Origin of the sequence: Flavobacterium sp. GT3P67, assembly GCF_004349155.1 — a bacterium.
Lineage (GTDB): Bacteria > Bacteroidota > Bacteroidia > Flavobacteriales > Flavobacteriaceae > Flavobacterium > Flavobacterium ranwuense.
The window spans coordinates 57,672-115,342 of the sequence record NZ_SMLF01000006.1 but is presented as its reverse complement, the minus strand read 5'-3'; the positions used below and the strand labels follow the sequence as shown (position 1 = coordinate 115,342).

The 57,671-nt window shown below is 34.8% G+C and carries 44 protein-coding genes and 3 tRNA genes (2 of these 47 cut by a window edge); 16 read left to right on the top strand and 31 right to left on the bottom strand.

Annotation, left to right across the window (positions count from 1 at the left end):
• Window positions 1–448, top strand: the 3' portion of a protein-coding gene (locus E0H99_RS11075; RefSeq protein WP_131995273.1) for a PLP-dependent cysteine synthase family protein. The gene continues 593 nt to the left of window position 1, outside the view; only the last 448 of its 1,041 coding nucleotides appear in the window; the start codon falls outside the window, past its left edge; it ends in the stop codon at window positions 446–448.
• A gap of 168 nt (window positions 449–616) precedes the next feature.
• Here E0H99_RS11075 and E0H99_RS11070 read toward each other — a convergent pair whose 3' ends face one another.
• From E0H99_RS11070 to gcvT, 4 genes are all read right to left on the bottom strand, one after another.
• The gene (locus tag E0H99_RS11070) at window positions 617–1,330 is read right to left on the bottom strand and encodes a YebC/PmpR family DNA-binding transcriptional regulator (protein ID WP_131995270.1); all 714 of its coding nucleotides are present in this window, start codon (window positions 1,328–1,330) and stop codon (window positions 617–619) included.
• A 62-nt stretch (window positions 1,331–1,392) separates the two neighbouring features.
• On the bottom strand, window positions 1,393–2,427 hold the full coding sequence (locus E0H99_RS11065; RefSeq protein ID WP_131995267.1) for a hypothetical protein: 1,035 nt from the start codon (window positions 2,425–2,427) through the stop codon (window positions 1,393–1,395).
• Window positions 2,428–2,438: 11 nt separating this feature from the next.
• On the bottom strand, window positions 2,439–4,481 hold the full coding sequence (locus tag E0H99_RS11060) for a S41 family peptidase (protein ID WP_131995264.1): 2,043 nt from the start codon (window positions 4,479–4,481) through the stop codon (window positions 2,439–2,441).
• 6 nt (window positions 4,482–4,487) lie between these two features.
• The gene (gcvT, locus tag E0H99_RS11055; protein WP_131995261.1) at window positions 4,488–5,570 is read right to left on the bottom strand and encodes a glycine cleavage system aminomethyltransferase GcvT; all 1,083 of its coding nucleotides are present in this window, start codon (window positions 5,568–5,570) and stop codon (window positions 4,488–4,490) included.
• A 301-nt stretch (window positions 5,571–5,871) separates the two neighbouring features.
• Here gcvT and E0H99_RS11050 point away from each other — a divergent pair, with 301 nt between their 5' ends.
• The 3 genes from E0H99_RS11050 to E0H99_RS11040 all read left to right on the top strand — a co-directional run bounded on the left by E0H99_RS11050 (window position 5,872) and on the right by E0H99_RS11040 (window position 7,959).
• A complete protein-coding gene (locus tag E0H99_RS11050) occupies window positions 5,872–6,726 on the top strand; it encodes an NAD(P)H-hydrate dehydratase (protein ID WP_131995258.1) in 855 nt (284 codons plus the stop codon).
• A gap of 77 nt (window positions 6,727–6,803) precedes the next feature.
• Window positions 6,804–7,598, top strand: coding sequence for a HipA family kinase (locus E0H99_RS11045; protein WP_131995256.1), 795 nt, complete (start codon window positions 6,804–6,806; stop codon window positions 7,596–7,598).
• Window positions 7,576–7,959, top strand: a complete 384-nt coding sequence (locus E0H99_RS11040) for a DUF3037 domain-containing protein (RefSeq protein WP_131995253.1) — start codon at window positions 7,576–7,578, stop codon at window positions 7,957–7,959. The genes E0H99_RS11045 and E0H99_RS11040 overlap by 23 nt, the downstream gene beginning before the upstream one ends.
• 76 nt (window positions 7,960–8,035) lie before the next feature.
• Here the strand turns inward: E0H99_RS11040 and E0H99_RS11035 are convergent, their stop codons facing one another.
• The 4 genes from E0H99_RS11035 to E0H99_RS11020 form a co-directional block, all read right to left on the bottom strand.
• Window positions 8,036–9,226, bottom strand: a complete 1,191-nt coding sequence (locus E0H99_RS11035) for an NAD(P)/FAD-dependent oxidoreductase (protein ID WP_131995250.1) — start codon at window positions 9,224–9,226, stop codon at window positions 8,036–8,038.
• A 133-nt stretch (window positions 9,227–9,359) separates the two neighbouring features.
• The gene (locus E0H99_RS11030) at window positions 9,360–10,889 is read right to left on the bottom strand and encodes a S10 family peptidase (RefSeq protein WP_131995247.1); all 1,530 of its coding nucleotides are present in this window, start codon (window positions 10,887–10,889) and stop codon (window positions 9,360–9,362) included.
• 306 nt (window positions 10,890–11,195) lie between these two features.
• Window positions 11,196–11,699 (bottom strand): SRPBCC domain-containing protein, encoded by a 504-nt coding sequence (locus tag E0H99_RS11025; protein ID WP_131995244.1) that lies wholly within the window; start codon window positions 11,697–11,699, stop codon window positions 11,196–11,198.
• Window positions 11,700–11,846: 147 nt separating this feature from the next.
• Window positions 11,847–12,356 (bottom strand): GNAT family N-acetyltransferase, encoded by a 510-nt coding sequence (locus tag E0H99_RS11020; RefSeq protein ID WP_131995241.1) that lies wholly within the window; start codon window positions 12,354–12,356, stop codon window positions 11,847–11,849.
• 213 nt (window positions 12,357–12,569) lie between these two features.
• On the opposite strand from E0H99_RS11020, the gene E0H99_RS11015 reads away from it, so the two are divergent.
• On the top strand, window positions 12,570–13,109 hold the full coding sequence (locus E0H99_RS11015) for a YSC84-related protein (RefSeq protein WP_131995238.1): 540 nt from the start codon (window positions 12,570–12,572) through the stop codon (window positions 13,107–13,109).
• A gap of 332 nt (window positions 13,110–13,441) precedes the next feature.
• Here E0H99_RS11015 and E0H99_RS11010 read toward each other — a convergent pair whose 3' ends face one another.
• Complete coding sequence (locus E0H99_RS11010) at window positions 13,442–13,915, bottom strand: hypothetical protein (protein WP_131995235.1); 474 nt, start codon at window positions 13,913–13,915, stop codon at window positions 13,442–13,444.
• A 543-nt stretch (window positions 13,916–14,458) separates the two neighbouring features.
• Here E0H99_RS11010 and E0H99_RS11005 point away from each other — a divergent pair.
• A complete protein-coding gene (locus E0H99_RS11005; protein ID WP_165930289.1) occupies window positions 14,459–15,367 on the top strand; it encodes an SH3 domain-containing protein in 909 nt (302 codons plus the stop codon).
• 91 nt (window positions 15,368–15,458) lie between these two features.
• On the opposite strand, the gene E0H99_RS11000 is transcribed toward E0H99_RS11005, so the two are convergent.
• From E0H99_RS11000 to thrA, 4 genes are all read right to left on the bottom strand, one after another.
• Window positions 15,459–16,889 (bottom strand): hypothetical protein, encoded by a 1,431-nt coding sequence (locus E0H99_RS11000; RefSeq protein WP_131995232.1) that lies wholly within the window; start codon window positions 16,887–16,889, stop codon window positions 15,459–15,461.
• A 464-nt stretch (window positions 16,890–17,353) separates the two neighbouring features.
• Window positions 17,354–18,643 carry a threonine synthase gene (thrC, locus tag E0H99_RS10995; protein ID WP_131995229.1) on the bottom strand — a complete coding sequence of 430 codons (1,290 nt, stop codon included), beginning with the start codon at window positions 18,641–18,643 and terminating at the stop codon, window positions 17,354–17,356.
• A gap of 44 nt (window positions 18,644–18,687) precedes the next feature.
• Window positions 18,688–19,611, bottom strand: coding sequence for a homoserine kinase (locus E0H99_RS10990; RefSeq protein ID WP_131995226.1), 924 nt, complete (start codon window positions 19,609–19,611; stop codon window positions 18,688–18,690).
• A gap of 96 nt (window positions 19,612–19,707) precedes the next feature.
• Window positions 19,708–22,155 carry a bifunctional aspartate kinase/homoserine dehydrogenase I gene (gene thrA, locus E0H99_RS10985; RefSeq protein WP_131995223.1) on the bottom strand — a complete coding sequence of 816 codons (2,448 nt, stop codon included), beginning with the start codon at window positions 22,153–22,155 and terminating at the stop codon, window positions 19,708–19,710.
• Window positions 22,156–22,794: 639 nt separating this feature from the next.
• Between thrA and hutH the strand changes: the two genes are divergently transcribed.
• Genes hutH through E0H99_RS10970 form a run of 3 tightly spaced genes read left to right on the top strand, consistent with a single transcriptional unit; the run spans window position 22,795 to window position 26,326 of the window.
• Window positions 22,795–24,309: a histidine ammonia-lyase gene (gene hutH, locus E0H99_RS10980; protein WP_131995220.1), complete on the top strand. Its 1,515-nt coding sequence runs from the start codon at window positions 22,795–22,797 to the stop codon at window positions 24,307–24,309.
• 49 nt (window positions 24,310–24,358) lie between these two features.
• Complete coding sequence (locus E0H99_RS10975; RefSeq protein WP_131995217.1) at window positions 24,359–25,003, top strand: DUF47 domain-containing protein; 645 nt, start codon at window positions 24,359–24,361, stop codon at window positions 25,001–25,003.
• A gap of 30 nt (window positions 25,004–25,033) precedes the next feature.
• Complete coding sequence (locus tag E0H99_RS10970; protein ID WP_131995214.1) at window positions 25,034–26,326, top strand: inorganic phosphate transporter; 1,293 nt, start codon at window positions 25,034–25,036, stop codon at window positions 26,324–26,326.
• A gap of 74 nt (window positions 26,327–26,400) precedes the next feature.
• On the opposite strand, the gene E0H99_RS10965 is transcribed toward E0H99_RS10970, so the two are convergent.
• The 8 genes from E0H99_RS10965 to E0H99_RS10930 all read right to left on the bottom strand — a co-directional run bounded on the left by E0H99_RS10965 (window position 26,401) and on the right by E0H99_RS10930 (window position 34,456).
• Window positions 26,401–26,682 (bottom strand): GNAT family N-acetyltransferase, encoded by a 282-nt coding sequence (locus tag E0H99_RS10965; protein ID WP_131995211.1) that lies wholly within the window; start codon window positions 26,680–26,682, stop codon window positions 26,401–26,403.
• A 6-nt stretch (window positions 26,683–26,688) separates the two neighbouring features.
• Window positions 26,689–27,081 (bottom strand): OsmC family protein, encoded by a 393-nt coding sequence (locus tag E0H99_RS10960; protein WP_131995208.1) that lies wholly within the window; start codon window positions 27,079–27,081, stop codon window positions 26,689–26,691.
• Entirely contained in the window at window positions 27,078–27,968 is an 891-nt protein-coding gene (locus E0H99_RS10955) for a pirin family protein (protein WP_131995205.1), read from the bottom strand. Before E0H99_RS10955 ends, E0H99_RS10960 begins: the two co-directional genes overlap by 4 nt.
• A 32-nt stretch (window positions 27,969–28,000) precedes the next feature.
• Complete coding sequence (locus tag E0H99_RS10950; protein ID WP_131995202.1) at window positions 28,001–28,879, bottom strand: pirin family protein; 879 nt, start codon at window positions 28,877–28,879, stop codon at window positions 28,001–28,003.
• A gap of 272 nt (window positions 28,880–29,151) precedes the next feature.
• On the bottom strand, window positions 29,152–29,748 hold the full coding sequence (locus tag E0H99_RS10945) for a Crp/Fnr family transcriptional regulator (protein ID WP_394346066.1): 597 nt from the start codon (window positions 29,746–29,748) through the stop codon (window positions 29,152–29,154).
• 76 nt (window positions 29,749–29,824) lie between these two features.
• Window positions 29,825–30,340 carry a DUF421 domain-containing protein gene (locus tag E0H99_RS10940; protein ID WP_131995196.1) on the bottom strand — a complete coding sequence of 172 codons (516 nt, stop codon included), beginning with the start codon at window positions 30,338–30,340 and terminating at the stop codon, window positions 29,825–29,827.
• A gap of 57 nt (window positions 30,341–30,397) precedes the next feature.
• Window positions 30,398–31,771, bottom strand: a complete 1,374-nt coding sequence (gene rimK / locus E0H99_RS10935) for a 30S ribosomal protein S6--L-glutamate ligase (RefSeq protein WP_131995193.1) — start codon at window positions 31,769–31,771, stop codon at window positions 30,398–30,400.
• A gap of 138 nt (window positions 31,772–31,909) precedes the next feature.
• Window positions 31,910–34,456 carry an ATP-dependent Clp protease ATP-binding subunit gene (locus E0H99_RS10930; RefSeq protein WP_131995190.1) on the bottom strand — a complete coding sequence of 849 codons (2,547 nt, stop codon included), beginning with the start codon at window positions 34,454–34,456 and terminating at the stop codon, window positions 31,910–31,912.
• Between the two features lie 262 nt (window positions 34,457–34,718).
• Between E0H99_RS10930 and gyrA the strand changes: the two genes are divergently transcribed.
• On the top strand, window positions 34,719–37,343 hold the full coding sequence (gene gyrA, locus E0H99_RS10925) for a DNA gyrase subunit A (protein ID WP_131995187.1): 2,625 nt from the start codon (window positions 34,719–34,721) through the stop codon (window positions 37,341–37,343).
• A gap of 48 nt (window positions 37,344–37,391) precedes the next feature.
• On the top strand, window positions 37,392–38,663 hold the full coding sequence (locus E0H99_RS10920; RefSeq protein WP_131995184.1) for a tetratricopeptide repeat protein: 1,272 nt from the start codon (window positions 37,392–37,394) through the stop codon (window positions 38,661–38,663).
• Window positions 38,664–38,719: 56 nt separating this feature from the next.
• Here E0H99_RS10920 and E0H99_RS10915 read toward each other — a convergent pair whose 3' ends face one another.
• Both E0H99_RS10915 and E0H99_RS10910 read right to left on the bottom strand, forming a co-directional pair.
• On the bottom strand, window positions 38,720–39,481 hold the full coding sequence (locus E0H99_RS10915; protein ID WP_131995181.1) for a C40 family peptidase: 762 nt from the start codon (window positions 39,479–39,481) through the stop codon (window positions 38,720–38,722).
• A gap of 72 nt (window positions 39,482–39,553) precedes the next feature.
• Complete coding sequence (locus E0H99_RS10910) at window positions 39,554–40,732, bottom strand: acetyl-CoA C-acyltransferase (protein WP_131995178.1); 1,179 nt, start codon at window positions 40,730–40,732, stop codon at window positions 39,554–39,556.
• 230 nt (window positions 40,733–40,962) lie between these two features.
• On the opposite strand from E0H99_RS10910, the gene E0H99_RS10905 reads away from it, so the two are divergent.
• From E0H99_RS10905 to E0H99_RS10890, 4 genes are all read left to right on the top strand, one after another.
• Window positions 40,963–41,046: transfer RNA gene (locus tag E0H99_RS10905), tRNA-Ser, on the top strand.
• Between the two features lie 18 nt (window positions 41,047–41,064).
• Window positions 41,065–41,139, top strand: a tRNA-Pro gene (locus E0H99_RS10900).
• 22 nt (window positions 41,140–41,161) lie between these two features.
• A tRNA-Arg gene (locus tag E0H99_RS10895) sits at window positions 41,162–41,235 on the top strand.
• Between the two features lie 172 nt (window positions 41,236–41,407).
• A complete protein-coding gene (locus E0H99_RS10890; protein WP_131995175.1) occupies window positions 41,408–41,785 on the top strand; it encodes a hypothetical protein in 378 nt (125 codons plus the stop codon).
• Window positions 41,786–41,908: 123 nt separating this feature from the next.
• Here E0H99_RS10890 and E0H99_RS10885 read toward each other — a convergent pair whose 3' ends face one another.
• The 6 genes from E0H99_RS10885 to E0H99_RS10860 form a co-directional block, all read right to left on the bottom strand.
• Window positions 41,909–43,630 carry a hypothetical protein gene (locus E0H99_RS10885; protein ID WP_131995172.1) on the bottom strand — a complete coding sequence of 574 codons (1,722 nt, stop codon included), beginning with the start codon at window positions 43,628–43,630 and terminating at the stop codon, window positions 41,909–41,911.
• 88 nt (window positions 43,631–43,718) lie between these two features.
• Entirely contained in the window at window positions 43,719–45,011 is a 1,293-nt protein-coding gene (locus E0H99_RS10880) for an MFS transporter (RefSeq protein ID WP_131995169.1), read from the bottom strand.
• The gene (locus E0H99_RS10875) at window positions 45,004–46,068 is read right to left on the bottom strand and encodes a glycoside hydrolase family 130 protein (protein ID WP_131995166.1); all 1,065 of its coding nucleotides are present in this window, start codon (window positions 46,066–46,068) and stop codon (window positions 45,004–45,006) included. The genes E0H99_RS10880 and E0H99_RS10875 overlap by 8 nt, the downstream gene beginning before the upstream one ends.
• Before the next feature lie 84 nt (window positions 46,069–46,152).
• Window positions 46,153–47,634: a RagB/SusD family nutrient uptake outer membrane protein gene (locus E0H99_RS10870; RefSeq protein WP_131995163.1), complete on the bottom strand. Its 1,482-nt coding sequence runs from the start codon at window positions 47,632–47,634 to the stop codon at window positions 46,153–46,155.
• Between the two features lie 24 nt (window positions 47,635–47,658).
• Window positions 47,659–50,724: a SusC/RagA family TonB-linked outer membrane protein gene (locus E0H99_RS10865; RefSeq protein ID WP_205728688.1), complete on the bottom strand. Its 3,066-nt coding sequence runs from the start codon at window positions 50,722–50,724 to the stop codon at window positions 47,659–47,661.
• A gap of 206 nt (window positions 50,725–50,930) precedes the next feature.
• The gene (locus E0H99_RS10860; RefSeq protein ID WP_131995160.1) at window positions 50,931–55,136 is read right to left on the bottom strand and encodes a two-component regulator propeller domain-containing protein; all 4,206 of its coding nucleotides are present in this window, start codon (window positions 55,134–55,136) and stop codon (window positions 50,931–50,933) included.
• 877 nt (window positions 55,137–56,013) lie between these two features.
• On the opposite strand from E0H99_RS10860, the gene ddpX reads away from it, so the two are divergent.
• On the top strand, window positions 56,014–56,673 hold the full coding sequence (ddpX, locus tag E0H99_RS10855) for a D-alanyl-D-alanine dipeptidase (protein ID WP_131995157.1): 660 nt from the start codon (window positions 56,014–56,016) through the stop codon (window positions 56,671–56,673).
• Window positions 56,674–56,676: 3 nt separating this feature from the next.
• Here ddpX and E0H99_RS10850 read toward each other — a convergent pair whose 3' ends face one another.
• On the bottom strand, window positions 56,677–57,243 hold the full coding sequence (locus tag E0H99_RS10850) for a hypothetical protein (RefSeq protein WP_131995154.1): 567 nt from the start codon (window positions 57,241–57,243) through the stop codon (window positions 56,677–56,679).
• Between the two features lie 2 nt (window positions 57,244–57,245).
• Window positions 57,246–57,671: the end of a THUMP-like domain-containing protein gene (locus E0H99_RS10845; RefSeq protein ID WP_131995151.1), read on the bottom strand. 756 nt of this gene lie beyond the right edge of the window; 426 of the gene's 1,182 nt are visible here — the last part of the coding sequence; its start codon lies beyond the right edge, outside the window; its stop codon occupies window positions 57,246–57,248.

The following is a 57,671-nucleotide window of genomic DNA, read 5'->3' as shown; positions in this document are numbered from 1 at the left end:
AGAACAAAATCCTAATATTAGAATTCTTGGAGTAGATGCTTTTGGTTCAGTGCTAAAAAAATACCATGAAACCAGAGAATTCGATAACGATGAGATTTATCCTTACAGAATTGAAGGTTTAGGTAAAAACTTAATTCCATCAGCAACTGATTTTGATCTTATTGATAAGTTCATGAAAGTTACCGATGAAGAAAGTGCCCATTCTGCAAGAGAAATAACTAGAAAAGAAGGTCTATTTGTAGGATATACATCGGGAGCAGTAATGCAAGCCATAAAACAATACGCCGAAGAGGGAGAATTTGATGAGAACAGTAATATAATTGCTATTTTTCCAGACCACGGTTCTCGTTATATGAGTAAGGTATTTAGTGATAACTGGATGAACGAACAAGGTTTCTTTGACAGTATCAATGAAGAAGAGGCTCAAAAAATCGAATTTATTAAATAGACTTTCTTAGACAGTCAGATAATCAGAATTCTTTGATTTTTAGACATAAAAAACTCCATTCATACTTATTTGAATGGAGTTTTTCTTTTTAACAGAGTCATACAAGATAAAATTAGAAACAAAAAACTCCAGAATTATCTGGAGTTAGTTTGAAATGAAATCTAAAATCTATTCTTCTTCCATAGTATGATATACGTTCATCACGTCATCATCTTCCTCTATTTTTTCAATTAGTTTCTCTACATCCGCTACCTGAGCTTCTGTAAGTTTCTTAGTGATTTGAGGGATTCTTTCAAATCCGGAAGAAAGAATTTCTAAACCTCTGTTTTCTAATTCTTTTTGAATGGTTCCAAAACTTCCAAAAGGAGCATATATTAAAATACCGTCTTCATCTTCAAAAACTTCTTCAGCGCCAAAATCGATTAATTCTAATTCTAATTCTTCAGGATCGATTCCGTTTGCCGGAATTCTAAAATTACACGTATGATCAAACATAAATTCAACCGAACCTTGTGTTCCCATAGTTCCATTGCATTTGTTAAAATAACTTCTAACATTGGCAACAGTTCTGTTGTTATTATCAGTAGCCGTTTCAACTAGAATTGCAATTCCATGAGGCGCATATCCTTCAAATAAAACTTCTTTATAGTTGGCAGTATCTTTATCGGTAGCTTTTTTAATGGCACGTTCTACATTTTCTTTTGGCATATTTACTGCCTTGGAGTTCTGAATAACGGCTCTTAATCTGGAGTTGGCATCAGGATTAGGTCCGCCTTCTTTTACAGCCATTACAATATCTTTACCAATTCTGGTAAATGCTTTGGCCATTGCCGACCAACGTTTCATTTTTCTTCCTTTTCTAAACTCAAACGCTCTTCCCATTTCTAATTTATTATTTTGAACTGCAAAAATACAGCTATTAGTTATTTTTTCAAAAATTTTTATCAATCAATTGGTACATGCTTTGAAATAAAAGCATCTCCTGTTACATTCCAAAAATTGATTGTATTGGCTCGCTCTGAATTGAATTTGTTGTTGATAGCATTATAATTCCCAACTTCTTTATTCAACTCGTTTACCAGTTTATTGAAATTATCGACTTCTTCCTTTGATCTGGAAGTGGCTGATTTGTTATCCATTGTTTTTTTACTCTCTTGAAATTTTTGATTAAGCATCATAAAGGCAACTACTTTGGGACTAAATTCCAATGCTTCTTTTTTACTGAATTCCAATACTTTTTTGGTGGCATTTACCAGCATTAAATCCTTGTTGTAGGCTTTAAATGTTTTTAGCTTGTCCAAACCTTCGTTCGAATATTGCTCTAATGCATTACTGTTTTGTTGAATGGCATTCAAATTGTTTTGAGCAACGGCATTCATCAAAAGTGATTCTGTGAAATTTACTTTGAAAAAAATCAGATATAATTGAGTATGATTTTCAAAAACTTCATTAGAGATTTTCATTTTTTTACCCAGTTCACTTTTGTCTTCTCCAATTTGGATACCGTATTTAGTTGCAAATATTTTTTGGTTGGCATTCAATTTATCTACTTCTTCATTGATTTTAGTATTGACTAAATCTCTTGCCAAAATAAAAGCTTCCATAAAATCATACGATTGCTCAGCCACTTCCTGCATGTTTATGATTTTTTCATATTCCTGATTGATTTGTTTTTCAGAAATTGATAAATACGCCAGCAGTTGATCTTTATATTCAACATCGCCTTTATAGCCATCCTTTAAAGCTTCAATTTTTTTAGTGGTATTCTGAATACTTTTTACTAATGTTTTACGGGTTATATCAATTCTTCGGGCATTTTTACTATGCGCAACTGCCGAAGTGTATTTCCATGTTGTTCGAGAAATGGCATCGGTTTCTTTGCCAATGTAATTTAAATAGTCAACAGGAGTTTTGAATTCTTGCGCATTAGAAAAGGTAATCGTAATTAAAAACAGGATCGAAGTAAAGGTTAATTTCATTTTTTTGCTGGTTATTTATTCAGATTCTTATAATCGTTTATTATGGCAATTGCTTCTTCTAAATAGGGATTGTTTTTCACCCCTTTGATTTTATAGCGATTAATATCCTGTTGGAAAACATCAAATTTTAATTTTTCCAAATCATAGGAATTATTTGAAATCGTACTTTTACTTTGGCTGTCTACAATCTTTTTTACTTTTTTCCAAAGCGAATCAATTTCATGAATATCGTTGAATACATCTTTAAAAATCAAGCGTGTTGGTTTTTTTGGATTGTTATAAAGTGCATTTATTTGCTCGTTAGCCAAACTGATTTCATTGAAACAAGAGGCAGTTTTTACTCTTGAATTGCTTAATTCGACTATTTTTGGAAAATAGGTTTTTGAAAATGGATTAAATCTGGCTTTTGTAGCAATCACATCATATTTCAAAGCTGTTTTAAAACTAATCTCCCGCTGAATTATACTGTCAAACAAAACCGGAAGTACAATATCCGGAATGATTCCTTTTATTTGATGGCTGTCACCGGTAATTCGGTAGAATTTTTCAATGGTTAGTTTTACAAAATCTTGTTGATTATTTTCGTCCAATGGTAAAATGGTCTGCATAGAAGCTTTGCCCAATGATTTACTTCCAATAATGATCGCCCTGTTATAATCCTGCATTGAGGCAGCAAAAAATTCACTGGCTGATGCTGAATTCCCATTGATTAACAGTACGATTGGACCATTATAAGCACTGCCACGATTGCCGTCTTTTAAAATGGTTTGCTTATTTTTATTATTAACCAAAACGGATACAGGACCAATATCTAAAAACATTCCGGCTAATTTAATAGCTTCTTCCATCGATCCTCCACCATTGTTTTGAAGATCGATCACTAAACCTTCAACATTGTCTTTTTGAAGTTTCACGATTTCTTTGGCAACATCATCGGCACAGCCTTGAAAGGAGTATCCGTCAAAATTAGAATAAAAACTAGGAATATTGATGTAACCAATTTTTGTTTCCGCTTCGGCAATATAACTGAAAACTGCATTCTCAGTGGTTTTCATTACTTGCTTTCTGAGAAGGACAGATTGTATCGTCCCATTTTTTTTCTGAATGGTCAACTCAATTTCTATATTCGAATCAGAAAAAATCAATTCTCCAATTTTTTCTATTGAGGCACATGAAACAGAATATTCATCTCCTTTGGTATTGGATACTTTTAGAATTACATCGTCTTTTTCAAACTTATCCGTTTTAGCGGCCGGACCACCTGGGACAATTTCTTCGATAATAATTTCCTCTTTTTCATTAAATCCAATATTCAATCCTAACGAAAGATTGCTCATTGATAAACCCGACATAAAACTGGATTTGGCATCCATTGAAAAATAATTGGAATGAGGATCAAAATAGGTGCAAAAAATATTCAAAAAATTATTTTGAAGGTCATTTTCCAATCTGTTATTGCCTTCAAGAATACTATTTACTTTGCATAAATTGGTGTCAAATATTTTTACTTTGGCAGTTTTTTCGAGCTTTGAAAAATTTTGAGTGAGCGAATCTAAATTAGAACTTAACTTCGAAATATCTTCCAGAATATCATACCGAATTCTCTTTTTCCAGACTCTTTCGATATCAGTTAAAACCAAATCAAATGGGAAGTTTTTCTTCGAGAATTTAACGGAGTCATTCGTAGTATAATCAAAAGTCTCCTTTTGTATTTTCTCTAAAACTTTCTTCTTTCTGGTCAAAGCCAATTTATAAACAGTAACAAAATCATTCATAAAGGAACAATTGTTCTGTAAAATATAATTGTCTAGTTGGAGTCTGTGTTCACTTAGTTTTTGATATTCAATCTTGGTAAATAAGTTTCGGTTAGAATCTAAAGCATCCATAAAATTGTCAAAAACAAAAACCGATAAACTGTCGTCTACCGGTTTTGGATGATAATGTTCACGTTGTATTAATGCATTTATTTTAGAAAGTGTTTCACAAGTTTTTGCCTCATTTTGACCAAAAAGTGAAAATGTAGCCAGCAACAATACGAGTGAAAGTTTCTTCATTTATTTTTATTTCTTGTAAAAAGGCGGTTTAACCACTTTCGCAGGAACATCATTTTTACGGATTCTGATAAAAATTTTGCTGTCCAAAGCACTGTGTTCCGTTGTTACGTAACCCATACCAATTCCTTTATTCATCGATGGCGACATTGTTCCAGAAGTTACAATTCCGATTACATTTCCTGAAGCATCCACAATTTCGTAATCGTGTCTTGGCACCGCACGTTCCAGCATTTCAAAAGCGACTAGCTTTTTAGTAACACCAGCTTCTTTTTGTTTTTTCAGGTTTTCAGAATTCGTGAATTCTTTAGTAAATTTTGTAATCCATCCCAAACCAGCTTCTAATGGAGAAGTCGTGTCATTGATATCATTTCCGTACAAACAAAAACCCATTTCCAATCGCAACGTATCACGAGCCGCAAGACCAATTGGCTTGATACCAAAAGCCGCACCCGCTTCAAATACTTTATTCCAAATTTGTTCTGCTTCTGAGTTTTTACAATAAATCTCAAAACCTCCGGAACCAGTATATCCAGTAGCCGAAATAATTACGTTTTCGATACCGGCAAAATCACCCACTTCAAAATGGTAATACGGAATCGCAGATAGATCTTTTGAGGTCAAGGATTGCATCGCTTCAACCGCTTTTGGTCCTTGAATTGCCAATAATGAATAATCATCGGATAAGTTTTTCATCTCCACACCCAAATCATTATGAGCCGAAATCCAATCCCAATCCTTGTCAATATTCGAAGCATTTACCACTAATAAATACTGCTCGTCTTTCATTTTATAAACAATCAAATCGTCTACAATTCCACCTTCATTGTTCGGTAAACAAGAATATTGCGCTCTTCCGATGGTCAAAGTCGAAGCATCATTCGAAGTCACTTTTTGAATCAAAGCCAATGCATTTGGACCCGTAAGCAAGAATTCACCCATGTGAGAAACGTCAAAAACACCCACGGCATTTCGCACCGTTTCATGTTCCGCATTCACTCCTTCATATAAAATTGGCATATTGTATCCGGCAAACGGAAGCATTTTTGCTCCCAAACTCTCGTGTATGTGCGTAAGCGCAGTATTTTTCATTGTGTTTTTATATAAAATTTGAAGTCGCTAATTTATTGATTTTATTTCGGGTGACAAAGTCCGAGCGAAGCAAAGTTTAAACTTTCAAACGTTTTCGGAATAACTCGTACAGTAGGATTTATAACAATTATTTTTAGGAGCTATTTCCTGCTATTCGCTATATCTTTATTTAAAGCTTCCAGTCTTCAAAAGGCTGGAAGCTTTAAATAAAGGATGCCGCTTTTATCAGGGCTAGGGAATTTCGGTACAATTAACGAATTTGTTTCTTATTAAATTCGTAATTTTAAACAAACAAATTTCCATGACGAATTCCATTTACATCGACCAAAAACAAATCCTCAAACACTACAAACAGCCAGACAAACACACTCACAAAGGAATTCAGGGACACGCTTTAATCATTGGTGGAAGTTATGGAAAAATAGGAGCAGTGAGTTTGTCTGCCAAAGCGTGCTTGAAAACCGGTTGCGGATTAGTCACTGTTTTTATTCCCAAATGTGGTTATGATATTCTGCAAATTGCCATTCCCGAAGTAATGGTCATAACAGACAATCAAGAGAAATTAATCTCCAATATCACTTTCGACATAACGCCACAAGCCATCGGAATTGGTCCTGGTTTAGGTCAGAAAATTGAAACCCAAAACGCATTCCATCAGTTTTTGCAAACAAATAAAACGCCTTTAGTAATCGATGCCGATGCGTTGAATATTTTATCCCAAAACAAAGAATGGCTTTCGTTATTACCGCCCAAAACTATTTTAACGCCACATCCCAAAGAACTGGAACGATTGATAGGAAAATGGCATTCCGAGGAAGAAAAAAGGAGTATGGCAATCTCCTTTTCAAAACAATACCAAGTTATAATCGTAATGAAAGGTGCGCCAAGCCGTATCATAGATGGAGAAACTCTCTACGAAAATACCACCGGAAATGCCGCTTTGGCAACCGCAGGAAGTGGCGATGTTTTGACGGGAATGATTACCAGTTTACTGGCGCAATCCTATGAACCCATTAGCGCCGCAATTCTAGGTGTTTACCTTCACGGATTAACCGCTGAAATTGCGTTACCGGAAACCGGTTATCAATCTTTTATCGCTTCAGATGTTATTGCGAATATTGGAAAAGCCTTTTTGAGTTTAGAAAAATTGGAGTAAATAGTACTCATAAATGAATTTTATCCTACTTATTTGTAAGTTTGTATCCAAGCAAAATTGCTTTATCCAATTCGATTATGGAAAAAACACCCCATCTTAGAACCGTAAATGTTACGCGATACATCACTCCTTTGCGGGAAGGCGGTTCTTTGCCTGCGCTCGCTGAAGCCGATGATGATTTTAAATATGTATTGAAATTCAAAGGTGCCGGACACGGTGTAAAAGCCTTGATTGCCGAATTAATTGGCGGGGAAATTGCCCGTGTTTTAAATCTAAAAATGCCGGAACTTGTTTTCGCAAATCTTGACGAAGCTTTTGGACGTTCAGAAGGCGATGAAGAAATTCAGGACTTGCTTCAAGGCAGTCAGGGACTCAATTTGGCATTGCATTATTTATCGGGGGCCATAAATTTTGATCCTGTTGTCACTTTGGTTGACCCAAAACTAGCTTCCCAAATTGTTTGGTTAGATGCTTTTATTACAAACGTGGACAGAACATTTAGAAACACCAATATGTTGATTTGGCATAAAGAATTATGGCTGATCGATCATGGTGCCAGTCTTTATTTTCATCATTCGTGGACCAATTGGGAAAAGCACGCACAAAGTCCTTTTGCATTGATAAAAGACCATGTATTGTTGCCTCAAGCTTCCTTGTTGCCAGAAACTGATTTACTATTCAAAAAAATATTGACGAAAGAGGTATTACAGAATATCGTGAATCTTATTCCAGAAGTATGGTTAAATTGGGAAGATACCGATGAAACTCCCGAAGCCATTCGGGAAGTCTATTTTCAGTTTTTATCCATACGTTTGAACCATTCCGAAATTTTTATAAACGAAGCACAAAATGCAAGAGAAGCACTTATATGAGTATGCCGTAATCCGGGTTGTACCAAGGGTAGAACGCGAAGAATTCCTCAATGTGGGTATTATTCTCTTTTGTAAAAAAGCGAAGTTTATAAAAGTGCTCTGCTCGATGAATGAAGCCAAATTACAACTATTTTCAGCCGATTTAGATTTAGAACAATTGCATTTAAATTTACAGGCATTTGAGAAAGTGGCGCATGGCGAAAAATCAGGCGGACCAATAGGACAATTTGATATTCCATCACGTTTCCGTTGGTTGACTGCACTTCGCAGCTCTGCCATTCAAACCTCAAGACCACATCCGGGATTGTGTGATGATTTGGAACAAACAGCGCAACGTTTATTTGAAGAAATGGTATTGTAAATAAATTTTAAAACTGTTGGAAAGTCATTTCGCAATTAAAATACTTTTTTGGAATCCACACTATAATCCATAAAATTTAAGAGATGCTATTCAGGTGACGCGCAAGATGCATGCCCATACTAAAGCAAGCCTGAAGAAGATAGCCGCCGGTGGGCGCGTCCCAGTCCAGCATTTCGCCAATACAATAATGACTTTTCTTATTTTTTAATTGAAAATTTTCATCCACAGCATTCAGTTGTATACCACCTGTTGTGGATATCGCATCGTTCAGTAGGGCAGAACCAGTGATTTCTAGGCTCAATTTTTTAATATTTTGGGCCAATAATTCCGGATTCAGGTAGGTTTCTTTCGAAAGGTATTTTTTCAAAAGCCCAATCTGTGCAGGGCTCAATTTTACCCCTTTTTGTAATGTTTCGCTCGTCTTTTTTAAGGTTGATTTTTTGATCTTTTGAAGCAAATCATCATAACGCAATGTTGGTTTCATATCCAGAAAAATGCTGGCCTTTTGTTGGCTTTCAAGTTCCTTCCTAATTTGTGGACTAAGAGCATAAATAGCATTGCCTTCTAAACCAAAACGAGTGATAACCGCTTCGCCTTTTTGCCTTTTGTTCAAACAACTAATGGCTATGTTTTTAAGCGGACTGCCTTCGTGTTCCAAGATGAAATCTTCCGGCCAGTTCACACGATACGCACAATTTGATGATTGAAAAGGAACGATAGCAATATCTTGCCTTTCGAATAAATCAAGCCAGATACCATCTGAACCGGTTACTTTCCAGCTCCCACCGCCGAGGGCAAAAATGGTATAGTCTGATTTTATTTCTGTATCCGTATTAAAAACGATATCATCGTTGTTCGTCCAACCCGTCCAAGTATGTTGATATTGAATGACAACACCTTGTTTATCGAGAACATTCAGAATTGCGTTGAGCACCGTTATGGGTTTGATGCCGCTTTCGGGATACACACGTTTACTACTGCCGATAAAGGTTGGAATACCAATGGAATCAATCCAATTCCGGAAATCGTCGTTATCAAAATCAAGGAGTGCTTTTTCCAGAAAATGCGGTGGTGTATACCGTGCTATAAGTTCAGCAATCGGTTCCGAATGGGTGAGGTTAAATCCTCCTTTTCCGGCCACCAGAAATTTTCTTCCCAGTGTTTTGTTTTTTTCGTAGATGGTAACCTTGAATTTCTGACAATCGAGTAATGCAGCGAGTATAAGTGCTGCGGGTCCTCCTCCAATAATTGAAACTGATTTCTTCACGCCACAAAAATAGGCTTTGTTTTACCCATTAAGGCTGATATGGATTTTTATATTAGTTATTGTAATTGTAAAGCAAAAAAAAAGGCTGTTCAAAATCATTTTGAACAGCCTTTTTATAAAAATAATACCAAACCTAATATTTTGCAGATTCTCCGGCTTTAGGCAAGGATTGTTTTATAAATTGTCTGATATCTTCGTTAGCAGTTTCCAAATCTACTTTTCTTAAGTACATCATGTGACCGCTTCTATAGCCTTTCCAAGACATTCTGTCATTTAGTCTTCCGCTTGGGTCCATTTGCCACATGTTGTATTTCGAGTTGAAATAATCGCAGGCTCCGTCATAATATCCGGACTGAACCATTACATGTAAATACGGATTTTGCGCCATGGCCTGACGCAGGTTTTCTCCGGTTTTATCATTTGAATCATCCCAAGGTCTCACGGAGCCAAACATATTGTATTTGAAATCGGTTTTGTAGTTTAGATTATTGCGCAAGTACATATTAATGGCAGGAGTAAAGGAGTGGAGCCAAGAAGTAAGTTCTGCGTTAAAATCGGGTCCGTCACCAGCCGCTTTACGGTCAATTCCTTTATAGCGGGAATCTAATCTTCCTACGGTAAACCCTTGATCGCGCAACAATTCTTTCCAAAAATAATCATAGGGAACATCTAAATTATTTTGCAAAACCACTTTTTCCGAAAGTCCGGAATAGCGTGCTATTTTAGCAGCCATTTCTTTTCTTTTTTGGTCGTCTAATGCGCCTCCTTTGCTTAATGCGGGTAGCAGTTCATTTATCGTAAAGTCTTCTACTTCCGGTAACATGGCTGTTAAATCTTTATTCTGTAAATCAGAAGGCAGCATTTTATGATACCAGGCCGTAGCGGCAAAATAAGGCAGTTTCAATGCCGCTTCAGAAGCGACACCACGAGTGATTCCCAATTCAGTTGGCGATACTAAAATAACACCGTTCAGATACATCCATTCGCTGTTTTGCAACTCGAGAGCAAGTCCTGAAACTCGTGTGGTACCATAGCTTTCGCCAATAAGATATTTTGGCGAAGCCCAGCGATTGGTTCGGGATACAAATCCATTGATCCAATCGGCGAGGTATTTAATGTCGGCATTTACACCAAAGAATTTAGTAGTTGGTATTTCTTTACTCGTTGCTCTTGAATACGCAGTATTGACCGGATTTACAAAAACAATATCGGCAACATCCAAAATTGAATACGGGTTTTCCTTGATTCCATAAGGCTGTAACGGATAGCCTTCATCATCAATATTAATCAAACTTGGACCTGTATACGCAATCTGCATCCAAACCGAAGCCGAACCTGGACCACCATTAAAGGAAATAACCAAAGGGCGGGCAGCACGATCTTTTATATCGGAGCGTTCGTAATAGGTGTAAAATAAACCGGCAATTGCCTTTCCATCTTCGTCCCAAACCGGCATCGTACCAGTGGTGGCTTTGTAGGGCACTTTTTGACCTTTGATAGTCGTACTATGTTCCGTTACCACTTGCGAATCCGGATTGAAAGTAAGATTTGAAGCAGAATTTTCTTCTTTTGGAACGACAGGTGTTGTAGGTGTTTTTTGTGGTTGGGCATGTAAAGCCGCAAAAAATCCAACGAAGACCAAGGATAGTACTGTTTTTTTCATAAAGAGATTGGTTTGGGGTATTTCAATACTGTTTTTCTGATACAATTTTGAAAGCACTAATATATTGCTTTTTAATAGAGTGACAAAAAGCGGAAAGCAGAATAGTAATTTTCAAACCATGAAACCCTATTTGGGCGTAACCCCAAAGCAGAAAATTCCCTTTTCCATTTACGTATCTGCAGCTTTGGGGTCGGGCTTTTGGCTGTATTTTTATTTTTTTAAAGAAAAAAATAAAAGATGCCGCCGCAATCCCTTACGCGAGCAACCCGAAGATGGATAGAAATATCGATATTCGATTGATTATCGCTAGATTTTATTTTCTTGAAATAACGTTTCCAATTGCTCGAGACAAGCGGTAATACCTTGTTCAAAGCCCATTTCAATCATGGTTTGTATCTCTTTTTCATTGGAATAAAACATCTTGAATTCAACCAAAGTACCCGATTCTGTTTTAGCAAAAGCAATAGTTCCTGTAGAAACCGGCAAGGAATTGTTTATAGTTCCCTCTTCATCACAAAAACTATCTTTAATTTCAAAACTTAAATTGGGTGTTATGGCTGTATAGTCCATTCGTCCCCAATGTTTTTCATTTTCGGGACCCACCATAGCGTACAACCAATAACCGCCAACAGAAAAATTCATCGTTTTGGTTACGGCTTTCCAAGGTTGTGGTCCCCACCATTGTTCCAATAATTCACTTTCAGTATACGCACGCCAAACTTTTTCAAGCGGGGCACTAAATGTTCTGGATACAAGAATTGATTTTTCTTTTAAATCTTTTACAACAAGTGTTTTGCTATTAGTTGCCATTTTATTTTGATTTATGATTGATTACTACTTGGTCTAATTGATTGAAGCAGTTGTCATTCCTTTTTTTTCGGAATGAAAATGAACCATTAAAGTTAGTTTATTTTACTCAAATTAGCATCTAATTCATGAATAATCAATTAATAAAGACTATGAAATCCTTTTTTCCAAAACAACAAATTCCAAAGGCTGTTCCGCAATTGCAATATGAACATCGCTTACCGGAAAAGGTTCTCTTGCTCCAGTGTCAATATAAACGTTGCGTTTGTACCATGAAATCAATTCTTCCCGAACAGATATTACAGTCATTACAATTTTAGGTAATCCCAATGCCGAAGCATGAATTTCAGCCTGTTGCAATAATTTTTTTCCTACGCCACTATTTTGTAACTCAGGCGAAACCGTCAGCATTCCTAAATACAATTGCTGCTCATTTTCAATCAACAATACACAACCTATAATCTGATTGTTCTCCGTAAATTTTAGAATGGTATTTTTTGGGTCTTGAATCGTTTCAGTCAGTTCCTGTTCAGTGGTTCGGAGTCCTTCTAAAAGGTTTGCTTCAGTGGTCCATCCTTTTTTAGACGATTCCCCTCGATAGGCTGAATTGATTAATGTATTTAATAGGGAAACGTCTTCTACTGTTGCTTTTGTAATCATAGATAATACTTCTATTCTTGGGTTATTGCTTTGTTGTTTTTCAAAGGTAGAAAAAAGGGATTAATCACTTCCTTTTTTTGATAAAATAATTATTTGTTAAATGAATAAAATGATTTATATAGTATTGATAATCAGTATATTTAGTTATTAAATAAGAATTTTTTTTTTACCTTTGAATAAAGAGAATTTACAACAATTTAATAATATATAATTATGAAAAATTTAAATATTATTTGGGTAATAGTGATGGCTTGCGTAATAAGCATAGCGCCAATATTCGGGCAATCGACCGCTAAAAAGAATAAAATTATTGCTGACAGCAAAACAGCAAAGGCGGAGTTCATTAAAAGTGACCCGCTGATGAAAGCACTTTTTGAAAAAGCGTCTGGCTATGTCATCTTTCCCAATGTTGGAAAGGGAGGAATCGGTATTGGAGGAGCAGCAGGCAACGGGGTTGTCTATGAACAGAACAAGAGGATAGGCATGGCAAAGTTGACACAAGTGAGCATAGGATTCCAGGCCGGTGGACAAGCGTATCGGGAGGTAATATTTTTTGAGTCAAGAAAGGAATTGGAACGGTTTAAAGAGAGCAAATTCGAGTTTTCCGCACAAGCTTCCGCAGTAGCCGTGACGGAAGGCGCCTCAGCGAATGTAAAATATACGGAAGGCGTTATGGTGTTCACCATGCAGAAGGGTGGACTGATGTATGAGGCATCGATTGGTGGGCAGAAGTTTAAGTTTAATAAGCTGTAACACTATTTTTGCTGTTGAAATCCGAGCGATTTAGGCAAAAAATGTGTTTTATTCTGCTAGCGCGAACGCAATGTCAGTAAGTTAAGATATTTTAGATTGAAGAGTAACGATTGCAGATTTCTGATTTTGTATTGGTAAATATAAGATTGTCGATTTTAAGGGGACTATCACGTCTGAAATCAAGAATCGTTAATCAAAAATCAGCAATCATTGGATTTTTTTTCTTAAATTAATGACATTGCGCTGGTCCTATCTGGGAGAAATATTTCTCAGCCGTTTTGTTTTTTAGCGAGTAAATTTTAGTTTCCACAAGAAGTAATTTTATTTATAAATCATTTCTTCTCTATCAAAATGTATTTTTGGAATACATATTTCCATGGCATGAAAAGTATCGGTATGATAATTCCCGAGAACACATAGGTCATTTCTTCGGCTGGTGAACCTTTGAGCGTGCCGGCTGACCATAAAGGATAAGCGACAACAATAAGCCAAAGTCCTTTGTAGAAAATCATAAAAAGCATAATGGGTAACATTCGAAGTGTGTGGAAAACGCCTAAAATCGCAAGTGTTGAGTAAGCCGTCCAAGTGCACCAGGCAACAGCTCTTGTAGGATCCCACGCACCTTCATGGCTAAGAATAACTTTCCATGATTCTGGGGCAAGAAAAACAAACATAAGGGCGAAGAACAGCCGCATGACATAAATATTGATTCTGCGAACACCTTCGTAGTTTTCGTAGTCAGGAAGAAAAATATTTTTGATACTGAACTTTGATTGCTTTTGTGTTGTCTGCTCTGTTGTATTCATAATTTTCCTAATTAGTTATTAAAATTGCTGAATGCCTATTTTATGAGTGTAGTTATGGTTTTATTTTAAAGCCAAGGTATAAAAAAAGCTAGATCCTTTTAAGTCAGTAGCTTATTTTGGTTTTTTATCAGAAACAACACCGAACGGAACATCTCTGTTAGTGTCTTTGCAATAAATTACGTATCCATTTAGTTCTTTATTCATGTTACATCGTGCTTTCTAATAATATTAAATTCAAACTTAATGATTTTACTTACAGAAAACTAATTCTCATAAAAAACCAACTAAAAATCACTTCTCAGCCGTTTTGTGTTTTAGAATAAATCTTTAAATACTATGCAAATAAAGCTTTCAATTCCTTCTAAATCTTAACTTGCACGCTCCCCTTTTTCTTCGGGCTAAATAGGACTCATTATTGCCGTTTGGCACTATTGGTTTTTAGAATTAGTTCTAAAAAAATCTTAAAATAATGGTTATCTATGGTGCTTTCTTGGTTGTTTTTAGTATTTTGGCAGTAGAATCATTTATAATGAACTGATTAGTATGAAATATAGAGTCGCTACCACGTCATTAAATCTCAGAGATTTTCCGGCAACGCATGATAATTCCAAAATTTTAATACAAATACCTTTTAGACATACCGTTAAATTAATTGAGAAAACAGCATCGGATTGGTGGAAAGTAAAACTTTTAAACACTGAAAAAGAGGGATTTGTGTTTTCAAAAGACATTGAGCTCGTTGATGAAACCAATGAAAAAAGTACGGATATTGAAGTACCTAATTTTGAACCGGGTGCGAAAGCAAGTCTGGATAGCAAAGAGGAAACATACAAACCTATTGGCGATCCTTCAATTCCTTTTAGGGATTTAACAAGTCTTGAATCTAAACTGACGTCAATTCGTAAGATAATCAATGTGCTGAATGTTTCAAAAAGTTTCCGGTATCAGAAAGATGCATCGGATACCTATTGTAATATTTATACTTTTGATTATTGTTTTTTTGCCAAGGTCTATATCCCCAGATTGAGATGGACTGATACCGCAATCGAGCAGCTTGAAAAAGGCAACGAAGTGGCTGTGGTTTTTGATGGTACGGTAAAACCTTTTTATTCAAATTATATCTATGATTGGTTTTTGCAATCATCGAAGGAGTTTGGATGGGAAAGAATCGATGATGTTGATGAACTTCAAAAGAAAGTAAATGCCAATGGTGGAGTGGGAATCATCTGTGCCAAAAGATTTGTCTTGAATAAATCAGGGCATATTGTAGTGGTGGTTCCGGAAACTGATACTGACAAAGCCTATAGGAAAGACGGCAAAGTAATTTATCCGTTACAGTCCCAAGCAGGGTCTGATAATTATAATTATTTTTCAGAGATCAGAGAAGATTGGTGGAACAATAAAGATCCGGAAAAAGGGTATTCCTCTGTGATTTTTTATTATCACGATTAGATAAAAGCCTTGCGAACAATTACACTTCTTGCAGGCTTGCGGTCTCGGTCTGCAAGAAGTGTAATTATGTAGGGCTTGTTTTAAAAAGGCGCTATTGCATTTGTAATGCGGCTTGTTTTTTAATTAGTAAAGAACTACAAAAGCCTTTTTCATAATAGGCAACGTGTAAACTGCTGTATATTTGATCGTAAATTAATAAAGGATCATTCGATTCTATTTTAATAGACAATATCTTTTCTAAAAGAACGATAAGGTTCGATGGTACACAGGTTTCTTTGCCGTGTATAATAGATTCGTAGACAAAGTTATTCCATTCCAAATCGCAAATAGGATTTTCGATTTCGTTTAACAGGGCATGATCCATAATAAAAACAAGAAAATTCAAAACCTCCTGCAAGTGTTTTTCGTCGAAATAATCAAATATTCTAAACTCAATGCCATGATTTTTGTGCTTGTGAAAATTGATGTCAAGCCCAATTTTATCAATTTTTTCATAATCTGATATTTCAGAATAACGGTTCACCCACCACATTGGATTCTCATGCATGGGATGTTCGTCAAAATTCATCTGGACAATTTTTCCGGTTTTCATCACATTGGTGTCATAAGTGCCCACCCCAATGTATCTTGACATAGCACATCGTTGTGATGCTTTTGTTAAATTGACGCTGCTGTCATTATGCGATAAATAATCAGAAGAACCGAATTTTATCATAAATAATGGACTCAACCATTGGAATAATCGAATAGCCTTCTGGTGTTTTTTTATAAAATCTATTTTGTCCTTAATTTCACCGTCCTTATTTAACTCTGTAGGAATAGTTAAATTGAAATGATAAGTCATGTTATTAAAAACAGAATAATTAGTGTCGTTTGAAATAAATATGGCAAAGGGATGGTTTTCAGAACATATTTTTATGGGGCCGTATTCCGTAAAGATTTTCTCTTTATGAAAAGCGCTTTGCAAATTGTTTATGAAACCTTGTTTTATTGTAGCCAGTTCAGTAATGGCCGAGTCAATATCTGTTTTGTAAAATTTTTGTGTAACAAATTCAACTGTGTCGCCGTCAAAAATGAATTCTTTTTGAAGCTCGTCTATAAAATAAGGGTTGTTTTTTTGTAATATTTCAAAGATACTTTCCCCTGAATATTCAGGATTTGGTTCATTGTCTATGGGGTCAAAAGTCTTATGCTGATTGTTGATGTCCGTTTTTGTAAACGAATGGGAGTTCATCAGTACCGGCAAATAATATTCTTTATTGGATAATATTTTTTGCAATGAATTCTGGTATATATTTTCTTTGTAATTCTTAAAATGATTCACACTATACTTTTCATGAAGTCCTTTAGTCAGCAAAAAATGTTTGTCCACCACACGATGATTTTCAAACTCTAAATAACATTCATTTTCGATTCCTATGCCCCAATACAAATCATTTGATCTATATTGATTCCTATAATCTTTATGCTTATCCAATAATTCAATTTCAAAACTAACAGCATTCATGCTATGATCCGTCATACACTTTTTTCTCCTTCTTTTAATAAATTATGTTGATATGGGAAGCTACTTTATCAGGTAGTTTTTTTGAAGTATTTTTTTAATCTGTTGCTTTTTAGTAAAGTTCAAACAGCTTCTTAAATACTTAGTTGTTTTTTTAATGGGGTTCAAGTTGCTTTTTTGCCTCGTACAAGACTTGAATGGACAACTCGATTTTTTTGCAAAAGTAGGTATAATAAATCATTATTCAAGCTATATTTTCAGAACTGGAATTTTATTTTTTTGTGACGAAATTTATTGCTTTGTTTTCCTGTAAATTACTCATAATTATATATTTAAAATTGATGTATAAAACCGGTAGAATTGTTTTTTGTGTTCTAAAATACAAGTTTAGAACCATTTTATAACTGGATTTATTTAGGTACAAAAAAACGACTAAAATTGAATTCTTAGTCGTTTTTTTATTTGTTTTAGAGGAACTAATTTTATCCTAAAAAAGCTTTCAATTCCTCGTAGGTTTTAATTTTAGTACTTACTTTTTCCTTTCCTAAAACACTTTCAATTTGTGCAGGAATTGGCAGTTTTACGTTTAAAGTGGGTTCCACGATATCCAAAAATTTAATTGGGTGGGCGGTTTCTAAGAAAATCCCAATCGCATCCGTGTGGTTTTGTAATTCTTTTTTCAAACCAAGATATCCAACTGCTCCGTGAGGTTCTGCAATGTAACCGTCTGTATTGTAGATGGTTTTCATCGCACCTAAAGTTTCCTCATCAGAGAAAGTAAAGGATGAAAAATCTTTTTTGAACTGCTCCAAATCATTGTGGTACATTTCCTGAATTCGGATAAAATTACTTGGATTCCCAACATCCATTGCATTCGAAATTGTGGCGATAGAAGGTTTTGGGTCATAAATTCCGTTTTCTAAAAATCTCGGCACAGTATCGTTCACATTCGTAGCCGCTACAAAATGTTCGATTGGTAATCCCATTTTTTTAGCAATGATACCCGCGCAAATGTTTCCAAAATTCCCACTTGGGCAAGAGAAAACTAACGGTTTGTTTTGTTTTTTTAATGCTTTGTACGCAAAGAAAAAATAAAACATTTGTGGCAACCAGCGTGCAATATTAATCGAATTCGCCGAAGTCAAGTTTTTATGTTTTAAGCTGTCATCCAAGAACGCTTTCTTTACCATATCCTGACAATCATCAAAAACGCCGTCTACTTCAAGCGCTTTAATATTCTGACCTAAAGTGGTCAATTGCCGTTCCTGAATATCGCTCACTTTTCCGGACGGATACAGGATAATCACTTCAACGCCTTTTACGCCAAGAAAACCGCTGGCTACAGCACCACCAGTATCACCGGAAGTAGCGACAAGAACCGTGTTTTTGCTATCTTTGTTGTCTTTATTGAAATAACCCAAACAACGCGACATGAAGCGCGCGCCTACATCTTTGAAAGCCATAGTCGGGCCATGAAATAGTTCAAGGGAATAGATGCCTTTTTCGACTTCAACCACTGGGAAATCAAAACATAAAGTTTCGGCGATGATTTGTTTTAAAGTTGCTTCTGGGATTTCGTCACCAACAAATTGTTTAATCGCCTTAAAAGCGATTTCTTCATTGCTTAAATTTTCGATAGTATCAAAAAAAGCGGGTGCTAAAGGGGTAATCGTTTCCGGAAAATACAATCCTTTATCTGTAGCTAATCCTTGTATTACGGCTTCTTGGAAAGAAACTTTGGGTGCGTTATGGTTTAAACTGTAATATTTCATTTTTTTGTCATTGCGAGGCACGAAGCAATCTCGTTATTGTTGTATTAACTAATTATTTTTATCCCTTCATCATTTACTTTTGAAACGTGAATTTCATACGGTAAATTCATTTCTTCATAAACTGCACTCATGGCTTTGGCGATTTTATCAGCGGTTTCCTTTCCTTTGCTTAAAGCAAAAATAGAAGGACCTGAACCCGAAATTCCTGAACCTAAAGCTCCGTTTTCTAAAGCCGTTTGCTTGATTAAATCAAAACCCGGAATCAAGACACTGCGCAACGGTTCCACGATTTCATCGTGCAACGAACGTCCGATTAACTCATAATCTTTCGTGTACAATCCAGCGATTAATCCGCCGACATTTCCCCATTGCATGATGGCGCTTTTGAGTGAAACGTTCTGCTTCAATACCGAACGGGCATCCGAAGTTTTCAATTCAATCTGAGGATGAACGACAGTGGCATACAATTCGGACGGGCTTTCAATTTTTATAATATCCAAAGGATTATAACTTCTTACCAACGTAAATCCACCCAAAAGGGCAGGAGCAACGTTATCGGCATGTGCGTTTCCACTGGCTAGTTTTTCGCCTTGCATGGCAAATTGCACCAATTCTTTTCTTGTAAATGGTCGTCCGAGTAATTCATTGATGCCAAAAACAGCTCCCGCTGAACTGGCTGCACTGCTTCCAATTCCGCTTCCAGCTTTGATGTGTTTGTATATTTCTATTTCGAATCCATATTCCGTTTCAACAGCTTCCAACATCGCCAAAGCAGATACTCCAGCCACATTTTTTTCGGTTTCCAAAGGCAAGTCGGCACCCACTATTTTAGTGATGCGAATGCCTTTTATAGGTGATTTTCGGATAATCATTTCATCACCCGCAGTTTCTAAACAAAGCCCCAGGACATCAAATCCACAGGAAAGATTAGCGATTGTAGCGGGGCAAAATATTTTAATAGTTGTCATAAAGTTTTAAAGTCTTAACGTCATAAAGTCTTTGGAATGTGGATAAAATCAAGTGGTTAACTTTCAGACTTTACGACATTCGACTTTACGACTGAATTATATGTTTCCAATTCTAATCACATCAGCAAATATTCCTGAAGCCGTAACTGCAGCTCCGGCACCGGCACCTTTTATCAATAAAGGTTGGTCAACATAACGGTCCGTGAAAAATAATACGATATTATCTTTTCCTTCCAGATTGTAAAAAGGATGGTCTTTCGGGATAAAACGCAAACCAACATTTGCTTTTCCGTTTTCGAATTGCGCTACGTATTTCAAACGGGAATCTTTACTCAATGCTTCCTTATAAATGGTTTCAAAATGGGAAGCGTGTGTAATTAAAGAGTTAAAAAAGGCTTCGTTATTTGTAGTATCTAAGCATTCAGCAGGCATGAATGACTCGTTTGTGATTTCGTCAATTTCCATTTTATAACCGCTTTCTCGTATCAGGATCAATATCTTTCTGGCAACATCAATTCCGCTCAAATCAATCTTTGGGTCAGGCTCTGTAAATCCTTGTACGCCAGCTTCTTTAACGACATTATGAAAAGTGTTATTTTCATTGAAATTATTGAAAATAAAGTTCAAACTTCCCGATAAAACTGCCTGAATTTTATTCACTTTATCACCTGAAGCAATCAGGTTTTTTACGGTATCGATGATGGGTAATCCAGCTCCAACATTGGTTTCAAAAAGGAAAGGGGCATTGAATTTTCTGGATAATTTCTTTAGATTTTTATAATTGTCGTATTCTGATGCACAGGCAATTTTGTTGCAAGTCACTACGGCAATATTGCGTTTTAAATACTGTTCGTAGGTTTTAGATACGCTTTCATTTGCAGTAATATCAACAAAAATACTGTTGCGTAAATTGAGCTCTTTTACATTGTAAAGAAACTTTTCTTTGTCCGCTGCTTGGCCGTTTTCTAAAATTGATTGCCAATTCTTTAAGGAAATTCCGTCCTCGTCAAAATGCATTTTTCTGGAATTAGACAGCGCAATAACCCTTATATTTATTTTCAGATTGTCTTTCAGGAATTTATTTTGCTGGTAAATTTGTTCGATGAATTTCTCCCCCACATTCCCAACACCCATTACAAATAGGTTTAATTGTTTGGTGTTTTCTTCGAAAAAGTTTTCATGCAACGAATTCAGTGCTTTTTTTACATCTCTTTCGTTGATTACTGCCGAAATATTTCTTTCGGAAGCACCTTGCGCAATCGCTCGAATGTTCACGTTATTTTTACCCAAAGTACTAAACATTCGACCGCTTAAACCTTGATGATTTTTCATGTTTTCGCCTACCAAAGCAATGATGCACAGGTTTTTTTCAACAATACAAGGATCGATTTTGTTTTGTAAAATTTCCACTTCAAAAGCGCAGTTGATCGCATCTTCAGCAACATCAGAGTCAGAATTTAGAATTCCGATACAAATAGAATGTTCCGATGAGGCTTGTGTAATAAAAATCACATTGATATTTTCATATGACAACACTTCAAAAAGTCTTTTGGATGAACCGGCAACACCAATCATTCCTGACCCTTCAAGCGTAATTAAAGTTATATTGTCAATATGGCTAATTCCTTTTACAGGATTTGTGTGATCCATTTCTTGATTTGAAATATAGGTTCCTTCGGCTTCCGGTTCAAAAGTATTTTTGATAAGAATTGGAATGTTTTTTTTCAACACCGGTTGAATGGTTGGCGGATATAAAACTTTGGCACCAAAATGTGACAATTCCATAGCTTCCTGATAGGAAATGAATGCAATAGGTTGTGCCTGTTTTACAATTTTTGGATTGGCAGTATACATTCCGTTGACATCAGTCCAAATTTCTAAGTCAGTTGCATTCAGAGCTCCGGCGAGAATGGCGGCAGTATAATCAGAACCACCGCGACCTAAAGTAGTGTTGATTCCGTCCAGCGATGCGGCAATAAATCCGGGCATTACAACTACTTGATTCTCATTCGAAGCAAAAAAATCAGCAATTAATTGATTAGAAATTTCAAAATTAACTACCGCTTTTCCAAAATGATTATTTGTTTTTATCAATTCGCGACTGTCTTTATAAGCACTATTTTTTAGATTTTGTTTTAATGCTTCAGCGATAATGTAAGAAGACAATAATTCACCAAAACTTAAAATGGTATCCGAGGTTCTAGGAGATAATTCACCTAAAAGAAAACAACCGTCTAACAGTGTTTCAAGATGATTGATAATTCTTTTGATATGACTTAACAGGCTGCTCTGTTCGCTTACTGGGATAAGTTCTTTTAAGGCGTCTAAATGTTTTTTCTCTAAATCGGCAAGAATTTCTTTAAAGCTTTCATCGCCGGCAGCGGCTTTTTGGGAAGCAAGTTGAAGCAAATCAGTTACTTTGCTAAAAGCAGAAACTACAACGATTAATTTTTCTTCTTTTGCTTTATTGATGACGATATCTAAAACCAGTTTTATGTTTTGTGCATTGGCAACCGAAGTCCCACCAAATTTTAATACTTTCATTTTTGTTTGTTTTATTTTAAAAATGCAAATGTTTATTATATATTCAAATACTTTCTTTCTTTAGAAAAAAAATATAACAAATAGGATTATATGTAAAATGTATACCCCTAAGGGGTAGTAGTTGTTGTAGTAAATGTAACAGAAGAAGCAACCCAAAGTTGAGTTGTTATCGAAGTGTGATATGTTGTTCTGTTGTTTGTCATTTGATTTCTCAAAAGTACAGTTTTTTATAAAAAGGGAAGCCTTTAATTGTGTTTTTTGCGAATATTTTAATTTTTTAATTCCAATTAGAGGATTATTGAATATTGGTTAATTTTTAGCGTCTATGTTGGAGTTATTCGTATTTTTATTAAAGTCATTAAACGATTTGCAATTCGTTTAATGACTTTAATAAAAATATTTAGTTCCTTTAATAAAGCTGATTTGAATAGTTATATTGACTATTTCTAAAATTTATTATGGCAACTCGTATTAATTTCAGGACCTTATATCTCAGATCTTAAGTTAATTAATTTGTAACTGTTTATGCATAAAACCTAATGTTAGTTAGTTTTTAGATTTGAATTTTAAATTATCATCAATAAATGTTGTTTATTAATATAGATTTATTGAATTTTACCCTTTAATTAGAAAATAAAAATGGACAATACACACTATATAAGTACTCAGCTACTCAGTTTTGAAACGTTAGAAGAAATAATTTCGCATAATAAATCATTGGCTTTGTCTGAAGAAGCCAAAGTTAATATCCAAAAATGCAGGGATTATTTAGACAAAAAAATGGCTTCTCATTCTGAACCTATTTATGGTATAAATACAGGTTTTGGTTCGCTATGTAATGTAAAAATATCAAATGAGAACTTATCCAAACTACAGGAAAATTTAGTTAAATCGCATTCTTGTGGGACGGGAGAGGAAGCGCCAGCCGAAATTGTAAAATTGATGTTGTTGCTAAAAATCCAATCCTTGAGTTATGGACATTCCGGAATCCAATTGCAAACCGTGGAACGTTTAATTGAATTTTATAATAATGATATTCTTCCGGTAATTTATACGCAAGGTTCTCTTGGAGCTTCGGGAGATTTGGCTCCTTTGGCACATTTATCTTTACCATTATTGGGTGAAGGCGATGTGTATTTTGAAGGTAAAAAAGTACATTCAAGTGAAGTTTTAAAACATTTTGACTGGAAACCAATTGTGCTGCAGTCTAAAGAAGGATTGGCTTTATTAAATGGTACCCAATTTATGAGTGCGTATGGCGCGCATATTTTGATGAAAACCAGCAAATTTTCTTATTTAGCAGATTTGATTGGAGCTATTTCATTGGAAGCTTTTGATGGAAGAATAGAACCTTTTCATGAGTTGATTCATTTTATTAGACCTCATAAAGGACAAATAGTAACGGCAAATCGTATAAAAGGATTTTTGGAAGGAAGCGAAATCATCGAACAAGTAAAAACACATGTTCAAGATCCGTATTCTTTCAGATGTATGCCGCAAGTTCACGGAGCATCAAAAGATGCTTTTGATTACGTAAAGAAAGTTTTCAAAACAGAGATTAATTCGGTTACGGATAATCCAAATATATTTATTGAAAGTGATCAAATCATTTCCGGAGGTAATTTTCATGGACAGCCATTGGCATTAGCGTTAGATTTCATGGCAATTGCGTTGGCTGAATTAGGAAGTATATCGGAACGTAGAACCTATCAATTGATTTCTGGGTTGCGAAATCTTCCTGCATTTTTAGTAGATAATCCGGGATTGAATTCCGGCTTGATGATTCCGCAATACACAGCAGCGAGTATTGCCAGTCAAAATAAACAATTAGCGACTCCTGCCAGTATTGACAGTATTGTTTCCAGTAACGGACAAGAAGATCATGTAAGCATGGGAGCAAATGCTGCTACAAAAGCCTTACGCGTTTTGGATAATTTAGAACGAATTTTAGCTATCGAACTGATGAATGCTTCTCAAGCTATAGAATACAGACGACCGTTGCAATCCAGTGATTTTATAGAAATGTTTTTAAGTGCGTATCGAGAGGAAGTTCCATTGATAAAAGAAGACCGAATTTTACATTACGATATTGAGAAGACGGTTTCTTTTTTAAATAGTTTTCAAATCCAAGACGATTTGTTAACATTAGCTTAACATTAGCTTTAAATAATGAAGTAATTTTGCCGAACTAAATTTTAATGAAATGAATATAAATAATTTTTTCCAATTTTTGGTTCCTAAAGATAAAAAGTTCTTCCCTCTTTTTGAGGAAGCTTCTAGTAATTTAATTGAAATTGCTACAAACTTGCATGAAGCAGTAAATCTTCCTTTGAAGGAACGTGATGTTCTTTTTCAAAAAATTGATGCTTTAGAGCAAAAAGGAGAAGACATAACTCGTCAAACAAATTTAGAGTTAAGTAGAAACTTTATTACTCCATTCGATAGAGAAGATATACACGCATTAATTACTTCAATAGACAATGTTGCGGATAACCTTCAGGGTGCATCAAGTAGAATGAAGTTGTATCAAGTGGATAAAATCACAAAATCGATCAGAAAATTGACTGAAATCAATCTTGAAGCTTGTCAAAATATTGATGTTGCGGTAAGAGAATTAAGAGATTTGAAAAAAATTAAGAATATTACTGATGCTTGTGTTAGAATTAACAAGTTAGAAAATAAATCAGATAATGTTTATGATAAAGCAGTTCTTGATTTATTTGAAAACGAAACGGATGCGAAAAACATTATTAAGTACAAAGAAGTGTTGTCAGTTTTAGAAACTGCAGCGGATAAATGTAAAAGTGTAGCGAGTGTTTTAGAATCAATTTCTGTAAAACATTCTTAATTCAATCGGTTTTATTCTGAAATTATAATTATGGAATTTACTCTACTTATAGTTATTATAGTCCTGGCTTTAATTTTTGATTACATTAATGGTTTTCATGATGCTGCCAATGCTATAGCAACCGTTGTTGCCACAAAAGTACTAAGCCCTTTCCAAGCAGTAGTTTGGGCGGCTTTTTTTAACTTTTTGGCGTATTGGGTTTTTGGTTTTGGTGTAGCAGATACTGTTGCGAAAACAGCCAATACCATGGATATCAACTTGGTTGTAATCCTGGCCGGTGTAATAGCGGCTATCATCTGGAATTTATTTACTTGGTGGCAAGGAATTCCATCCAGTTCATCACATACCTTAATTGGTGGTTTTGCCGGAGCAGCAATTGCTCATGCAGGTTTTGGTGTAGTTTCTTGGTACAAAGAAGGAAAAGATGGTGGTATGCCTTCAGGAGTTTTAATCATTGTTGCTTTTATTATATTGGCACCATTGTTAGGAGCTTTAATCTCTTACTTGATATCGATATGGCTTCTTAATGCCTCTAAAAAGAGTATTTACCCAAAGATTTTTACAACTTCTTTAATGGTCTTGACAATTTGGTTTGTGGAAAGTCAGATGCATTATTATGAAGATATAATAAAGAAAGGACATCCTCGTTTCGAATCTCATTTTTGGAGTGTCGCTTTTGAAGCACATAATATCAAATGGTTTTTGGTGGCTTTTATAGTCCTGTCAATAAGCACATTCTGTTTAATATTCAGTAGTTTAAATTTACATCAAGCTACGGCATGGTTGAAAAAAATGCAATTATTGTCTTCAGCAGCCTTTAGTTTAGGACATGGTGGGAATGATTCACAAAAAGTGATGGGTATTATTGCTGCAGCTGTTGCTGTTTATATTCATACTAGTGGAGTAGCACAAGAAACCTTACCAGCTTGGTTAGATGTAGTACTGCCAAACGATGAAGGTGCATTTAAAATGCCAGGTTGGATTCCTTTAGCTTGTTATTCTGCTATTGCGGCAGGAACCTTAAGCGGAGGATGGAAAATCGTCAAAACAATGGGGTCAAAAATTACAAAAGTGACTTCTTTTGAAGGTGTTGCCGCAGAAACTGCTGGAGCATTGACATTATATTTTACAGAACATTTTAAAGTGCCTGTAAGTACAACGCATACTATTACTGGATCTATCATTGGTGTTGGACTTACTAAAAGAGTATCAGCCGTACGTTGGGGGATGACTGTTAGCTTATTATGGGCTTGGGTTTTAACTATTCCAATTTCGGCAATTTTGGCTGCAATATTGTACTATATTTTTAGTATTTTTCTTTAATGCTAAAATAACAATCATAAAAAAAAACCATTCGTCAACGAATGGTTTTTTTATGCTCTAAAAAATTAAATTTTTTAAAACAGAAGATCCTGTATTTCTTTAGTTTTGTCAAAAACGCTTTTCGCAAAAGGACATAGAGGCATGATTTTAAGATTGTTTTCCCTAGCGTATTCTACCGCTGCCATTACCAGTTTTTTACCCACACTTTGACCTGCAAAACCGGGGTTTACTTCGGTATGGTCGATAATGAATTTATCGATTCCAGCCCAGGTATACGTCATTCTTCCGGCTTCTATTTCATTAAGAATAGCTTTAAAATAGCCGTTTTTGGTTTCGTTTATTTGTTCAATTATCATGAGTTTCTAATTTAATTCTGTTGTTATTTCGATAGGATTGGTTAAAATTTTGTGTATAGGACATTTATCTGCTATGTTTAATAATCTGGCTTTTTGATCATTGTCTAAATCTCCGAAGAATTGAATGTTGCGAATTATTTTAAATTTGTTTTCTGCTGGATCCGTATCAAAAGTGATTTCAACTTTTACATCGGTTAAATCCCATCCTTTTCGGTTCGCATACATCCGTATTGTGATACTCGTGCAAGCGGCCAATGATGAAGCCAATAATTCCTTAGGTTCAAAGCCTAAATCCTTTCCTCCACTACTTTCAGGTTCATCAGAAATAATAGTATGGTTAGCCGATTTTATTTCTGTTTTGTACAGTTCTGTGCCAGTATGTGCTATTATTTTATTCATAATCGAAAATTTTTATTTTGCTCCGGAAGCGGAACAAATTCGTTTTCGCCCGGAACTTTATCAAAAGTCTGCGCTAGCCATTTTTCTTTTGCTTTTTCAATCAATTCTTTGCTTGAAGCCACAAAATTCCAATAGATAATTCTTTCTTCAGGAAAAGGTTCTCCTCCAAAAATATAAATGGTGGTATTTTCTGCCATTTCGAAAGTGCAGAGTTTACTGTCTTTGGCTATTAAAAGTTGTTTTGGACCAAAAACATTTCCTTCACTTTCTATACTGCCTTCTAAAATATACAAACCGCTTTCGCCAAATAAATGGTCACCAATAGTGACTGTTTGGCGGGTGGTACTTTTTAATTCTAAAAGATAAAGCGGACTGTAAACCGGAACGGCAGATTTTTTGCCAAGAACTTCGCCTGCTATGAGTTTAAATGAAACATTATCCTTTTTCCATTCTGGAATTTCATTTTCCGGAACATGAAAAAAGGAAGGTTCCATTTCTTCTAAATCCTTTGGTAATGCTACCCAAATTTGAAGTCCGTGTAACATTTTATCGGAATTACGCAAATACTGAGGTGTTCGTTCGGAATGAACAATTCCTTTTCCAGCGGTCATCCAATTGATTTGCCCGGGTTTGATTTCCATTTCAGTTCCCAGGCTGTCTTTGTGCATAATACTTCCTTCAAACAAATAGGTCAAAGTAGAAAGTCCAATATGTGGATGCGGCGGGACATCTAGGTTCTCGTAATCGCTCATGCAGGTTGGTCCCATATGGTCTATGAATGCAAATGGTCCAACCATTCTCTTTTCTCTAAAGGGAAGCAATCGCCCAACCATAAAGTTGCCAATGTTGCTTGGGCGTTCTTCTATTATCAGTTTTATGTTTGACATTTTTTTTGTTTTTAAACTATAAATTTAAGGAATTAATCTTCCAGAAATCCAAATTTGCCCATATTCACATCATTGAATGCTTGCATGATTTCGGCTTGGGTGTTCATCACAAACGGACCGTGAGCTGCAATAGGTTCATCGATGGGTTCTCCACTTAAAATCAAAACGATTGTATTTTCAGTGGCTTCAATGATAAATTCTTCTCCTTCGTTTTCGAATAATGCAAAATGGTTTGCAGGAACATTTTTCACATCATTAACTTTTATACTTCCTTCAATCACCAATAATGCGGTGTTGTAGTTTGCCGGAAAATTAAAAGATGATTTTGCGCCTTTATTCAATTTGGCATTTAGTAAATGCACTGGTGTAAATGTTGAAGCGGTACCTTTCACATTTTCGTATTGTCCTGCTATGACTTCAATCTCACCGCCATTTTCAGGAAGCTCAAATTTATTGATTTGGTCGTTGGTAATTCCTTGGTATTTTGGGGTTGACATTTTATCTTTTGCCGGAAGGTTGACCCAAAGTTGTACCATTTGAAAATCGCCACCATTTTTACTGAACTCTTCTTCATGGTATTCTTTGTGCAAAATTCCCGAAGCTGCAGTCATCCATTGTACGTCACCTTCGCCAATAATCCCGCTATTTCCTGAACTGTCATGGTGTGCCACTTTTCCTTTATAGGCAATTGTAACGGTTTCAAAACCTCTATGTGGATGGACGCTTACGCCTCTGGGTTGATCTGTTGGAGGAAAATAAAATTTAGAATTATAATCCATCATAATAAATGGACTCATTCTTTTCATATCTAAATTACGACCACTCGGAATAAAGTTATGGACTCTAAATCCGTCACCAACCATATGTGGTGTAGGCGGAGCTAATACTAATTCTACGTTTTTTGTTTTCATTTCTATAGTATTTAAATTATAGTACAAATTTACTATGATTTAATACTAGACGCATTGATGTAGGATAAGAAATGAATGGGCAAGGAAATTAATAACCTGAACTTGATTAATATCAAAATGTAAAACACATTGTAAAAAAAAAAATCTAAACCACATAGAAACATAGAATTTTGCATTTTAAAAAAGTCGCGTTGCTCTATTTCAGATAGTATAATTATGTTTAAAAATATTTTTTCTATGTATCTGGTTAAAAATTGATAATCTAACGGAGGTTAATAAGGTTTAAAATTCCTTTTGGCTAATTCCTTGCGAACTCTGCTTAAAGTTTCGGGTGTAATGCCTAAATAGGAAGCAATCATCCACTGCGAAATCCGTAAAGTAAGCTTTGGGTAAATGGCTATGAAATCCAAATACCGTTGTTCAGCTGTGGCTCCCAGTAAAAGATTGACTCGTTTTTGAAGTTGGCGAATGTGATTGTGCAAAGCAATATTGTCCTGTTGTCGAAAAGAAACGCTGATTTCTGCTGCGGCATTAATGAAGTTTTTATCGATAAAAACAATTTCCGTTTCTTCAATGGCATCAATAAATAATTCAGAAGGTTCATTGAAATAAAAGCTGCTTCTATCCGAAATTATCCAATTTTCAGGCGCAAATTGAATGATATGTTCTTTTCCGGTTTCGTCTATGGTGTAGGAACGCAATAATCCTTTGGATACAAAAAAAGAGTGATGACAAATGTCACCTTGATGGAGTAGGATGGAACCTTTTTCTACTTTTTTGGATTGCAACGTATCCGTAATCGAATGGAATTGTTCATCGGTTAAATCTGTTTTCGATTGAAAATAAGTTTTGAAGGAATCGAGCATAATTATTTCAGGGCTACAGTGATACTTCTGTTTTATATTTTTTTATAACTCCTTTAAATATTTTTTGTGTTCTTTAGGTCTAATTTATTCCACTCAAATTTTTGTGATTGCGTTTGCGTTTATAATGGGTTTGTTTTAAATTTTTGTCTCCGGATATAATACTAATATTTCCGTCTATTTCTAGCATCGCCAATTTTACATCTTTAAAAAATTCAATGCCATGTTCACGCATCGCTTCTTTTAATTCATCAGAAGAAATGTTTAATTTGCTTAATACTTTAAAATCCAAATTGCCATTATGAATTAGAATTTCTGGTTTTTCCTGCATAAAAGCACCGAATTTCTTGTATTTGTATATCAATTTCTTTAAAATAAAATTGATGGTAAACAATACAGTTGCCGCAGCTAATCCTCCATAAAGACTCGTGTTATTTCCCACCATAGCATTCTGAACGGAGTTGCTTATCAGTAATATCAATATCACGTCGGCAGTGTTCAGTTGAGACAATTCTTTCTTGCCAAAAATGCGCAAGGCGATAACCATAAAAAAATAAACGGCAGTACTTCGAAGTATTATATCAAGATATTCGTTCATTTTTTTGTTTAATATATAAAGTTCAAAGTTTCTCAATAGGCTGAAAACTGAGGCTGATTACTGTTTTAGCTTAAAATTCTTCTCAATCGCTTTTATCATTTCTCCTGCAATGTCTTTATTGGTAGCGCCTTCAATGCCTTCCAATCCTGGCGATGAATTTACTTCCAATAATAATGGTCCTTTTGAAGAACGAATGATATCGACTCCTGCCACTTTTAGGTCCATTGCTTTCGTTGCTTTTATGGCAATTTTCTTTTCTTCCGCAGTTACTTTTATAATCGATGCAGTTCCTCCAAGATGAATGTTAGCCCTAAATTCGCCAGGCATCGCTTCACGCTGAATGGCAGCAACTACTTTTCCGTCAATCACAAAACAACGAATGTCTTTTCCGTTGGCTTCCTTGATGAATTCCTGAACTAGTATATTGGCATTTAAGCTTTTGAAAGCATTAATAACACTTTCGGCTGCTTTTTTTGTTTCCGCTAATACAACTCCTTTTCCTTGCGTGCCTTCCAATAATTTTACAATTAAAGGAGAACCACCAACCATTTTTATCAAATCATCGGTATCCAATGGAGAATTAGCAAAACCAGTAGTAGGAATTTCTACGCCATGATTCAACAGTAATTGCAAAGAGTATAATTTATCGCGTGATTGTGTAATTGCGTTAGATGAATTTAAACAATATACTTTTAATGCCTCAAACTGTCGCGTCAAAGCGCAACCGTAAAAAGTAATGCTAGGCCTGATTCTGGGTATAATGGCATCAAATTGATTTAGTATTTTACCCCCACGATAATGAATTTCAGGCGTTTTTGCATCCAGTTTCATGTAACATTCCTTGATGTTCAGAAAATGCATTTCGTGACCACGCATTTCACCCGCTTCCATAATACGTTTGTTGCTGTACAATTCAGGATTACTTGCCAAAAGCCCGATCCGCAAACCAGAGCTTGCTTTCTCAGAGTTTTTATACAATTCTTTTAAAGCATCTGAAGTAGGCTGCCCTAAAAGATATTTTTGTTCCGGATCAACCAGCACTCTTCCGCTCATGGCTTCACGGCCTAAAAGCATTCTGAAACCCATAGAATCTCGATTGGTTAACGTCATTTCAATAGGCCATTTTGAACTTCCTATTTGTAGATTTGTTTGAATAACATAGCGCTGTTCTCTAAAACCACTCGAACTTTTAACGATGCGTTTGTCAATTAAAGGTGCTTCACAATGAATTACCGTCTTTAGATTATTTTGTATCGGGTTAATGTCAAATTTCACCCAGTTGCTTTCATTTTTAATAAATGGAGCAATGTTTATAGCATGTAAAGCGGATGTTTTTGCACCTGAATCTACTCGGGCTTTAATAGTAGGAATCCCTAATTCTGGAAAGGAACACCATTCTTCACTACCTAGAATAACTTTGTTATCTGACATAAATTAATTTTAATTAACCTTTTTTATAAAAATCAAATGTAAATATTTGTTTTCAAAAAAAGTGTGTTTACTGTAAAGAATAAACCCGTTATGTTATAAAAACGTAACGGGTCTATTTTGCTATAATTGGTTATAAATTTAAGGATTTGTTGGTTCCCCAGCTTTATGAATCTGGACAGTTAATTCTTGTGAACCTTCTTCGATATCCATAAAAATCTCATCTCCTATAGTAATTTTCGAAGTGATAATTTCTTCTGCAAGGGCATCTTCAACATATTTTTGAATGGCTCTTTTTAATGGTCTGGCGCCAAATTGTCTATCGAAACCTTTCTCTGCAATAAAAGCTTTTGCTTTGTCAGAAAGATTCAATTGGTAGCCTAATTCAGCTACACGAGCGAATAATTTTTTTAATTCGATTTCGATAATCAAATCAATATCATGTTTTTCTAAAGCATTGAATACAATTACATCGTCAATTCTATTAAGGAATTCAGGAGCAAAAGTTTTTTTCAATGCGTTTTCGATGATGCTTTTCGAATTATCGTCAGCCTGAGCAACTTTGGCAGCAGTTCCAAAACCAACACCTTGTCCAAAATCTTTTAATTGTCTGGCTCCAACATTCGAAGTCATGATAATTATAGTGTTCTTGAAATCAATTTTTCGACCTAAACTATCTGTCAAATAACCATCATCTAAAACTTGTAATAGCATATTGAAAACATCAGGATGTGCTTTTTCAATCTCATCCAATAAGACAACACAATATGGTTTTCTTCTGACTTTCTCTGTCAATTGACCACCTTCTTCATATCCTACATATCCCGGAGGTGCTCCAACTAAACGAGAGATTGCAAATTTTTCCATGTATTCACTCATGTCAATTCGAATCAAGGCATCTTCAGAATCGAATAACTCTTTCGCTAATACTTTCGCTAATTGGGTTTTACCAACACCGGTTTGACCTAAGAAAATAAAAGAACCAATTGGACGATTCGGATCTTTTAATCCGGCACGATTTCTTTGAATAGAACGAGCGATTTTCATTACAGCTTCTCTTTGTCCAATCACCTTACCTTCAATAAGTTCTGGCAATTTAGCTAGTTTGTTGCTTTCAGTTTGAGCTATACGATTTACGGGTATTCCGCTCATCATAGAAACGACATCGGCAACATTGTCTTCAGTAACTTCAATCCTGTTGTTTTTTGCGTCTTCTTCCCATTGTTCCTGAGCAATGGCTAAATCTTTTTCAATACGTTTTTCATCATCACGAAGTTTAGCGGCCTCTTCATATTTTTGTTTTTTCACAACAACATTCTTCAATTCACGTACGTCTTCTAATTGACGTTCCAAATCTAAAATTTCTTTAGGAACTTCAATGTTGGTAATGTGAACTCTTGAACCTGCTTCGTCTAATGCGTCAATAGCCTTGTCCGGCAAGAAACGTTCGGACATGTATCTATCGGTTAATTTTACACACGCTTCGATTGCTTCTTGTGTATACGTAACGTTGTGATGGTCTTCATATTTGTTTTTGATGTTGTTCAAAATGGTAATTGTTTCTGCAACAGAAGTTGGTTCTACGATTATTTTTTGAAAACGTCTTTCTAATGCTCCGTCTTTTTCTATGTATTGTCTGTATTCGTCTAATGTTGTAGCACCAATACATTGAATCTCTCCACGAGCTAATGCAGGTTTGAACATGTTAGAAGCATCGAGTGAGCCTGTTGCGCCACCAGCGCCAACAATAGTGTGAATTTCATCTATAAAAAGAATGATATCATCATTTTTTTCAAGTTCGTTCATTACCGCTTTCATGCGCTCTTCAAACTGGCCACGGTATTTTGTACCTGCAACAAGGCTGGCTAAATCCAAGGTAACGACACGTTTATTGAATAAAGTACGAGATACTTTTTTCTGAATAATTCGCAACGCTAAACCTTCGGCAATAGCTGATTTTCCCACTCCCGGTTCACCTATAAGTAAAGGATTATTTTTTTTACGACGGCTCAAAATTTGAGAAACGCGTTCAATTTCTTTCTCGCGTCCCACAACAGGATCTAGTTTTCCTTCTTCGGCCATTTCAGTTAAATCCCTTCCAAAATTATCCAAAACAGGTGTTTTGGATTTTTTATTTGATTTATTGGCTGGATTGTTGAAAGTTCCTTCTTTTAGACTGTCATCTTGTCCTGAATCGTCATTATATGATTCGTTTCGTGGCAAATTTTCTGTAAAATCTTCTTCGTTTGGAGTCATGTTTAGATATTGTTCTTTAGCTATATCATAATCAATTTTTAATTTATTCAATAGCTTGGTTGTTGGATCGTTTTCATTTCTTAAAATACACAACAATAAATGCGCTGTGCTGATAGACGAACTTTGAAATACTTTTGCTTCCAGAAAAGTGGTTTTAAGCGCTCGTTCTGCTTGGCGTGTCAGGTGTAGGTTTTTCTTTTCGACATTAACTTCTACACTAGGGCTTGCAGGGCTTAGAATCTCTACCTTTCTGCGTAAATGATCTAAATCGACAGATAGGTTGTTCAATATTTGAATTGCTTTCCCATTACCATCTCTTAAGATACCCAGCATTAAGTGCTCAGTTCCTATAAAGTCATGACCTAGTCGCAAAGCTTCTTCTTTGCTGTAAGTAATAACGTCTTTTACTCTTGGTGAAAAATTATCATCCATAATATTATTGGTAATTTGGTACTGTAAATTTAGTGAATTAGTGATTCAAAAACAAAAACCATTCCCTTAAGAAGTGGTGTCAGCTAATAGACAAAAATAATAATGATTTTAAAGTTAAATTTCCCTTAATTTATTAACCAAAAGCGAAGTTAATTTTGTTAATAAATCATTGAAATAAGTGTAATTAAATAGGCAGAAAAATTTCAAAAAGCCGTATATTGGCACGTTTTGAAACTAATATAATTTTTTAATATAACAACTTATGTCTGAAGGAGAAAAGTTAATTCCTATTAACATAGAAGATGAAATGAAAACGGCCTATATCGATTATTCGATGTCGGTAATTGTATCAAGAGCACTTCCAGATGTTAGAGATGGCTTGAAACCAGTACATCGAAGAGTACTATTTGGAATGCATGATTTGGGTGTTAACTCGAGGTCAGCCCACAAAAAATCCGCAAGAATTGTCGGGGAAGTTCTGGGTAAATACCACCCTCATGGTGATACTTCTGTTTATGATGCCATGGTTCGTATGGCTCAAGAATGGAGCATGCGTTATTTATTGATTGATGGCCAGGGTAATTTTGGGTCTGTGGACGGGGATAGTCCTGCAGCAATGCGTTATACAGAGGCTAGAATGCGAAAAATTTCAGAAGAAATCCTGGCTGATATAGATAAAGAAACCGTAGATTTTAAATTAAATTTTGACGATACGCTAGAAGAGCCAACTGTTATGCCAACTCGTGTTCCTACCTTATTAATAAATGGGGCAACAGGAATTGCGGTAGGTATGGCTACCAATATGCCGCCTCACAACTTAACCGAGGTGATCAATGGTACATTGGCTTTCATGGATAATAATGATATTGAGATTGATGAATTGATGACGCATATCAAAGCCCCGGATTTTCCTACTGGGGGTATTATATATGGGTATGAAGGGGTTCGTGAAGCATTCAAAACTGGTAGAGGACGTATTGTAATGCGTGCTAAAGTAGGTTTTGAAGAGGTGGACGGAAGAGAATGTATTATCGTTACTGAAATTCCTTATCAAGTCAATAAAGCCGATATGATTAAGCGCACAGCTGATTTGGTTAATGACAAAAAAATTGATGGAATTGCAAATATTCGAGATGAATCCGATAGAAACGGGATGCGTATCGTTTATATTTTAAAACGTGATGCGACACCAAACGTGGTTTTAAACACGCTTTATAAATTTACACAATTACAATCTTCGTTTAGTGTAAACAATATTGCAATTGTAAAAGGGCGTCCGCAAATGTTGAATCTGAAAGATTTGATTCATTATTTTATCGAACACCGTCATGATGTTGTGACTCGCAGAACGCAATTTGAATTAAAAAAAGCGGAAGCAAGAGCGCATATATTAGAAGGTTTGATTATCGCTTCGGATAATATTGATGAAGTAATTGCTTTAATCAAAGCTTCAAAAAGTACCGAAGAAGCCAGAGAAAAATTAATCGAAAGATTTAAATTATCAGATATTCAATCTCGTGCCATTGTAGAAATGCGTTTGCGACAATTAACAGGTCTGGAACAAGATAAGTTAAGAACAGAATACGATGAAATCATGAAGTTAATCGAGCATTTGAAAGCTTTATTAGCGGATGTAAACTTGAGAATTGCCTTGATTAAAGAAGAACTAACTGAAATTCGTGAGAAATATGGAGATGAGCGCCGTTCTGTAATAGAATATTCAGGAGGAGATGTAAGCATTGAAGATTTAATTGCTGATGAAAATGTAGTTATTACGATTTCGCATGCAGGTTATATTAAACGTACGAATCTTACGGAATACAAAACTCAGAATAGAGGAGGAGTAGGTCAAAAAAGTGCAGGAACAAGAGATCAAGATTTCTTAGAACACATGTTTGTGGCAACGAATCACCAATATATGATGTTCTTTACTCAAAAAGGAAAATGTTTCTGGATGCGTGTTTATGAAATACCGGAAGGAAGTAAAACCGCTAAAGGTAGAGCAATCCAAAATCTTGTAAATATTGAAAGTGACGATAAAGTAAAAGCGTTTATTTGTACTCAAGATTTAAAAGACCAAGAATACATCAAAAGTCATAATTTGATTATGGTGACTAAAAAAGGTCAGGTTAAGAAAACTTCTTTAGAGAAATATTCTAAACCAAGGGTAAATGGTGTTGCTGCAATTACGATTAAAGAAGGCGATGAATTATTGGAAGCTAAATTAACTAATGGCGAAAGTCAAATTATTTTGGCTGTGAAATCTGGTAAATTAGTTCGTTTTGAAGAAACTAAAACCCGTCCAATGGGAAGAACAGCTTCTGGAGTACGTGGAATTACACTAAAAGACGATACTGACGAAGTAATTGGCATGGTTACTGTTAATGACATGAGCAGTGAAATTTTAGTTGTTGCCGAAAACGGTTACGGAAAACGTTCAAGCCTAGACGAATACAGAATTACAAATCGTGGTGGAAAAGGAGTTAAAACCTTAAATATTACCGAGAAAACAGGGAAACTTATTTCGATAAATGCCGTTACAGATGCTGATGATTTAATGATTATCAACAAATCTGGATTGACTATCAGAATGGCTGTGGAAGATTTAAGAGTTATGGGACGCGCTACACAAGGTGTGAAACTGATTAATATTAAAGGAAACGATTCGATTGCAGCGGTTACAAAAGTAATGAAAGACGATGTAAATGAAGTTGTTGTTGATGAAGATGGGAATGTCATCGAAACAGAAGCTATCGAAAGAGTGAAACCGGTCTTAGAAGTTCTTGAAGAAGAAGGCGCTGAAGATGATGACGAGGACGATTCTGAAGAAGATGAAGCTAATGATGAGGCTGAAGAAGAAGAAGAAGAAGATGATGACGAAGCATAAATAAAAATTGGAAAACCAAGAATAATTATTAAACAAAAATAGAATATTATGAAAAGTAAATATGTATTACTAGCATCAGCATTATTGATATCAGTAGCTACTTTTGCTCAAAAAGATCAAATTAAAGCCGCTGAAAAAGCCTTGAAAGCTGGTAAATCTCAAGAAGCAGTAACCATTTTGATGGAGGCGGAATCTTTAATAGCTAATGCTCCAGATGCTGAGAAAGCACAATTTTTCTTTGTAAAAGGAAATTCTTTATTGGATTTAGCAAATAAAAATGTTGATGCAAATACCAATCTTTCGCTTGCTGCAAAAGCATACCAAGATTTAATTGCTGTTGAAAAAACTTCTGGAAAAGTGAAATTTTCAACTCAAGCTGCAGTTTCTATTACAGACATTAAATTCAAATTGATTAATGGTGCAATTGCTGATTCGAAAGTAGATAAGCATTCTGATAGTGCTAAAAAATTATATGACGCTTATTTGTTAGATAAAAAAGACACTATCAATTTATATTACGCGGCTTCTACTTATGTAAATGCTAAAGATTATGATGCAGCGCTTAAATTGTATGATGATTTAAAAACCTTAAACTATTCTGGAAAAGGAACTAGTTATTTTGCGGTTAATAAATTAACAAGTCAAGAAGACTTTTTTATCACGCTTCAAGAAAGAGACAGAATGGTGAAAATGGGAACACATGAAAAACCAAGAACGGAAACTGTTTCTTCTAAAAGGGGTGAAATTTATAAAAATATGGCTTTGATTTTAGTTGAAAAAGGTAAAACGGAAGAAGCTAAAAAAGCAATCTCTGAAGCAAGAAAAGCAAATCCGGAGGATACTTCTTTGACTTTAACAGAAGCTAATCTTTACTTGGAAACAAAGGATTTTGAAATGTACAAAAAGCTTATTGCTGAAGTATTGGAAAAAAATCCTAATGATGCTGATTTGATTTTTAACTTGGGAGTATTAAGTGCAAATGCTAAAAATGTTGCAGATGCTGAAAAATATTATAAAAGAGTTTTAGAAATTAACCCAAAATATATTAATGGGTATATCAATTTAGCTGCCTTGAAATTAGAAAATGAGAAAGTAATCATTGATGAAATGAATAAACTTGGAACATCTACTAAGGATATGAAGCGTTATGATGAATTGAAAAAGAAAAGAGAAGATCTTTTTAAAGCAACAATTCCTTATCTTGAAAAAGCAGTAGAATTAGATCCTAAAAATGTTGATGTTTCGAAAACTCTTTTAGGAGTTTACAGTGCATTAGAAATGACTGCAGAATACAAAGCATTGAAAGCTAAGATTCAGTAGTTTTATTTTTAAATTTAAAAAAGCCTATCTCGAATATTCTTCTGGATAGGCTTTTTTTATATTATTTTTTTGATAACCCGTAATTTGTGAGTATGCTTGTTTGTATCGGCATTAAATATTCCTAAATGATCCAGCCGATCAATTCGCACTTTTCCGCTGGCGTGAATGATATAATTATCGGCCATTATTATTCCTACATGGATGATGTTACCTTCTTCATTGTCAAAAAAGGCTAAGTCTCCAGGTTCACTTTCTTCAATAAAACTTAAAGCTTCTCCTTGTGTTGACTGTTGAGAAGCATCTCGTAATAATTTGTATCCATTGAGTTTGTACACCATTTGAGTAAATCCGGAACAATCAATACCAAAAGGAGTTTTTCCTCCCCAAAGATAAGGAGCATTCAAGTACATAAATGAAGTATTTATTAAGCTTTCTTTAGTTTTCTCTCCACTAGTTTTAGTCCCTTCAAAATCAAAGTTTGAAATATTTATATCATTATGATGTATAAAAGATAGAGAAGAACCAAGCGGGATTGGTATCAATACATTATTTGGTGCCGTAATGTATTCTATTAAATCAGCATTTAGAATGATGGCTTCGTTAGATAACTGATTAAAACTAGATTCGGAAATCAGTTGTAGTTGTTTGGAATCTATCCAGCCTTCATAATCATCATATTGTATTCTGATTCTGGACCATTGTCTCAGTTGTTCTAAAATTTCAAAATGTTCACCAAATAAAACTTGAGAAACGATTTCGCTTCTATCACTGGGTTCAAAGCGAAGTGGGATTATGGCCAGGTTACAAATTCCGAACATTTAGGTTCTTTTATGAGTTAAGAATTAAGAGTTATAAGTTTTTTACACCTATAACTCTTAACTTATAATTATTTAAGCTCTTTCAATTACAATTGCTGAAGCACCGCCACCGCCATTGCAAATTGCTGCGGCACCAATTTTACCGTTATTTTGCTCTAAAACGTTTAGTAAGGTAACAATTATTCGAACACCAGAACATCCTAGTGGATGTCCTAAAGATACAGCACCACCGTTTACATTTATTTTATCGTTTTCTAATTCTAGAATTTTAGCATTGGCTAAGCCTACAACAGCAAAAGCTTCATTAAATTCAAAATAGTCTACATCATCAATGGATAATCCTGCTTTTTTTAATGCCTTAGGAAGTGCTTTTGCAGGACTTGTGGTAAACCATTTTGGTTCTTGAGCATAATCCGCATACCCTTTAATATAAGCCAAAGGTTTTAGTCCTAGTGAAATTGCTTTTTCTTCGCTCATTAATATTACTGCTGCTGCTCCATCGTTTATTGTTGATGCATTGGCGGCAGTTACAGTTCCGTCTTTTGTAAAAACGGCATTTAGTGATGGAATTTTATCTAATTTCACATTTGTGAATTCTTCATCTTTAGAAACTATGATAGGATCTCCTTTTCTTTGTGGAACAGGAACAGGAACAATTTCATTATCAAATTTCCCTGAATCCCATGCTTTAGCACTACGCTCATACGATTGAATTGCGAAGTTATCTTGATCTTCGCGGGTGAAATTATATTCTGCAGCACATAAGTCAGCACACACTCCCATAGCGCTGTTATCGTAAGCATCAGTAAGTCCGTCTTTCTGCATTCCGTCAATCATGGTTGCAGGACCAAATTTAGTTCCATTTCTTAAATTCAAGTAATGTGGAATCAGACTCATGTTCTCCATTCCTCCGGCAACTACAATTTCGGCATCACCACATTGAATAGCTTGTGCACCTAACATAACTGCTTTCATTCCGGAAGCACATACTTTATTTATTGTGGTACAGGCAACGGAATTTGGTAAACCGGCAAATATTGCGGCTTGACGAGCAGGAGCTTGACCTACGCCAGCCTGTACAACGTTGCCCATGAATACTTCATCAATTAAATTCGGATCTAACTTTATTTTATCTAAAGCACCTTTAATAGCGATTGCTCCTAATTTTGGAGCAGTAACTGTAGATAATCCCCCCATAAAACTTCCGATAGGTGTCCTAACGGCAGAAACGATAACAACTCTTTTGTTCATGACTTTTTATAATGTTGGTTTATGTAGCAAATTTAATCTTTTTTAAACAATTTCAAATTTTGATTTTGTCATTATCTTTTTTTAAATTTATTTTTATTCTATATATTTGATTGTGAACTGTTTTTGTAAAAATGATAAAAAATATTAAAAAAAAGACTTTAAATAGTTGTGAGAAACGTAAAGATGTCTTAAATTTGCAACCGCAAAACAGGACACGTTTCTTTGAGCTTGGAGGGGTGCCAGAGTGGTAATGGAGCAGTTTGCTAAACTGTCATCGAGCAATCGGTGCCAGGGTTCGAGTCCCTGTCCCTCCGCTTTATAATTTTGCTTTTCGGGGTGTAGCGTAGCTCGGTTATCGCGCCTGCTTTGGGAGCAGGAGGCCGCAGGTTCGAATCCTGCCACCCCGACTAATTTTTTTACATGAGCAATGGAGGCATAGCTCAGCTGGATAGAGCACCTGCCTTCTAAGCAGGCGGTCGAAGGTTCGAATCCTTCTGCCTTCACAACAAAACCCACTGTTTTCAGTGGGTTTTTTGCGTTTAATGATTTTTGCGTTTCTTAATTTACAACAACAAAACGCAACATTTTGCGACATTTTCACGAACAAATCACAAACATGAAAATTGAAATCAAGCTTATTACCTCTCGAAAAGAAAATCAAGATGGTATCCTTTAGTGGAAATTGCGCACCAAAACAAACGTAAATCTAAAACAATTACTTTTTGTAAAGCGAATCATTTTATTACCGACGGAAAAACGATTTCAAGTAAACATCCGGATTATGATATTTTGGCTCCTATTATAATGGAGTTGAAAATCAGAGCACGAAAATTGATTTTGAGCGGTATTGTTGATGTCGAAAAAACGTATCAAGATATGTTTGCGATAGATTTTTCGCAAATTGGATTTTTGGATTATGCAGATAAGCTGATTACTGTCATTGGATTTTCCTGTAAAAATGAAACGCAAATAAGTAACTACTACCGTGATTCCGATTATGGAGATGATTATGGTTGTTTTAAATTGTTTCTTTTTCATAGCTGTATAGCATAGAGTTATAAAAAGATGATTTATTATGGTCTATTCAAGAATATAGGATAGGTTTTAAAAAAAGCAACTGCCTAATTTTAAATTAAAACTAGACAGCTACCAGGAATAAATTGTGGTATTTAAGGTTTATTTCTGGGTTTGTGAGTTATAGTCTACTACAATATTATTAACGAGCATTTTTGCCCCTTTGTATTTGATTTTGCCTCCAGCGGGTACGCATACAATTACAGCAGAGTTCAACGCTCCAATTTTTATTTTAGCGGAAGTGGTAACCTTTTTAGCTACAAAAGTCCCAGAAACCGTATTGTATAAATCTACTTTTTTACCTTTTTCAACAGTAATAGTTACCGTTTTAGTTTCATTATACGGATTGTAATACAAGAACGAAGGATACGCTTTATCATGGAAGAAATCGGTTGCCAATAAGTTTAATTGTAAAATTCCGTCAACATCGGTTGTTTTAATAATACTCCCAAAGATTCCAACATGACCACTACCATAAACACTTAGCTGAGATTCTTCAGGATTTTGTCCCAGTACCCAAAGAGGCCCATCACCTTGTGCTACCGGAGCTTCAACATAAGAATACTTGTCGTAATTCGATTTTTTGATAATTCCTTCATAGGCAATTACCCCTTTTCCTGCGCTAGCTAATTGCGGGATGGTTTCGTGCTCATCTGGCATGTACTGCGGATAAAAATAACGGGAGGCATTTGCTGCGTTCAACATCCATTTTCCTATAGCGGAGGCATACGATTGATCGTAGCGTACCATCGGAACCATTGGCCAAGCCATATCATAAGTATTCATCAAAAAGCCATAACCACCATGGTCAACAGTACTTCCAACGGTACCTGAAATATCGAATCCATTCCAGTTTCCTACCAATACACCCCAACCTTCGCGGCATATAGCGGTTCCGTCAAAAGTCCAACCCAGCATCTTATCCGTGTCATAATGAGTCCCTTCTTCGGCATTGATTCTCGCTGATAAGTAGGCTCCAAACGGCATTAATAATTCATACGTTGGGTTTATCTTTTGTGATTCTAAAGCTGCTAAGGCACTTTTTGCTCCTTTTAAATATTTAGGATCGCCAAATTTTTTATAAGCAGAGTATAGAACCCAAGCATGTCCAGCTGCGGCATCAGGTTGTGCACATATGGTGTTCATCATGGGTTTCATTTTGGCGTAATCAAAAAAGGAATAGTCGTAATTTCCATTCAAAATAACATCGGCCTCATAAAATTTATCGGCAATTTTTCTAGCCATTTTTTCTAATCCTGGCTCATTTGGGTATTTGTCATATATGGCATAAAACAATAAATTTGGGTATACATCATACCACCAGTCACGACCGTAACCGCCACCCAGTAAGGCTACTTCGGGACAGGTATTATTCATCATAATGTCCCAACTGGTTTCGCTGTTGAAATAATTTTTTGTCATCCCAACATAATTCAGGTCATGCTGATTTCTTTTGTCAATCCCTACCAAAGTGGCACCTAATGTGGCACCCATAGTGGCTAAAGCTTCGTGGAACATTCCTTTGTTGTTCGTTCCTTGACGTACATCTGCTATGGCGGTATATAATCCCACCACGGTTTGAGGGTAATTTTTCTGGCTATCGTCCATCCAAACTAGTGGCCAATATTTGCCTTTGGCATTAAAATCGAACACTGTTTTATCAAAATCAAGTGCTAATTTTTTATAATCGATGATTTCTAGCTGAGCAGGAATATTGGGCATTTGCTCTACACGAGCTATTTTTTTCTGGATTACTTGCGCTTCTGTATTGATGGTGAAAAACAGCAGACCCGCAATGGCGATTTTAAAATAAGTTTTTTTCATTGGATTTTAGATTTTAGAATGAAGATTAACGATTTTTGACCTGAACGATAGCGAATAATAATCGTTAATCAAAAATCAATTTTTATTACTACACGATGTGCTCTGCCACTTGATCTAAAGCTTTAATATCAATAGACTCTTCTTTTTCTGGAGAAAGAATATTCCCTTCGGCAATGATCTTTTTACTGATGTAAATAGAACACAATTGCAAAAGCGCAATAATACCTATGGCATAACGGAGAGCAAAATCTTCTGAAAGGGTGTAATACAAAACCAAAAATGTTCCGGCTCCGCAAAGTCTTCCAACATATAAACCAGCTTCGTGATTCAATATGTAGGTGAATTCACCTCTTTTTTCAATATGAGAAACAATATCTATGACTCTTAACTGAATAGGGAAGTAGGCTAAATCCATTAATGGTTTGGCAATTAGCAATAGCAATAAGAATATAATCACTCCTGTTTTATTGTAAAAGAATCCATTTAAACATGCACCCAAAGCAAAAAGTATAAGTCCTGCGGCAAATGTTTTTATTCTGTCAGACGGCTTAGAAAAGCGCCCGATGAAATAAATGATAATAGCCGCCAAAATTGCTCCTATAGATTGTGCACTCCCCAAGGCGCCCTCTTCTCCCAATAATTTAAAAATAAGCATAGCTGGAGCGGTTACCAAGAATCCTTGTGCCAAACCTTTGAAGGTTGCCAAAGACAATAATTTGTACCACAGCGGATGAAACTTGAAAAAGATATATTGCTTTTGCACTGGGTTTTCAAATTTACCTCTGAAACAAACAACGGAAGCCAAAATAGTAATGGCGAAAACAATTCCTGTGATGATGAGATAGGCATCGTGTTTCTCTGCTTCCCCTGATTTCGACTGAATAAACCAACCGATTGTTGCTGGGATTACAATAGCTATTATGGTATAGATAAAAGTCTCTAAACCGTAATAATAGTTACGATTTTTATCATTTGTAATAGCCAATGCCAAATAGTCGCGGTTTGACCAATACAATCCAAAAGACATACCCATCGTGATTCCGGCAATTCCGATTCCAGTTAAATCCAATATTTTGAATGACATCATGATAATCATGGAAACGCCACTCATCATCATTCCTAAGGAATATAACTTACGAATATTAAAATGTTTCAACAGAAAGCCATTCAATATAAAAGTAAGCGGAATCCCAGTATAAATTGCCAATTGATAAATAACCACTTTAGAAGTGTCATTGGAGTTTCTCATGATGTATGCTGCCACGAAAATATCGATTACAGGTAACACCAAAGCATAAACCAGATTGGTAAAAATTAAGATGCGAAAATTATGGGTCTGACTTTGAAAATGATCAATTTCAGTTTGGATTTTTTTAAACATGGCTAAATTTTAAAAGTGAATAGATTTCTTTAATAGAAAATTTAGCCCCACAAACAAATTCATCCGAAGCGCCGTAGTATATTGTAACCGTATCTCCATCTGGTTCTAGAATGTGACCGTTTGTAAATACTACATTTCCGAAGAAACCGCTTAATTCGTACTCTGTCGTAGGGACCATTATTGGTAATTCAGTTCTTGCAATTACTTTTGTAGGATCATTCAAATCCATTAAAAATGCACCCAAACAATATTGATGATTTTCATTGGCACCATGATAAATTTCTAACCAGCCTTTATTTGTTTTTATGGGAGCAGCTCCGGCACCAACTCTTTTACTATCCCAAAGTCCTTTTCTTGTTTTAATGATACAATGATGATTCCCCCAATGAATCCCATCGGGTGAAGAAGCAATCCAAATATAATTTCCACCAATATCAACACTGCTCGGACGGTGTAAAGCATAGAACAAACCATTAATTTTTTCTTCAAAAATGGCACAATCCTTATTGTGCGCTGGTAGTATCATACCGTGTTTTTCAAAGTCTCTCCAATCAGTAGTCGTACGTAAACCAACACCTACTCCATTATCTGATACCGAAGTGAAAGTCAGATAATATTTCCCATCTATTAAAGCCACCCTGCAATCTTCTATACCAAATGTTTCTAGGATCCCTTCACCAACTAATGGCGGATAATTCTCAGGTTCATAAAATTGGCGACCATCCTCACTGCATAACAATCGAAGATGTGATAATGTTGTTAAATAATCAACTCCTTTATAATTAATTACTCTTGCGTCGGTTGCTATTAATTCAGGATCATCTTTTGGAATCTCAATAATTTTAATAGTACCTGTTTCCGTTAATATGGGAAAAGAAATTATATTATTTTTTTGCTCAGGTCTTTCTGCAACTCTGACTAAAAGCCAAGTTTTACCTTCAAATTTAAATACCCCTGGATTAAGAAGACAGGTAATTTCTAAGCCTTCGCTACTGGCAGGTATATCTGCCGGTGATAATAAAGGGTTTTCTGTAAAACGTTTTGCTATATCTTTCATACTTCTTAGTAATGTTTATCGTAATTTAAAAGGCTAACTCAAATCCATATTAGAGTAAATTTGGGTTAACCTTTATTTGGAATATTAATATCCGGTATTTTGTTTCAAAGTTCCGGCTGATGCATCAATTTCTGATTGAGGGATTGGATACAACATGTGCTTATCTTGAAAATTTTTCCCGTGTGCGGTCATAACAGCTTTTGCGATTCCCCATCTTTTTAAATCAAGCATTCTTTGATTTTCGAAACCAAGTTCTGCTCTTCTTTCTGAAATTAACCAGCCTTTTATAGTCGCTTTATCTGTAGAAGGTAGTCTGTTAAGCAAAGTCCCAACTGGTGCAATTCCGCCTGTAGTTGTTACAGTAGTTCTTGCTCTATTTCTTATTTGGTTGATTATAGCAATCGCTACTGAATAATTTCCGGTTTCGTTTAGTGCTTCTGCTTTCCAAAGTAAGGCATCTGCGTAACGCATGTATACTTTATTAGTAACTGCATCATCATTTCCTTTATTGCCACCATCTAGAGTTCCTAGAATTTTATTTACATTCTGATTGGCTGCATCTACTGTATAAAGTTTTCTCGGATCATTTGGTTCAAATGAATTTAAGAAATCGGCGCTTGGAGCAAAAAATCCCCATCCTAAAGGAGCACAAATTCCATTACCTTTTCTTGGAGTTGTATTGGTTTGATGGTCATAAGAAAAAATGACTTCATTATCTGTATACTCTTTAGAAGTACTGAAATTATCGAAATAATTGGCATTTAAGCTATATCCAAGCGGTGTTAACTCGTCAACAAAAGTTACGACTTCTGACCATTTTTCAGTATACAAAGCGGCTTTTGCCTGAAGTGCTATCACAGCACCTTTAGAAACTCTCCATTTTTCGGGAGTAGACGAATATTTACTGTTTGGCAATAATCCTTTTGCTAAAACTAAATCTGCTTTAAGTCTTTCCCAAACCAATGCCTTATCAGCTCTCACTGCAACATCAAAAGCTTCCTGGTATGTTTTTGCAGGAGCTAAAATTAATGGCACATCCCCAAAATTATTAACCAAAGAGAAATAGTAGTACGATCTTAAGAAATATGCCTCACCCAGCAATTGGTTTTTTCTGGCAGTAGTAATTCCCGTAATAGCTTCAATATCCGATTTTGTTAATAATTCAATCGCAATATTTAGTCTTTTAATCCCTTCATAGTTATATTTCCATAATCCGTTTGGACCACCATTGGTTGAAGTGTAACTGAAATTGTTGATTTCGTCCATCCAGGGCTGATCACCATCTGAAGCCCATTTTTTCTCCATATCATCCGATGCGATATCCTGCATGATGTAATCATTTTGAAAAACAAGACCTCCGCCCCAATCCCATTGTGCCAATATGTTCAATCGGTTTGAGAGCAGTTGATAAGAAGAGTTTACAGAACTTTCTACTGTATTTAATGTTGGAGTGCTGTTTGCCTGGTCCAAAGTCGTTAATCCGATAGGCTCTTGTGTAAGCTCATCTTCACAACTTACCAATACCATCAAGCTCATTAGAATACCGGTTTTAAATAAATTTTTCATAATTTATATTTTTTAATTTTTTATTTAAAGTTTAACTCTTACTCCAAAAATAAACGACCTAGATTGAGGATATGTTCCTTTGTCAATCAACGAAGTAGATTCCGGATCCAAGCCTGTATAGTCAGTTATTGTAAATAAATTTTGACCTGACGCGTACAAACGCATGTCTTTTATACCAAGAGCAGATTTATTAAAAGTATACCCAATTTCTAAATTTTTCAATCTCAAATAAGAAGCATCCTCCACAAAAACACTAGAAACATTACCACCACCATTATTATTAAAAGTAACGCGAGGAGTTGTATTACTTGTTCCTTCACCATTCCAGCTATCCAATACGGCGGTTGTAGAATTGAACGGACGGCTATCATAATTTAAGATTTGTTTCAAATCATTGTAACGATCTACCCCTTCTACTCCTTGCAATAAGAAAGAGATGTCAAAGTTTTTGTAACTCGCATTAAAATTGACACCGTAAGTTACTTTTGGAATTGGATTTCCAATAAAAGTTCTGTCATCAGCATTTATTTGTCCATCACTATTTATATCTTTAAACTTAATGTCCCCAGGTTGAGTTGCATTAGCATTTGAAAATAAATGAGAACTAACTTCACCTGTATTTTGATAAATACCATCAAATTGATAGCCATAATACGAACTTATTGCTTGACCAACTTCTGTTTTAGTATGCGTAAAATCGTCAGAAATATTTTTTACAAATTCATGAAGTTTGTTCACTTTGTTTGTTAGCGTAGCAATGTTTGCATTTATACCGTATTTAAACTCATGGTCGTTGTTTTGAAAATTTACTCCAAATTCAAGTCCTTTATTGTTTACTTCCCCAGCATTTACGTAAGTTCTTTCTATAACTCCCACTGATACTGCAGGTAAGCCCACGGTTAATAAAATATCATCGGTAGTTTTTGTAAAATAATCAGCTGTAAAAGTCAATTTGTTATTCAAGATTCCTAAATCAACTCCAAAGTTAGTTTGCGTAGTAGTTTCCCATTTCAAATCTGGATTACCATAACGTACTACATTTACAACTCCTCCTGTAGAAGATACCAATGTTTCGTAAGCATTATTTGGTAATTCTTGATTTCCGGCTTGGCCCCAGCTTGCTCTCAATTTCAAATTAGATATCCAATCTGCTTTCTCCAAAAAATTTTCTTTAGAAACAACCCAACCGGCAGAAACCGAAGGAAAATAGCCCCATTTATTGTTAGGACCGAAACGAGAAGAAGCATCCGCTCTCATTGTCGCAGTAGCAAAATATTTGTTGTCATATCCATAAGTCCCAGAAGCAAAATAAGATAACAAACTCCAGTTACTTGCAGATCCTGAACTGAAAGCATTAGTTGTACTTCCATAATCAAGATATCTAAAAGGATCTGTAGTATTGTCAAAATTTTGTCTGCTACCACCTATTGCTGCCTCTTTGCTATTGATATTTTCCATGCCAAGCAATGCATTTACGCTATGCAATTCTTTGAATGTTTTAACATAATTCAATGTGTTCGTAAAAGTAAATGTCATTCCCTGACCTCTATTTTCATCTAAACCATTAGGCCTATTGTTTCTTCCCAAACCATAATATTGATTAGAAGTGTCATTGATATTAGCATCACCAAAATTTTCACTAAAATTTTTGTTATGAGAAAATTTGATATCTACACCTAAATTACTTTTGAATTTCAAAGATTTATCGCCTAAGAAAGTATACTCTCCGTATAAATTTCCAAAGGTTTGGAATGTATTGCGTTTATCATCCGTAAAATTAACAATGGCAATTGGGTTTGAACCATATTCATAAATTTTGCTCCAACCATCATTTGGACCGGTATAAAAAGGTAAATCAGTATATGGATTTCTTTGAGAATACGTTGGATCATTTACATCTTTATAAACTCCCAAAACCGGCGGACGAATCAATGCATTACGTATAACTCCAGGAGCATCACCGCTGGAAGATAATTTATCTTGTTTTGCGTAGCTCAGCTGTACATTGGTACCCACTTTAAAACGACTGGAAATATCCGCATTAACGTTTGTTCTAAAATTAAACCGTTGGTATTTATCATTGTCTTCTACCACAATACCGTCTTGTCCAAAATAACCTCCCGAAATTAAATATTGCATGTTTTCAGAAGCTCCACTTGCCGAAGCTTGGAAATTTTTAGATATCCCTGTAGTGAATAACTCATCTTGCCAATCGGTATTGGCCAAGTCGGTTCTGTTTCTGTCTGCTGCATAAGGACTAATAGCCGATGCCGCATTTCCTGCTGTATTATGCCAAGCCTGATCTTTTACCGTTAAGTACTGATCCGTATTCAACATTTTAGGAAGATTAGTGGCAAAGTGTATTCCTGAGTACATCTCAACATCAAAACTGGTCATCCCTTTTATTCCATTTTTAGTCGTAATCAAAACAACACCACCTGCAGCTCTAGATCCATAAATAGCACCTGCAGCTGCATCTTTCAATACAGTCATTGCTTTCACATCCGATTGATTAAGGAAAGAAATATCACGGGTAGGAACTCCGTCTATAACATACAATACATCATTGTTTCCAAGTGTACCTTCTCCTCTAATACGTAATTTTATCCCATCACCAGGAGCTCCAGTATTGGCAGCTACAAAAACACCGGCAATCTGTCCTTGCAAGGCTTGAGCTACATCGGCAACCCTTGTTTTGGATAAATCATCCATATCAACGGTACTAACTGCTCCAGTTATGGAAGCTTTCTTTTGACTGGTATACCCTACAATAACTACCTCATCTAATTTTTGTGAATCACTAGTTAATATTGCATTGATAATGCTGTTTCCTTTTACCGGAATTTCTTTGGTTAAATATCCTATATAACTAAAAATTAAAACAGCATTAGAGTCTACTTTGTTAATTGTATAATTACCATCAAAATCAGTTACGGTATTTATAGCTGTTCCCTTGACAGTAACATTTACTTGTGGCAATGGACCACTACTATCCGAAACAACACCTTTAACGGTTTGGGCATGCATGATACTCCCTGATAAAATTATTCCTAATAGAACTAAATTATAAATGATATTTTTTCTCATCATAGTGAAGTGTTAAATTTATTAATAATTTGAGTTAATTTTTTCATGTTAATAAAAATTTGGTTAATTAAATGCAATAATGGTTTTTTTTGATTCAAAAATCATTTTATAAAAGTAATTTCAGAGTACAAAAAAAGGTGTACACTATTTCATCAAAAGTGTACACCTGTATTAAATCATGCTGTTTTTCAGTATTTTACAAAAACAATCTAAAACTTAGCTTTGTATTTCAATTGGTAATTTTTAGGAGTGGTATTATATATTTTTTTAAACTCACGGTAAAAATAGGAACGGTTATTAAAACCCGATTGGTAGCAAACTTCAGAAACGGTCAATACATTTTTACGCAAAAGTTCCGCTGCATACTTCAATCGTATAGTCCGAATTAAATCACCGGGAGTAAACCCGAAAAGCTGTTTAATTTTTCGATACAATTGCGAATTACTGATCCCTAATTCTTTCTCAATAAATAAACTTTGAAGATTTTCATTGTCAATATTATTACGGATAAGTTCAATCACCTTTTTTATAAAATCTTTTTCCTCGTTATTTATGGGAAGAGCAGATAAATTTTCAACCAAAGTATCTTGGGAAAAATGTTTTAATATGAGTTCTTTTTCTTCCAGCAATTTTTGGATTCGCACTAATAAATGATCGGGATAAAAAGGTTTCGGAATATAAGAATTAGCACCGCTTTCCAAACCTTCAATTCTATGTATAACCGAATCTTTTGCCGTAAGCATAATAAACGGAATATGACAGGTTTTGATGTCTGTTTTGATTTTTTTGCAAAGTTCTACACCATCCATCAAAGGCATCATTACATCGCTAATGATAATATCAGGGATTTCTTTTTCAAGAATTTCTAAGGCTGCAACACCATTATAGGCTGTAATAATTTTATATTTTTCTCCTAATAAATCATCCAAAAACAGATGAATTTCTTTCTCATCTTCGACTATTAAAACCGTTTTACGATTGTCTTCAAGACCTTCAAGCGATGAAATTTTATTTGGAGTATCATCAGACTTGCTTGGAATTTCTTCAAGGATATTTTTAAGATGCTGAGAAATCAAAATCGGGCTTGCTTCTACATCCAATTCTTTTTCGCTGAATGCGTCTTTGCTGCAAGGCACCAGAATGATAAAGGTGGTCTTCTCATTGGCAACGCTTGAAACCAAAATTTCGCCTCTTAATACTGTAACCAGTTTTTTAATATAGGCCAATCCAATACCTGTTCTAAACATATCATGATCAATCCCTTTATTCGTGTCAGACAGAAAAAATCGATCAAAGAGAGAATCTAATTTCTCTTTTGGAATTCCTTTACCGGTATTTACAATAGTGATGGTTAATCTTTTTGAACCCTCATCCTGAATGTGGAATTTAAGATCAATCTTTCCATATACAGGAGTATATTTAAAAGCATTTGACATTAAGTTAAATACTATTTTTTCAATTTTATCCTTATCAAACCATCCGGGTAATGAAGACGGAATATCGAGATTATAATCTATATTTTTATCTAATGCCCATTCATCAAACAATTCGGCGATTTGCTCTATCAAGTTAACCAAATCAAATTCCCTTGCAGTCACTTCTAAATAATCATATTCCGCTTTTCTGAATTCCAATAATTGCTGTGTTAGAAACAATAATCTTGAAGAATTACGCTGAATCATCTGAATGAACTTCTGATTTCTTTCGCTGAGATTTGCTGTTTCTGATAGTTTTTGAACAGGCCCAACAATCAAAGTTAAAGGAGTTTGAAATTCATGGGCGACATTCGTAAAAAAGGTAAGCCTGTTTTCGTGAAGTTCTTCTTCTCTTTGTCTAAGCAGCATATTTTGGCTCAATGATTGGCGTTTTTTATAATAACTCAAGACAAAGAGTATAAAAAGTGCAATCAATACTAAATAGATTACAGTAGCAAGATTTGATTGCCAGAACACTGGTTTGATACGAATATCAATAGCATGAACCGGTTTACTCCAAACCCCATCGCTATTAGTCCATTTTATCCACAAGGAATAATTTCCCTTAGGAACATTGGTAAAAGATATAATTCTTCGATTATTAATTGCGTTCCAGTCCTTATCAAAATTCATCAATTGATAGGCATATTGGCATTTTTCGTTATTGATATAGGTCAAAGCCGCTAATTCGATGTCAAAAAAGTTTTGATCGTGATTTAAAACGATTGAAGGGTGAGTATTAGAATTGGGAGCTATCACTAATCCCTGATAATATGGAGTCGCTTGATTTTGTCCGCTAATTTTATCAATAAGAATATCTGGAACAAGGGAGGATTCTTTTATTTTTTGAGGTAAAAAATAATTAAATCCTTTTATTCCTCCCATAAAAACAAAATCCGACTTAAGATCTTGGTAAAAAGCCCCATCTGCAAATTCATTATTTTGCAGTCCTTCGTTTTTTGTATAATTAATAAATTTAGAACTATTAAGTATAAAATTTGACAGCCCGAAATTGGTACTTATCCAGAGATTAGATTTTTTATCAGAGACAATTCCATGAATGGTATTATTGGGAAGTCCATCTTTAACAGTAAAACTTTTAAAAACGGCGCTTCCGTCACTTTTTAAATCTTCCAATAAGTTCAACCCAAAACTGGTTCCTATCCAAAGTCTGTTATTAGCATCCTTCTGCAAACACAAAATATCATTATTGGATAGACTTTTGGGGTCATTCTTGATGTTTTTATAAGTGCGAAATTGACCTGATTCTTTATCAAATAGATTCAAACCTCCCAATCGGGTTCCTATCCAAAGCTGATTGTCATTCTTCGGAATTATCGAAAAAACAATATTGCTACTTAACGATTTATCACCAGTGTTATTCGCCAGATATTTCTTGAATTCGGTTACTTTTAATTTTTCTCCTGAACGCTCTATTTTACAACGAACCATCCCATAGCCATTAGTTCCAAGCCAAATAAATCCTTTTTTATCCTGATAAATAGAATAGGTTGACTTAAAATAATCACATTGTTCATTTCCATCAATTTCTGACCAACTGATAAGCCTTGATTTTTTTAAGTCAAAAACAGTAATGCCATCTCCGTCAGTTCCTATAAAAACCATATTATCTTGCCCTTTGCATAAAGCAAATACGGCATTATTAATGGAGCTGTTACTTTCATTAAAGTTTTCATATTGTAACGCTTTCTCCGGGTTTAGATAAAAATTAGACGGAAAGCGAAATAATCCTTTCCCTTTTATTCCAACTAAGAAAGAATGGCCTTCCACTTCCAAAAATGTTCTGACAATACCTCCATCAAGATCAGGAACCTGAGCTTTAGAAATTAAATTAAAGGCTTTTTTTAGCGGATACATTTTAAATAATCCATCGCCATCAGTTCCTGTCCAAAGCACATTTTCTGTCCCTTGAATTAATGTTGTGATCTTTTGATTATTCAGGTATTTCAACCATGGTTTGGCAATACTCTTTCCTGAGTTATCGATAATAAAATATCCTGATTCGCCAGAAATCACCAGTCCTTCAGAAATATGCCCGATGATGGTTTTAATTTTTTTATCTGGAAGTGCCTGAGTTTTTTTATCCGCCAAAGAATGTAAAACTGCGTTTCCTGTTGTTGAGATACTGCAGATTTTCTGATTGGATATGATTCCAAACGTCCGAATATTTTTTGAAACTAATTCCGCTTTTGAAATTATTTTTTTGCCGTTATTCGTAGTTTTAAGCGACAAAGCATAAAGTTCATTGTTCTCAAACAAGACCAATAGTTCGCCTGTAGGCGAGAACTCCATTTTTTTAACTGCTTTTTTTGAAAAATTTTTAACGATTAACAATTGAAAAACAGCACCATCGTAGTAACCAATTCCCCAGTCTTTTACAGCACAAAATACTTTTTTTGAAGTATCAAGTGCCATATTAAATTCTGATTCTGACAACGGAGGCTTATTTTCTCTGGAAAAATAATACTTTTGAAATGTATCCGTTTTTTTGTCATACCTATTAATTCCATGAATAGTCAATATCCAAATTCTTCCCTTATCATCTTCATCAATTTTAAGGATCACCTGATTACTCAGGCTGTTTTCATTATCTAATTCAGGTCTGAAAATTTTAAAACTATTTCCGTCATATCGATTCAAACCATCCCAAGTACCAATCCAAAGCAAATTTTCAGAATCCTGAAAAATAGAATTAACAGAACTATTTGACAATCCCTTGGTATTATCAAGTTGTTCCAAGGAATATTTTTGGTCTAAAGTTTTAGATGAATCTATAAGCGGTTTATTATTATGGATTTCAGATCTCTTATCTCTCTGATGATGAGCCAATGAATTATCTAAAGATGCAGATTTTTCTTTATTGTTGCAAGAAACAAGTCCTATAAAAACAAGGCTGATGAATAAATTTTTAAATTTCAATATAATATTTTTTTGGTTTTTCTGAAATGAATAATGCTATTATAAAACTATTGTATCTGTTATTTTTATTTTGTTGTTGCAACATATATGAAGTTAGTATCCCAATCATTTTGACGGTATATAACTTATACAAAAAAAATAAAATTTAATAAAATCGAAGTAATTATTAAGTAATCAAATGTACAAAAAAAGTCATCATTAGAATAAGATTGATGGGCAAGCTACATATGTAAGAATTCAACTATTTTAACTTAAAATTGTTCTGAAAAAATTAAATGAACATAGCTAATTGATTACAAAAGACGTAATATGCTTTTAGAATTTTCATGAACTTGTTCTACAATTAGCTCACCTCTTAATAGAACACCAAAACTATAACTGTCTGCTTTTAGACATTGCTATCAATGATGCTTCTGATCTCTATATAAACTTATTATATACTTAGCATTTCCTCTAAAATAGCAAACCATGTTGAATTCCACATTGCCAATTTATTTAAATCATATATAAAATGGTTTGCAATTACACTATCAAGGTCAGTTATAAGAGAATCAGTGAGCATGTTTGGTGAGCTAGATGATGCTGCGTGAAATGATTTTAGTCATTGATTGCAAAATTTTTAAAGCATCAAAAAATGTTAAAATCAGCATAAGGTTTTTGGCTGTAATCCCTATTGAAACCGGAATCGAAATGCCCTCCAATAATCCTTTTAAACTTCTGACGCTTCACTCAAAAGGTTCAAATCTTCCAATAAAAGGTTCTAGTTTTGTACCAAGAGGTTCACTTAAAACGATACTAGAAATAGTATCGTTTTTTTTTGTTTTTATATTTCCTGAAATTCCTTTAATTATTCTATTTTTATAAAAAAATAGCGTTTATGATTTCCTGCTTCAAACCATTTATACTCCTTTGTTCTGTTTTTTGTATTGTTTCCTGCAAATCGCAAACCATCATTTCTGATGCTCAAGAAAAAAACAGTTCAATTATCAATGATACTACATTTGTAAATTTAAAAGAATACAGCCAGGATTTTATCTATGATATGAAATATGCTACAACCGATAATTTCCTAAAAGCAAAAGTGTATGATTGTGCGGAATGTTTTTTACGGTTAAAAACCGTTACTGCACTTGTTGAAGCTAATAAGAAGTTTATAAAAAAGGGCTATAAAATCAAAATTTTTGACTGTTACCGCCCTTTGGATATTCAGAAAAAAATGTGGAAAATAGTATCTAACCCGGAATATGTTGCAAATCCTGCTAAAGGTTCTATCCACAATAGAGGAGGAGCAGTAGATATTACTCTGGTTGATAGCAATGGGAAAGAGTTGGATATGGGGACTTCTTTTGATTTTTTTGGAATTGAAGCGAGCCACAATTATCCAAATGTTTCAGATGAAGTAAAACAAAACAGAATAGTATTGAAAACAATTATGACAAATAGTGGTTTCAATTCTTTTGATTCAGAATGGTGGCATTACAATTTGAAGTCAGGTTTGAATGATAAAGTCTCTAATACTAAATGGGACTGTAAATAGCCGCTATTCAATACATTTTAAATTGTCAATGAAATACGTTTCCGGATTGTAAATTTCATTTGTTAATTCTGATTTAAACTCTTTTTTGAGGATATAATCTTCGGTATCTGTCAAATATTTAATACGCATCATTGATACTGGAGAGCTTTTTAATTCTTCAAAGCTATCTTTCATAAACATGAAAATACCGGTATTAACTCTATTATCAAATCCTTTATCATCGCGTAACATGGTACCGCAATTTTCTTGATCGATATGTACCAATGTGATTATTTTTCCATTATTTAACTGTAAAAATAATTTAGAATTTTTATCAAAACAATTCGCTTTCAAAAAGTCTTTACTTTTTTGAATTAACTGCACACTCAATGTTGGTAATCCATCTGTTAATGCCAAAGAATAAAAAATATAACTGGAATTCCCCGCGAAATTTTTCTCGTTAATTATGTATTCTTTTGTTGATTTGTATGTGCCTAAAGAATCGGTAACATTTGTACTGTAATCACAAGGTTTTTGAGCAAATATATGCAGACTGAAGAACAATAAAGTTAGTGTAATAACGTATTTCATTTTTATGATATTTTGGTGCAAATTAAAACTATTTTATGATTATTTTCATCAGTTGTGAAAAAACAATATGCATTTCCTCCATCTTTTATTTTCCATTTTTTTCGAATGGTTTCTACGCTGTCAGGAAAATTACGGGTTGTAATATTTGCCTGAGTCTTTTCTAAATGACTTTTCATTTCCGTTTTGTTATAAGGAAATGTCTTTTGAATTTCAAAAATGCGCCCTGGAAAGGATATTAAGGCAGTTGATGTGTATAAATGAGAATGTTTTTGTAGTTTGTTTAGATTATAAAATGAGCTTACTTCATCAAATCCACCTGATTTCATAATAGCGCTATTGGGTTCATATAAATATCTTTGAGGTAAACTAAAGTTTGGAAATTGAGAATCCTCGCCCAAAATAAAATCAAATGTTTCGGTTTGATCCTT

Bases quoted from the DNA above. Each gene is read 5' to 3' on its own strand.
- E0H99_RS11070 (WP_131995270.1), bottom strand. From the start codon at position 1,330: ATGGGAAGAGCGTTTGAGTTTAGAAAAGGAAGAAAAATGAAACGTTGG.
- E0H99_RS11065 (WP_131995267.1), bottom strand. From the start codon at position 2,427: ATGAAATTAACCTTTACTTCGATCCTGTTTTTAATTACGATTACCTTT.
- E0H99_RS11060 (WP_131995264.1), bottom strand. From the start codon at position 4,481: ATGAAGAAACTTTCACTCGTATTGTTGCTGGCTACATTTTCACTTTTT.
- gcvT (WP_131995261.1), bottom strand. From the start codon at position 5,570: ATGAAAAATACTGCGCTTACGCACATACACGAGAGTTTGGGAGCAAAA.
- E0H99_RS11050 (WP_131995258.1), top strand. From the start codon at position 5,872: ATGACGAATTCCATTTACATCGACCAAAAACAAATCCTCAAACACTAC.
- E0H99_RS11045 (WP_131995256.1), top strand. From the start codon at position 6,804: ATGGAAAAAACACCCCATCTTAGAACCGTAAATGTTACGCGATACATC.
- E0H99_RS11040 (WP_131995253.1), top strand. From the start codon at position 7,576: ATGCAAGAGAAGCACTTATATGAGTATGCCGTAATCCGGGTTGTACCA.
- E0H99_RS11030 (WP_131995247.1), bottom strand. From the start codon at position 10,889: ATGAAAAAAACAGTACTATCCTTGGTCTTCGTTGGATTTTTTGCGGCT.
- E0H99_RS11025 (WP_131995244.1), bottom strand. From the start codon at position 11,699: ATGGCAACTAATAGCAAAACACTTGTTGTAAAAGATTTAAAAGAAAAA.
- E0H99_RS11020 (WP_131995241.1), bottom strand. From the start codon at position 12,356: ATGATTACAAAAGCAACAGTAGAAGACGTTTCCCTATTAAATACATTA.
- E0H99_RS11015 (WP_131995238.1), top strand. From the start codon at position 12,570: ATGAAAAATTTAAATATTATTTGGGTAATAGTGATGGCTTGCGTAATA.
- E0H99_RS11010 (WP_131995235.1), bottom strand. From the start codon at position 13,915: ATGAATACAACAGAGCAGACAACACAAAAGCAATCAAAGTTCAGTATC.
- E0H99_RS11005 (WP_165930289.1), top strand. From the start codon at position 14,459: ATGAAATATAGAGTCGCTACCACGTCATTAAATCTCAGAGATTTTCCG.
- E0H99_RS11000 (WP_131995232.1), bottom strand. From the start codon at position 16,889: ATGACGGATCATAGCATGAATGCTGTTAGTTTTGAAATTGAATTATTG.
- thrC (WP_131995229.1), bottom strand. From the start codon at position 18,643: ATGAAATATTACAGTTTAAACCATAACGCACCCAAAGTTTCTTTCCAA.
- E0H99_RS10990 (WP_131995226.1), bottom strand. From the start codon at position 19,611: ATGACAACTATTAAAATATTTTGCCCCGCTACAATCGCTAATCTTTCC.
- thrA (WP_131995223.1), bottom strand. From the start codon at position 22,155: ATGAAAGTATTAAAATTTGGTGGGACTTCGGTTGCCAATGCACAAAAC.
- hutH (WP_131995220.1), top strand. From the start codon at position 22,795: ATGGACAATACACACTATATAAGTACTCAGCTACTCAGTTTTGAAACG.
- E0H99_RS10975 (WP_131995217.1), top strand. From the start codon at position 24,359: ATGAATATAAATAATTTTTTCCAATTTTTGGTTCCTAAAGATAAAAAG.
- E0H99_RS10970 (WP_131995214.1), top strand. From the start codon at position 25,034: ATGGAATTTACTCTACTTATAGTTATTATAGTCCTGGCTTTAATTTTT.
- E0H99_RS10965 (WP_131995211.1), bottom strand. From the start codon at position 26,682: ATGATAATTGAACAAATAAACGAAACCAAAAACGGCTATTTTAAAGCT.
- E0H99_RS10960 (WP_131995208.1), bottom strand. From the start codon at position 27,081: ATGAATAAAATAATAGCACATACTGGCACAGAACTGTACAAAACAGAA.
- E0H99_RS10955 (WP_131995205.1), bottom strand. From the start codon at position 27,968: ATGTCAAACATAAAACTGATAATAGAAGAACGCCCAAGCAACATTGGC.
- E0H99_RS10950 (WP_131995202.1), bottom strand. From the start codon at position 28,879: ATGAAAACAAAAAACGTAGAATTAGTATTAGCTCCGCCTACACCACAT.
- E0H99_RS10940 (WP_131995196.1), bottom strand. From the start codon at position 30,340: ATGAACGAATATCTTGATATAATACTTCGAAGTACTGCCGTTTATTTT.
- rimK (WP_131995193.1), bottom strand. From the start codon at position 31,771: ATGTCAGATAACAAAGTTATTCTAGGTAGTGAAGAATGGTGTTCCTTT.
- E0H99_RS10930 (WP_131995190.1), bottom strand. From the start codon at position 34,456: ATGGATGATAATTTTTCACCAAGAGTAAAAGACGTTATTACTTACAGC.
- gyrA (WP_131995187.1), top strand. From the start codon at position 34,719: ATGTCTGAAGGAGAAAAGTTAATTCCTATTAACATAGAAGATGAAATG.
- E0H99_RS10920 (WP_131995184.1), top strand. From the start codon at position 37,392: ATGAAAAGTAAATATGTATTACTAGCATCAGCATTATTGATATCAGTA.
- E0H99_RS10915 (WP_131995181.1), bottom strand. From the start codon at position 39,481: ATGTTCGGAATTTGTAACCTGGCCATAATCCCACTTCGCTTTGAACCC.
- E0H99_RS10910 (WP_131995178.1), bottom strand. From the start codon at position 40,732: ATGAACAAAAGAGTTGTTATCGTTTCTGCCGTTAGGACACCTATCGGA.
- E0H99_RS10885 (WP_131995172.1), bottom strand. From the start codon at position 43,630: ATGAAAAAAACTTATTTTAAAATCGCCATTGCGGGTCTGCTGTTTTTC.
- E0H99_RS10880 (WP_131995169.1), bottom strand. From the start codon at position 45,011: ATGTTTAAAAAAATCCAAACTGAAATTGATCATTTTCAAAGTCAGACC.
- E0H99_RS10875 (WP_131995166.1), bottom strand. From the start codon at position 46,068: ATGAAAGATATAGCAAAACGTTTTACAGAAAACCCTTTATTATCACCG.
- E0H99_RS10870 (WP_131995163.1), bottom strand. From the start codon at position 47,634: ATGAAAAATTTATTTAAAACCGGTATTCTAATGAGCTTGATGGTATTG.
- E0H99_RS10865 (WP_205728688.1), bottom strand. From the start codon at position 50,724: ATGATGAGAAAAAATATCATTTATAATTTAGTTCTATTAGGAATAATT.
- ddpX (WP_131995157.1), top strand. From the start codon at position 56,014: ATGATTTCCTGCTTCAAACCATTTATACTCCTTTGTTCTGTTTTTTGT.
- E0H99_RS10850 (WP_131995154.1), bottom strand. From the start codon at position 57,243: ATGAAATACGTTATTACACTAACTTTATTGTTCTTCAGTCTGCATATA.